The sequence below is a fragment of the Pseudomonas sp. PDM04 genome (assembly GCF_014851765.1).
Lineage (GTDB): Bacteria > Pseudomonadota > Gammaproteobacteria > Pseudomonadales > Pseudomonadaceae > Aquipseudomonas.
On the sequence record NZ_JACVAI010000001.1, the window covers coordinates 1,144,756 to 1,199,668 of the forward strand.

General features: G+C 61.5%; 57 protein-coding genes and 2 tRNA genes (2 of these 59 running past the window's edge). 23 read left to right on the forward strand and 36 right to left on the reverse strand.

Features of this window, described 5'->3' with window-relative positions; translation table 11 throughout:
- From IB249_RS05340 to pdeM, 3 genes are all read left to right on the forward strand, one after another.
- Window positions 1–426: the 3' portion of an ABC transporter ATP-binding protein gene (locus IB249_RS05340; RefSeq protein WP_192302450.1), read on the forward strand. It extends 339 nt beyond the left edge of the window; only the last 426 of its 765 coding nucleotides appear in the window; the start codon falls outside the window, past its left edge; its stop codon occupies window positions 424–426.
- A gap of 203 nt (window positions 427–629) precedes the next feature.
- A complete protein-coding gene (locus IB249_RS05345) occupies window positions 630–3,116 on the forward strand; it encodes a ligase-associated DNA damage response DEXH box helicase (protein WP_192302451.1) in 2,487 nt (828 codons plus the stop codon).
- Entirely contained in the window at window positions 3,116–3,772 is a 657-nt protein-coding gene (gene pdeM, locus IB249_RS05350; RefSeq protein WP_192302452.1) for a ligase-associated DNA damage response endonuclease PdeM, read from the forward strand. Before IB249_RS05345 ends, pdeM begins: the two co-directional genes overlap by 1 nt.
- Before the next feature lie 115 nt (window positions 3,773–3,887).
- Here pdeM and IB249_RS05355 read toward each other — a convergent pair whose 3' ends face one another.
- Window positions 3,888–4,097, reverse strand: coding sequence for a hypothetical protein (locus IB249_RS05355; protein ID WP_192302453.1), 210 nt, complete (start codon window positions 4,095–4,097; stop codon window positions 3,888–3,890).
- 103 nt (window positions 4,098–4,200) lie between these two features.
- Window positions 4,201–4,767: a dCTP deaminase gene (gene dcd / locus IB249_RS05360; RefSeq protein ID WP_192302454.1), complete on the reverse strand. Its 567-nt coding sequence runs from the start codon at window positions 4,765–4,767 to the stop codon at window positions 4,201–4,203.
- A gap of 352 nt (window positions 4,768–5,119) precedes the next feature.
- Here dcd and IB249_RS05365 point away from each other — a divergent pair, with 352 nt between their 5' ends.
- On the forward strand, window positions 5,120–5,329 hold the full coding sequence (locus IB249_RS05365; RefSeq protein WP_002554837.1) for a cold-shock protein: 210 nt from the start codon (window positions 5,120–5,122) through the stop codon (window positions 5,327–5,329).
- Between the two features lie 127 nt (window positions 5,330–5,456).
- Here the strand turns inward: IB249_RS05365 and IB249_RS05370 are convergent, their stop codons facing one another.
- Window positions 5,457–6,464, reverse strand: coding sequence for a DUF481 domain-containing protein (locus tag IB249_RS05370; RefSeq protein WP_192302455.1), 1,008 nt, complete (start codon window positions 6,462–6,464; stop codon window positions 5,457–5,459).
- Between the two features lie 254 nt (window positions 6,465–6,718).
- Between IB249_RS05370 and IB249_RS05375 the strand changes: the two genes are divergently transcribed.
- From IB249_RS05375 to IB249_RS05390, 4 genes are all read left to right on the forward strand, one after another.
- On the forward strand, window positions 6,719–7,072 hold the full coding sequence (locus tag IB249_RS05375) for an MGMT family protein (RefSeq protein WP_192302456.1): 354 nt from the start codon (window positions 6,719–6,721) through the stop codon (window positions 7,070–7,072).
- A 43-nt stretch (window positions 7,073–7,115) separates the two neighbouring features.
- Window positions 7,116–8,675 carry an AmpG family muropeptide MFS transporter gene (locus IB249_RS05380; protein WP_192302457.1) on the forward strand — a complete coding sequence of 520 codons (1,560 nt, stop codon included), beginning with the start codon at window positions 7,116–7,118 and terminating at the stop codon, window positions 8,673–8,675.
- Window positions 8,676–8,818: 143 nt separating this feature from the next.
- Entirely contained in the window at window positions 8,819–10,534 is a 1,716-nt protein-coding gene (locus IB249_RS05385) for a proline--tRNA ligase (protein WP_192302458.1), read from the forward strand.
- 17 nt (window positions 10,535–10,551) lie between these two features.
- Entirely contained in the window at window positions 10,552–11,505 is a 954-nt protein-coding gene (locus tag IB249_RS05390; protein WP_192302459.1) for a hypothetical protein, read from the forward strand.
- Between the two features lie 97 nt (window positions 11,506–11,602).
- Here the strand turns inward: IB249_RS05390 and dinB are convergent, their stop codons facing one another.
- On the reverse strand, window positions 11,603–12,664 hold the full coding sequence (gene dinB, locus IB249_RS05395; RefSeq protein WP_192302460.1) for a DNA polymerase IV: 1,062 nt from the start codon (window positions 12,662–12,664) through the stop codon (window positions 11,603–11,605).
- A gap of 301 nt (window positions 12,665–12,965) precedes the next feature.
- Here dinB and IB249_RS05400 point away from each other — a divergent pair.
- From IB249_RS05400 to IB249_RS05415, 4 genes are all read left to right on the forward strand, one after another.
- Window positions 12,966–13,042: transfer RNA gene (locus IB249_RS05400), tRNA-Met, on the forward strand.
- A 193-nt stretch (window positions 13,043–13,235) separates the two neighbouring features.
- Window positions 13,236–13,312 (forward strand) — tRNA-Met (locus IB249_RS05405).
- A 265-nt stretch (window positions 13,313–13,577) separates the two neighbouring features.
- Complete coding sequence (mprF, locus tag IB249_RS05410) at window positions 13,578–16,220, forward strand: bifunctional lysylphosphatidylglycerol flippase/synthetase MprF (protein ID WP_192302461.1); 2,643 nt, start codon at window positions 13,578–13,580, stop codon at window positions 16,218–16,220.
- Entirely contained in the window at window positions 16,220–17,515 is a 1,296-nt protein-coding gene (locus tag IB249_RS05415) for a virulence factor family protein (RefSeq protein ID WP_192302462.1), read from the forward strand. The genes mprF and IB249_RS05415 overlap by 1 nt, the downstream gene beginning before the upstream one ends.
- A 238-nt stretch (window positions 17,516–17,753) precedes the next feature.
- Here IB249_RS05415 and IB249_RS05420 read toward each other — a convergent pair whose 3' ends face one another.
- Window positions 17,754–19,655 carry a potassium transporter Kup gene (locus tag IB249_RS05420; RefSeq protein ID WP_192302463.1) on the reverse strand — a complete coding sequence of 634 codons (1,902 nt, stop codon included), beginning with the start codon at window positions 19,653–19,655 and terminating at the stop codon, window positions 17,754–17,756.
- Window positions 19,656–20,095: 440 nt separating this feature from the next.
- On the opposite strand from IB249_RS05420, the gene rimO reads away from it, so the two are divergent.
- The 6 genes from rimO to tsaA all read left to right on the forward strand — a co-directional run bounded on the left by rimO (window position 20,096) and on the right by tsaA (window position 25,223).
- On the forward strand, window positions 20,096–21,433 hold the full coding sequence (gene rimO, locus IB249_RS05425; RefSeq protein ID WP_192302464.1) for a 30S ribosomal protein S12 methylthiotransferase RimO: 1,338 nt from the start codon (window positions 20,096–20,098) through the stop codon (window positions 21,431–21,433).
- Window positions 21,434–21,544: 111 nt separating this feature from the next.
- Window positions 21,545–22,018, forward strand: coding sequence for a GNAT family N-acetyltransferase (locus tag IB249_RS05430; RefSeq protein WP_192302465.1), 474 nt, complete (start codon window positions 21,545–21,547; stop codon window positions 22,016–22,018).
- 129 nt (window positions 22,019–22,147) lie between these two features.
- Entirely contained in the window at window positions 22,148–22,858 is a 711-nt protein-coding gene (locus IB249_RS05435; protein ID WP_192302466.1) for an rRNA pseudouridine synthase, read from the forward strand.
- A gap of 72 nt (window positions 22,859–22,930) precedes the next feature.
- A complete protein-coding gene (locus IB249_RS05440; RefSeq protein ID WP_192302467.1) occupies window positions 22,931–23,401 on the forward strand; it encodes a DUF1456 family protein in 471 nt (156 codons plus the stop codon).
- Between the two features lie 221 nt (window positions 23,402–23,622).
- Window positions 23,623–24,393 carry an SDR family oxidoreductase gene (locus IB249_RS05445; protein WP_192302468.1) on the forward strand — a complete coding sequence of 257 codons (771 nt, stop codon included), beginning with the start codon at window positions 23,623–23,625 and terminating at the stop codon, window positions 24,391–24,393.
- A gap of 131 nt (window positions 24,394–24,524) precedes the next feature.
- Window positions 24,525–25,223: a tRNA (N6-threonylcarbamoyladenosine(37)-N6)-methyltransferase TrmO gene (gene tsaA / locus IB249_RS05450; RefSeq protein ID WP_192302469.1), complete on the forward strand. Its 699-nt coding sequence runs from the start codon at window positions 24,525–24,527 to the stop codon at window positions 25,221–25,223.
- Between the two features lie 126 nt (window positions 25,224–25,349).
- On the opposite strand, the gene fpr is transcribed toward tsaA, so the two are convergent.
- Window positions 25,350–26,129 (reverse strand): ferredoxin-NADP reductase, encoded by a 780-nt coding sequence (gene fpr, locus IB249_RS05455; protein WP_003443014.1) that lies wholly within the window; start codon window positions 26,127–26,129, stop codon window positions 25,350–25,352.
- A gap of 135 nt (window positions 26,130–26,264) precedes the next feature.
- On the opposite strand from fpr, the gene IB249_RS05460 reads away from it, so the two are divergent.
- The gene (locus IB249_RS05460) at window positions 26,265–27,191 is read left to right on the forward strand and encodes a LysR family transcriptional regulator (protein WP_192302470.1); all 927 of its coding nucleotides are present in this window, start codon (window positions 26,265–26,267) and stop codon (window positions 27,189–27,191) included.
- Here the strand turns inward: IB249_RS05460 and IB249_RS05465 are convergent.
- The 3 genes from IB249_RS05465 to IB249_RS05475 form a co-directional block, all read right to left on the reverse strand.
- Entirely contained in the window at window positions 27,188–27,550 is a 363-nt protein-coding gene (locus IB249_RS05465; protein WP_192302471.1) for a diacylglycerol kinase, read from the reverse strand. The two genes, IB249_RS05460 and IB249_RS05465, sit on opposite strands and share 4 nt — an antisense overlap.
- A gap of 76 nt (window positions 27,551–27,626) precedes the next feature.
- Window positions 27,627–28,277 carry a response regulator transcription factor ErdR gene (gene erdR / locus IB249_RS05470; RefSeq protein ID WP_192302472.1) on the reverse strand — a complete coding sequence of 217 codons (651 nt, stop codon included), beginning with the start codon at window positions 28,275–28,277 and terminating at the stop codon, window positions 27,627–27,629.
- Between the two features lie 222 nt (window positions 28,278–28,499).
- On the reverse strand, window positions 28,500–29,243 hold the full coding sequence (locus IB249_RS05475) for a tRNA-uridine aminocarboxypropyltransferase (RefSeq protein ID WP_192302473.1): 744 nt from the start codon (window positions 29,241–29,243) through the stop codon (window positions 28,500–28,502).
- A 184-nt stretch (window positions 29,244–29,427) separates the two neighbouring features.
- On the opposite strand from IB249_RS05475, the gene IB249_RS05480 reads away from it, so the two are divergent.
- The gene (locus IB249_RS05480; protein ID WP_192302474.1) at window positions 29,428–29,853 is read left to right on the forward strand and encodes a PA3611 family quorum-sensing-regulated virulence factor; all 426 of its coding nucleotides are present in this window, start codon (window positions 29,428–29,430) and stop codon (window positions 29,851–29,853) included.
- 1 nt (window position 29,854) lies between these two features.
- On the opposite strand, the gene IB249_RS05485 is transcribed toward IB249_RS05480, so the two are convergent.
- Window positions 29,855–30,049, reverse strand: coding sequence for a hypothetical protein (locus IB249_RS05485; protein WP_192302475.1), 195 nt, complete (start codon window positions 30,047–30,049; stop codon window positions 29,855–29,857).
- 356 nt (window positions 30,050–30,405) lie between these two features.
- On the opposite strand from IB249_RS05485, the gene IB249_RS05490 reads away from it, so the two are divergent.
- Window positions 30,406–31,524: a TIGR00730 family Rossman fold protein gene (locus IB249_RS05490; RefSeq protein WP_192302476.1), complete on the forward strand. Its 1,119-nt coding sequence runs from the start codon at window positions 30,406–30,408 to the stop codon at window positions 31,522–31,524.
- A 42-nt stretch (window positions 31,525–31,566) separates the two neighbouring features.
- Here IB249_RS05490 and recX read toward each other — a convergent pair whose 3' ends face one another.
- The 22 genes from recX to IB249_RS05600 form a co-directional block, all read right to left on the reverse strand.
- On the reverse strand, window positions 31,567–32,034 hold the full coding sequence (recX, locus tag IB249_RS05495) for a recombination regulator RecX (protein ID WP_192302477.1): 468 nt from the start codon (window positions 32,032–32,034) through the stop codon (window positions 31,567–31,569).
- Between the two features lie 8 nt (window positions 32,035–32,042).
- On the reverse strand, window positions 32,043–33,101 hold the full coding sequence (recA, locus tag IB249_RS05500) for a recombinase RecA (protein ID WP_192302478.1): 1,059 nt from the start codon (window positions 33,099–33,101) through the stop codon (window positions 32,043–32,045).
- A gap of 83 nt (window positions 33,102–33,184) precedes the next feature.
- Window positions 33,185–33,685, reverse strand: coding sequence for a CinA family protein (locus IB249_RS05505; protein ID WP_192302479.1), 501 nt, complete (start codon window positions 33,683–33,685; stop codon window positions 33,185–33,187).
- 79 nt (window positions 33,686–33,764) lie between these two features.
- On the reverse strand, window positions 33,765–34,301 hold the full coding sequence (locus IB249_RS05510; protein WP_192302480.1) for a lysis system i-spanin subunit Rz: 537 nt from the start codon (window positions 34,299–34,301) through the stop codon (window positions 33,765–33,767).
- Entirely contained in the window at window positions 34,283–34,846 is a 564-nt protein-coding gene (locus IB249_RS05515) for a glycoside hydrolase family 19 protein (RefSeq protein ID WP_192302481.1), read from the reverse strand. Before IB249_RS05515 ends, IB249_RS05510 begins: the two co-directional genes overlap by 19 nt.
- A 43-nt stretch (window positions 34,847–34,889) precedes the next feature.
- Window positions 34,890–35,921, reverse strand: coding sequence for a contractile injection system protein, VgrG/Pvc8 family (locus IB249_RS05520; RefSeq protein ID WP_192302482.1), 1,032 nt, complete (start codon window positions 35,919–35,921; stop codon window positions 34,890–34,892).
- Between the two features lie 9 nt (window positions 35,922–35,930).
- The gene (locus IB249_RS05525; RefSeq protein ID WP_192302483.1) at window positions 35,931–36,143 is read right to left on the reverse strand and encodes a tail protein X; all 213 of its coding nucleotides are present in this window, start codon (window positions 36,141–36,143) and stop codon (window positions 35,931–35,933) included.
- A complete protein-coding gene (locus IB249_RS05530; protein WP_192302484.1) occupies window positions 36,136–36,519 on the reverse strand; it encodes a phage tail protein in 384 nt (127 codons plus the stop codon). The genes IB249_RS05525 and IB249_RS05530 overlap by 8 nt, the downstream gene beginning before the upstream one ends.
- Window positions 36,519–38,042, reverse strand: coding sequence for a glycine zipper domain-containing protein (locus IB249_RS05535; RefSeq protein WP_192302485.1), 1,524 nt, complete (start codon window positions 38,040–38,042; stop codon window positions 36,519–36,521). Before IB249_RS05535 ends, IB249_RS05530 begins: the two co-directional genes overlap by 1 nt.
- Before the next feature lie 128 nt (window positions 38,043–38,170).
- Window positions 38,171–38,740: a phage tail assembly protein gene (locus IB249_RS05540; protein WP_192302486.1), complete on the reverse strand. Its 570-nt coding sequence runs from the start codon at window positions 38,738–38,740 to the stop codon at window positions 38,171–38,173.
- Between the two features lie 148 nt (window positions 38,741–38,888).
- Window positions 38,889–39,395: a phage major tail tube protein gene (locus IB249_RS05545; RefSeq protein WP_192302487.1), complete on the reverse strand. Its 507-nt coding sequence runs from the start codon at window positions 39,393–39,395 to the stop codon at window positions 38,889–38,891.
- Complete coding sequence (locus IB249_RS05550) at window positions 39,395–40,561, reverse strand: phage tail protein (protein ID WP_192302488.1); 1,167 nt, start codon at window positions 40,559–40,561, stop codon at window positions 39,395–39,397. The genes IB249_RS05545 and IB249_RS05550 overlap by 1 nt, the downstream gene beginning before the upstream one ends.
- A gap of 2 nt (window positions 40,562–40,563) precedes the next feature.
- Complete coding sequence (locus tag IB249_RS05555; protein WP_192302489.1) at window positions 40,564–40,773, reverse strand: hypothetical protein; 210 nt, start codon at window positions 40,771–40,773, stop codon at window positions 40,564–40,566.
- Between the two features lie 102 nt (window positions 40,774–40,875).
- The gene (locus IB249_RS05560) at window positions 40,876–41,376 is read right to left on the reverse strand and encodes a DUF4376 domain-containing protein (protein ID WP_192302490.1); all 501 of its coding nucleotides are present in this window, start codon (window positions 41,374–41,376) and stop codon (window positions 40,876–40,878) included.
- A complete protein-coding gene (locus IB249_RS05565; protein ID WP_225606815.1) occupies window positions 41,376–42,764 on the reverse strand; it encodes a phage tail protein in 1,389 nt (462 codons plus the stop codon). The genes IB249_RS05560 and IB249_RS05565 overlap by 1 nt, the downstream gene beginning before the upstream one ends.
- Complete coding sequence (locus IB249_RS05570; RefSeq protein ID WP_192302491.1) at window positions 42,765–43,400, reverse strand: phage tail protein I; 636 nt, start codon at window positions 43,398–43,400, stop codon at window positions 42,765–42,767.
- Entirely contained in the window at window positions 43,397–44,392 is a 996-nt protein-coding gene (locus tag IB249_RS05575; protein WP_192302492.1) for a baseplate J/gp47 family protein, read from the reverse strand. The genes IB249_RS05570 and IB249_RS05575 overlap by 4 nt, the downstream gene beginning before the upstream one ends.
- The gene (locus tag IB249_RS05580) at window positions 44,389–44,721 is read right to left on the reverse strand and encodes a phage baseplate protein (RefSeq protein WP_192302493.1); all 333 of its coding nucleotides are present in this window, start codon (window positions 44,719–44,721) and stop codon (window positions 44,389–44,391) included. Before IB249_RS05580 ends, IB249_RS05575 begins: the two co-directional genes overlap by 4 nt.
- A 10-nt stretch (window positions 44,722–44,731) precedes the next feature.
- A complete protein-coding gene (locus tag IB249_RS05585) occupies window positions 44,732–45,343 on the reverse strand; it encodes a phage baseplate assembly protein V (RefSeq protein WP_192302494.1) in 612 nt (203 codons plus the stop codon).
- A 3-nt stretch (window positions 45,344–45,346) separates the two neighbouring features.
- Complete coding sequence (locus tag IB249_RS05590) at window positions 45,347–45,871, reverse strand: hypothetical protein (protein WP_192302495.1); 525 nt, start codon at window positions 45,869–45,871, stop codon at window positions 45,347–45,349.
- Between the two features lie 86 nt (window positions 45,872–45,957).
- A complete protein-coding gene (locus IB249_RS05595; protein WP_192302496.1) occupies window positions 45,958–46,305 on the reverse strand; it encodes a phage holin family protein in 348 nt (115 codons plus the stop codon).
- A 495-nt stretch (window positions 46,306–46,800) separates the two neighbouring features.
- The gene (locus tag IB249_RS05600) at window positions 46,801–47,535 is read right to left on the reverse strand and encodes a helix-turn-helix transcriptional regulator (protein ID WP_192302859.1); all 735 of its coding nucleotides are present in this window, start codon (window positions 47,533–47,535) and stop codon (window positions 46,801–46,803) included.
- A 211-nt stretch (window positions 47,536–47,746) separates the two neighbouring features.
- Between IB249_RS05600 and mutS the strand changes: the two genes are divergently transcribed.
- Both mutS and fdxA read left to right on the forward strand, forming a co-directional pair.
- Window positions 47,747–50,314 carry a DNA mismatch repair protein MutS gene (mutS, locus tag IB249_RS05605; RefSeq protein ID WP_192302857.1) on the forward strand — a complete coding sequence of 856 codons (2,568 nt, stop codon included), beginning with the start codon at window positions 47,747–47,749 and terminating at the stop codon, window positions 50,312–50,314.
- Between the two features lie 143 nt (window positions 50,315–50,457).
- Window positions 50,458–50,781: a ferredoxin FdxA gene (gene fdxA, locus IB249_RS05610; protein ID WP_192302497.1), complete on the forward strand. Its 324-nt coding sequence runs from the start codon at window positions 50,458–50,460 to the stop codon at window positions 50,779–50,781.
- Window positions 50,782–51,363: 582 nt separating this feature from the next.
- Here fdxA and rpoS read toward each other — a convergent pair.
- From rpoS to surE, 4 genes are all read right to left on the reverse strand, one after another.
- Window positions 51,364–52,371, reverse strand: coding sequence for an RNA polymerase sigma factor RpoS (gene rpoS, locus IB249_RS05615; protein ID WP_008154012.1), 1,008 nt, complete (start codon window positions 52,369–52,371; stop codon window positions 51,364–51,366).
- 105 nt (window positions 52,372–52,476) lie between these two features.
- Window positions 52,477–53,334 carry a peptidoglycan DD-metalloendopeptidase family protein gene (locus IB249_RS05620; protein ID WP_192302498.1) on the reverse strand — a complete coding sequence of 286 codons (858 nt, stop codon included), beginning with the start codon at window positions 53,332–53,334 and terminating at the stop codon, window positions 52,477–52,479.
- Between the two features lie 211 nt (window positions 53,335–53,545).
- Window positions 53,546–54,181: a protein-L-isoaspartate(D-aspartate) O-methyltransferase gene (locus tag IB249_RS05625; protein ID WP_192302861.1), complete on the reverse strand. Its 636-nt coding sequence runs from the start codon at window positions 54,179–54,181 to the stop codon at window positions 53,546–53,548.
- 38 nt (window positions 54,182–54,219) lie between these two features.
- A protein-coding gene (gene surE, locus IB249_RS05630) for a 5'/3'-nucleotidase SurE (RefSeq protein WP_192302499.1) crosses the window boundary here: on the reverse strand, window positions 54,220–54,913 show its 3' portion. The gene runs 56 nt beyond the window's last position; only the last 694 of its 750 coding nucleotides appear in the window; its start codon lies beyond the right edge, outside the window — the gene reads right to left on this strand; it ends in the stop codon at window positions 54,220–54,222.

The following is a 54,913-nucleotide window of genomic DNA, read 5'->3' on the forward strand; positions in this document are numbered from 1 at the left end:
CCGCGCCGGGTGCTGGGCTGCAGCAAGCAGGAGGCCGAAGACCGCGCCCGTCGCTACCTCGACAAAGTGGGCCTCGCCGCCCGCGTGGCAGACCAGTACCCGGCGTTTCTGTCCGGCGGCCAGCAGCAACGGGTCGCCATCGCCCGGGCCCTGGCCATGGAACCGGAAGTCATGCTGTTCGACGAACCCACCTCGGCACTCGACCCGGAACTGGTGGGCGAAGTGCTGAGGGTGATCCAGGGTCTGGCCGAAGAAGGCCGGACCATGATCATGGTCACCCACGAAATGAGCTTCGCCCGCAAAGTGTCGAACCAGGTGCTGTTCCTGCACCAGGGGCTGGTCGAGGAAGAAGGCGCGCCGGAAGACGTGCTGGGCAATCCGAAGAGCGAGCGGTTGAAGCAGTTTCTCAGCGGTAACCTGAAGTAGACATCAAACCTGCGTAGGAGCGAGGTTGCTCGCGATGGTCGTCAACGAAAAAAGCCTGTTCCAGGGATAAACGCGTCGACGCTCAGTTCATCGCAAGCAGGCTCGCTTCCACAGGGGGGCACGCACTGCTCGCAAGCCCGATTAAACTCTTCGCCCCCCACCGTAGTCTCTGAAAGAACACGTTCAGAGCGCACACCGCCGGCATGGGAAATTCCCCCGACTACGCAAAGCACTGGTTCACCGCTCGCGGCTGGAAGCCGTTCGCCTTTCAGAAACAGGTGTGGGCTGCCGTCAAACAGGGGCAATCCGGCTTGCTGCATGCGAGCACCGGCGGCGGCAAAACCTACGCGGTGTGGTTCGCCGCGCTCAATCGTTTCGCCGTCACCCTCCCGCCAGTTGAAAATCCACGCAAGCGAAAACCCGCCGCCGAACCCCTGACCGTCCTGTGGATCACGCCCATGCGCGCCCTGGCCGCCGACACGGCGCGGGCACTGGAGGCACCGTTACAGGATCTGCAGATCCCTTGGAGCGTCGGTTTGCGCACCGGCGACACCAGCAGCAGCGAACGCGCACGCCAGGGCCGGCGGCTGCCCACCACGCTGATTACCACGCCGGAAAGCCTCACCCTGATGCTCGCCCGCGCCGACGCACACACCGCGCTGTCGACCTTGCGCATGGTGGTGGTCGATGAATGGCACGAACTGCTCGGCAACAAGCGCGGCGTGCAACTGCAATTGGTGCTCGCCCGCCTCCGGCGGTGGAATCCTGACCTGATCGTGTGGGGCGTTTCGGCGACCCTGGGCAATCAGGCCCACGCCGGGCAGGTGTTGATCCCCCAGGGTGGCGGCATCAGTGTGCAGGGACAAAGCAGTAAAGCGTTGCAAGTCGACACCTTGCTGCCGCCGGCCATCGAACGCTTTCCCTGGGCCGGGCATATCGGCTTGAAGATGCTGCCGCAGGTGGCGGCCGAGATTGAATCCAGCCCCAGCAGCCTGGTGTTCACCAACACCCGCGCGCAATCGGAGATCTGGTACCAGGCCTTGCTGGAAGCCCGCCCCGACTGGGCCGGATTGATTGCGCTGCATCACGGTTCGCTGTCCCGCGAAACCCGCGACTGGGTTGAGCGGGCGCTCAAAGACGGCCAGCTCAAAGCGGTGGTCTGCACCTCCAGCCTGGACCTGGGTGTGGATTTCCTGCCGGTGGAGCGGGTGCTGCAAATCGGCTCGGCCAAGGGTGTGGCGCGGCTGATGCAACGGGCGGGCCGCTCCGGCCACGCACCGGGGCGTGTGTCGCGGGTGACCCTGGTGCCCACTCACAGCCTGGAGTTGATCGAAGCCGCCGCGGCACAGGACGCGGTGGCCCAGCGCCGCATCGAGCCCCGCGAGTCGCCGCACAAGCCGCTGGATGTGCTGGTCCAGCATCTGGTCAGCATGGCGTTGGGTGGTGGCTTTCTTCCGGATGAGCTGTATGAAGAAGTCCGCACCGCCTGGGCCTATCGTGATCTCACAGAGGAAGACTGGCGCTGGGCGCTGGCATTCGTACGTCATGGCGGACTTTCCCTGACAGCCTATCCGGACTATCGCCGCGTCGAGCCCGATGAACAGGGTATCTGGCGCGTACCGGATGCGCGGTTGGCCCGCCGACATCGCATGAGCATCGGCACGATTGTCAGCGACGCAAGCATCCACTTGAAGTTCTGGAGCAAAGGCGGTGGCGGCAAGCAGTTGGGCAGCGTCGAGGAAGGCTTTATCGCCCGCCTCAAACCCGGTGACGGGTTTCTCTTCGCCGGGCGCCTGCTGGAATTGGTGCGCGTGGAAAACATGACCGCCTACGTCAAGCGCAGCACCGTGAAAAAAGCCGCCGTGCCCCGCTGGAATGGGGGGCGCATGCCGCTTTCCAATGAATTGGCGCAAGCAGTGGTTACCCGCTTCAGCGCAGCCGCACAGGGCGAATTCAGCGGCCCGGAAATGCAGGCGCTGCGTCCGCTGCTGGCGGTTCAACAACGCTGGTCCGGATTGCCGACCGAGCACAGCCTGCTGGCCGAAACCCTCAAATCCCGCGAAGGCTGGCACCTGTTCCTCTACCCCTTCGCCGGTCGCCAGGTGCACTTGGGGCTGGCGAGCCTGCTGGCATGGCGCGTCAGCCAGCAACAGGCGGTGACGTTTTCCATTGCTGTCAACGATTACGGGCTGGAGCTGCTCAGCGCCACCCCGGTGGACTGGCCCGATGCCTTGAACCCTGGCCTGTTGAGCCCCGAACATCTATTGCGCGATGTGCTGGCCAGCCTGAATGCCGGTGAGCTGGCGCTGCGCCGCTTTCGCGAAATCGCGCGGATAGCCGGGCTGGTGTTCGCCGGTTATCCCGGCGCACCGAAAAGCACTCGCCAGGTTCAGGCCTCCAGCGGTTTGTTCTATGAAGTGTTCAAGCAGTACGACGCCGGGAACCTGCTGCTGGCCCAGGCCGGGGAGGAAGTCCTGCGCAACGAGCTGGATATTCATCGACTGCAGCAGACACTGACGCGCATCGGTCGGCTGCGGCTGGACGTGCATGTGCTCAAGCGGCCGACGCCGCTCAGTTTTCCCCTGCTGGTGGAGCGCATGCGCGAGAGCATGAGTTCGGAAAAACTCGCCGACCGCATCCGACGCATGGTCAGCGACCTGGAGAACACCGCCGAAACCGGAAAAGCCTGATGAAGACGGCCTACCCCATACAACTGGCCGGCGAAGCGCTGTGGCTGCTGCCGGAAAAAGCCCTGTACTGGCCGGCGCAACAAGCCTTGCTGGTGGCCGACGTGCACTTCGGCAAAGCCGCCGCCTACCGCAGCCTTGGCCAGCCGGTGCCCCAGGGCACCACCGCGAGCAACATCGCGGTACTGGATGACCTGCTGGCCGCGCTGCCGTGCCGCCAGCTGATTTTCCTCGGGGACTTTCTCCACGGGCCCGGCTCCCACGCCAGCGCCACGCTGGACGCACTGACGGCGTGGCGAGCCCGACACCGCGACCTGCCGATGACCTTGATTCGCGGCAATCACGACAAGCGCGCGGGTGATCCGCCTGCATCACTGGCCATTCGGGTCGTGGCGGAACCGATGCTGTTGGGCCCGTTTGCGCTACAGCATGAACCCGCCCCTCATCCGCAGCGGCATGTGCTCGCGGGGCATGTGCATCCGGTTTACCGGCTCAGTGGCCGGGGTCGGCAGCGCCTGCGGCTGGCGTGTTTCAGGTTTGGCGAGCACGTCAGCCTGTTGCCGGCGTTCGGTGCGTTTACCGGGGGCTATCCGGTGGAGAGGGACGAGCGCAGTCGAGTCTTCGTGATTGGCGACAACGAAATATGGCCCGTCAGTTGATCAACCGCCAGGAGCGAGCTTGCTCGCGATGACATTCCAGGCAACAGCGCAACAGCGCGCGTCACCGTTGATGTCCATCGCGGGCAATCAAGCGTCGACAGGCAGCTCCCGCAGATCAGGCGACAGGTGCTGGAGGCGGTTCGTCGGGCAGCGTCGGCTCACCGGGTTCGGTGGGCTGTTCGTTGGGGGTGTCAGGGTCGGGTTGGCCGGGGATGCCCCCTGCCATGGCGACAGGCGGGTGCGCCAACAAGGACCAGGCCAAAACGCCAACTTGATTGGGCTCAAGCCTTGCCAGTTCGGCACTTATTCGCGGATCGATCTTCATGGAGCACTCCTGAGCTAAGGCCCCGCCCGCTGTACGCGAACCGGGCAGTACACCCAATAGAGTGTCTACCCGCTCAGGAATTCCCGCGATCTGGATGAATGGATCAGGTACGTGGCAGGGTCACGCCACGCTGGCCCTGGTACTTGCCGCCGCGGTCCTTATAGGACACTTCGCACTCTTCGTCGGATTCGAGGAACAACATCTGCGCCACACCTTCGTTGGCGTAGATTTTCGCCGGCAGGTTGGTGGTGTTGGAGAATTCCAGGGTCACGTGGCCTTCCCACTCCGGCTCCAGCGGGGTGACGTTGACGATGATGCCGCAACGGGCGTAGGTGCTCTTGCCCAGGCAGATGGTCAGCACATTGCGCGGAATGCGGAAGTACTCGACGGTGCTGGCCAGCGCGAAGGAGTTCGGCGGGATGATGCAGACATCGCTTTCGATGTCGACGAAGCTGCCGGCGTCGAAGTTCTTCGGGTCGACGATGGCCGAGTTGATGTTGGTGAACACCTTGAATTTGTTGGTGCAACGCACATCGTAGCCATAGCTGGACACGCCGAAGGAGATCACCCGACTGTCGCTCTCGCCGCGCACCTGGCGCTCGACGAAAGGCTCGATCATGTTGTGTTCCTGCGCCATGCGGCGAATCCACTTGTCCGATTTGATGCTCATGGCGATGTCCTGAATAGCGAGGTGGAAAAAATCTGTCCGGCATCTTACCGGGGCCGCGCCCAGGGTTCAAAGACCGGGCGCAATTCTCGGCGATCCTGCGTAAAACATGGGGCTTTACGCCAGGGGGACGCACCGTCAGTCACGAAAACCGAGAAACCTTCGCAAGAAGCATTGGCACGTTCCGGAAAAAGGGTTAAGGTGGCGCCACTGTGCTGCTTGTGTCACTGAGAATCTCTACACGATATGTTGAATTTCGATCCAACCATCTACAAGAATTTTTCCTGCTCTTTGCACTCAGTCTCGACCAGGGTTCTTCCTGAGTCGCAGTTATCTTTGTTCAAGGAGTTACACCATGTCTAATCGCCAAACCGGTACCGTTAAGTGGTTCAACGATGAAAAAGGCTTCGGCTTCATCACTCCACAATCCGGTGACGACCTGTTCGTTCACTTCAAAGCTATCCAATCCGACGGCTTCAAAAGCCTGAAAGAAGGCCAACAGGTTTCTTTCATCGCTACCCGCGGTCAGAAAGGCATGCAAGCTGAAGAAGTTCAAGTTATCTAACTTGTCCTTGCTTTAGTAAAAAGCCCCGCCCTCAACAGCGGGGCTTTTTTGTGCCTGGCGTTTTGTTCAGGACTGCAGGGCAAAAAAAAATCGCGACCCAAGGGCCGCGATTTTTCTGCTCCACGTCTTACCAAGTCACGCCAAAACCTGCGGTGTAACGTGTCTTGTCCAGATCCGCATCATGGGTGCCACTGATGATGTCACGCTCGGCCTTGAGGTTGAGCGACGCCCACTCCGTCACCTTGTAGCGCAGGCCCATCTCGGCATCCAGCGCGTACTCGGCGACGCCGGACAGCGGCTTGCCGACTTCGCCGTTGGTGAAGAACTCGACTTTCTTGCCAATCAGGTAGCGGTTGTAATCCCACTTCATGGCCACGGAGTAGAAGTTCTCCTTGCTGCCGTCTTCAAACTCGTAGTCGGTGCGGTTGATCAGCGAACCGAGTGAGAACGCACCCAACTCGTCGTCCCAGAACTGGTAACCCGGACCGGTACCGACCGTGCGCTGGCGAGACAGCTCTTCGACCTTGTCGCGCTTGTACACCAGCCGGCCTTGCCAAAACCATTTATCGGTCAGGAAACGGTCGAGGGAATATTCGGCGCGCCAGTTGTCCGTGGTCACCTCGTCATCCTGGAACTCGCGGTTGTACTCGCCTTCGGCAATGTGCCGCCACCGGCCGTGGCGCGCGGTGGTCTTGAAATCGATGTCGTAGTCGTCGGTGTCTTTTTCCGCGCGCTGGTAATCCAGGGCCGCATCGATGTTGCCCTTCCACACCAGGTCTTCGACGACCGGCTTGGGCTTGAGGATCTGCTGAATACTGGCCAGCTCCACGGTCTTGGGCGCCTCACCGTTGGCGAGGGTGACCTTGCCGTCCTCGGCCGAATGCAGCGACTTGGCTTTCTCGCCGGTGTAGGCGTCCTGCTTGACCAGCAACTCCTGATCGCTTTCCAGAGTTTTCACCTGTTTCCAATCGATCGGCACCGCCCCGGCGTATTCGGTCTGAATCAACAGTTTGCCGCCGTCGAACAAGGTGATCTTGCCGCTCACCTTGTCTCCGTTCTTCAACCAGACGGTATCGGCGAGCAAGGGGGTGGAAGCACCGAGGACAGCTAGGCACAGCAGAGTTCTGGAGACCATAAGCAAAACAATCGCTCAAAGTTGCGGAAAAATCGGCATTATCCGTAGGAATAAGACCCTAGCAACGACTGACCCGACGATTTCTATTGAGTTCATTTCTCAGTTGCCAATCGACGATTTACTCTACGGACGGTATTGCCCGGATGCGGGAGCGAGCCTGCCCGCGATAAACCGAATGAGGCACCTTGCTCCAGGCAGTTCCCGTTATCGTCAATTGATCATCGCGAGCACCTACGCTCCTGCAGGAACCCAACGTGAGCGATCCCACCGTCGAAACCGAAAGTGCCGCGCAAATCCGACGCACGGCGCTCTACCTGACCCTGGCGCAAGTGCCCGAGGGCAAAGTCGTGAGTTATGGTCAGCTTGCCGAACTGGCGGGCCTGGGTCGCGCGGCGCGATGGGTCGGCCGGACCCTGAGCCAACTGCCCGGCGACACCAAACTGCCCTGGCATCGGGTACTCGGTGCGGGCGGCAGAATCAGCCTGCCGGCCGGCAGCCCTTCAGGCGACGAACAGCGCGCACGATTACGCGACGAAGGCATCAGCATCCTGAATAATCGTGTTGATATTCGGTGCCATGGCTGGCGCCCGGTAGAGCACAGCGGTTAGAGTGCGCGCTTTGTTTCTGAAATTTTGAGGCAGACTTCAGCCCATGCCCCGTAAAACCTGGCGCGCCGCGCTTGCTGCCTATGCCAGCCCTTCGACACTTGTGCTGTTGTTGCTTGGTTTCGCCGCCGGCTTGCCCTACATGCTGGTATTTTCGACGCTTTCGGTCTGGTTGCGCGAAGCCGGTGTGGCTCGCGAAACCATTGGCTATGCCAGCCTGATCGGTCTGGCCTACGCCTTCAAATGGGTCTGGTCACCGCTGCTCGATCAATGGCGCCTGCCGTTGCTCGGCAAGCTCGGCCGCCGTCGTTCGTGGCTGGTGCTTTCCCAGGCACTGGTGATTCTGGGTCTGATCGGCATGGGTTTCTGCGACCCGCAAAAACACCTGTCCTGGCTGATCGCCATCGCCGTACTCGTGGCCTTCGCCTCGGCGACCCAGGACATCGCGGTCGACGCCTACCGCCTGGAAATCGCCGACGACAGCCGCCAGGCTGCGCTGGCCGCCAGCTACATGTCCGGTTATCGAGTGGCAGCACTGCTGGCCACCGCCGGCGCCCTGTACTTCGCCGAGGGTTTCGGCTCCACCGGCTTCAATTACAAGCATTCGGCGTGGGCCGGCACTTACCTGCTGTTTGGTGTGCTGATGGTCCCGGCGCTGCTGACGTCGCTGTTCATGCGCGAACCACCGGTGCCGCTGCGCACGCAACTGCAGGCCGGGCGCTACAGCTTCGTGCATCAACTGGCCTCGGTGTTCGTACTGATCGTGCTGCTGGTGTCCGTGCCGGCGACCTTCACCCAGCTCTTCAACACCGACTTCGCCAGCGTACTGTTCGGCGGTGTCAGCCTGCTCGACCTGCTGCTCGAGGATCGTGCCTTCTTGCGCGCCATCCTCTATATCACGCTGACCGCCATGTGCCTGTCGGCCATGGGGCGCCGCGGCCTCGCGCCGGTGCTGACACCGGTCAACGACTTCATCCTGCGCTACCGCTGGCAGGCGCTGCTGCTGCTCGGGCTGATCGCTACCTATCGGATGTCGGATACGGTCATGGGCGTGATGGCCAACGTCTTCTACATCGACCAAGGTTTCACCAAGGACCAGATTGCCAGCGTCAGCAAGATCTTCGGCCTGATCATGACCCTCGTCGGGGCCGGCATGGGCGGCCTGCTGATCGTGCGTTTCGGCATCCTGCCAATCCTGTTCATCGGCGGCGCGGCGTCAGCCGCTACCAACCTGCTGTTCCTGATGCTCGCCGACATGGGCGCCAACCTGAACATGCTGATCGTGACCATTTCCCTGGACAACTTCAGCTCGGGCCTGGCGACCTCGGCGTTCGTCGCCTACCTGTCGAGCCTGACCAACCTCAAGTTCTCCGCCACCCAATACGCCCTGCTCAGCTCGATCATGCTCCTGCTGCCGCGCCTGATCGGCGGCTACTCGGGGGTCATGGTGGAAAAATTCGGCTATCACAATTTCTTCCTGATCACCGCGCTGCTCGGCGTTCCGACACTGCTGTTGATTGCCTTGCACTGGTTCCAGGAGAGCCGGCGCGAAGGCCCCACTCCCACCCCGGAGCCGGCGCCCACGCAAGTTGCGGAAGAATCGTAGGGCGTTCACCCAGCCAGCATCGCAACGGGCGGGGAGATTCCCGCCCACCTGCCACACCGCCGACCGCACGCCTGTACGCCAGCGGATCTCGCCCGTACAATGCTCCGTCATTTCTCGTCATCAGCAATCGATAACGGCCAACCATGCGCACCAGTCAATTTTTGCTCGCCACACAGAAAGAAACGCCTTCCGACGCGGTTGTGATCAGCCATCAGCTGATGCTGCGCGCCGGCATGATCCGCAAACTCGCCTCGGGCCTGTACACCTGGCTGCCGATGGGCTTGCGAGTGATGCGCAAGGTCGAAGCCGTCGTTCGCGAAGAAATGAACGCCGCAGGCTCTTTGGAAGTGTTGATGCCGAGCACCCAACCGGCTGAACTGTGGCAGGAATCCGGTCGCTGGGAAGAGTACGGCCCGGAATTGCTGCGCTTCAAGGATCGCCACAATCGTGACTTCTGTGCCGGCCCGACCCACGAGGAAGTGATCACCGACCTGATGCGCAACGAGCTGAGCAGCTACAAGCAGCTGCCCATCAACCTGTATCAGATCCAGACCAAGTTCCGTGACGAAATCCGCCCACGCTTCGGTTTGATGCGCGGCCGCGAATTCATCATGAAAGACGCCTATTCGTTCCACGCCGACCAGGCCTCGCTGCAGGTCACCTATGACCGCATGCACCAGGCCTACTGCAACGTGTTCACACGCCTGGGCCTGAAATTCCGTCCGGTGGAAGCCGACAACGGCTCCATCGGCGGTGCCGGCTCCCACGAATTCCACGTCCTGGCCGAATCCGGCGAAGACGATATCGTCTTCAGCAACGGTTCCGACTACGCGGCCAACATCGAGAAAGCCGAAGCCGTGCCACGGGAGACCTCCCGTCCTGCTCCTTGCGAAGAGCTGCGCCTGGTGGACACCCCGGACACCAAGACCATTGCCGCCCTGGTGGAAAAATTCAATCTGCCGATTGAGAAGACCATCAAGACCCTGATCGTGCACGCCGAAGAAGAAGGCAAGCTGATTGCCCTGGTGATCCGTGGCGACCACGAACTCAACGAAATCAAGGCCGCCCAGCAGCCAGGCGTGGCCAGCCCGCTGGTGATGGCGTCCGACGCCGAACTGCGCGACGCCATTGGCGCCGGCGCCGGTTCCCTCGGCCCGCTGAACCTGCCGCTGCCCGTGATCATCGACCGCTCCGTCGAGCTGATGAGCGACTTCGGCATTGGCGCGAACATCGACGACAAGCACTACTTCGGCGTGAACTGGGAGCGCGACCTGCCAGTGCCGACCGTGGCCGACCTGCGTAACGTGGTCAGCGGCGACCCGAGCCCGGACGGCAAGGGCACCCTGGAAATCAAGCGCGGCATCGAAGTCGGGCACATCTTCCAGCTGGGCAACAAGTACAGCAAGGCGATGAAGTGCGAAGTGCTGGGCGAAAACGGCAAGCCGGTCACCCTGGAAATGGGTTGCTACGGCATCGGCGTGTCCCGCGTGGTCGCCGCCGCCATCGAGCAGAGCAACGACGACAAGGGGATCATCTGGAGCGACACGCTGGCGCCGTTCCAGGTCGCCCTGGTGCCATTGCGCTACGAAACCGAGCAGGTGCGCGAAGCCACCGACAAGCTGTACGCCGAGTTGACCGCTGCCGGGTTCGAAGTGCTGCTGGACGATCGCGACAAGAAAACCAGCCCGGGCATCAAGTTCGCGGACATGGAGCTGATCGGCATTCCTCACCGGATCGTGGTCAGCGACCGCGGCCTCGCCGAAGGCAACCTGGAATACAAGAGCCGTACCGAGGCCGAGCCGCAAGCGCTGCCGGTTGCTGACGTACTGTCGTTCCTTCAGGCCCGTATCCGCCGCTGAAACCAGATAGAGACGTCATGTTCAAGCGAAACACCTTAGGCCTCGGTGGCGCCGCCCTGTGCGGCGCCCTGCTGGTCAGCGGCTGTGCCAACCACATGTCGCAACGCAGCGAGCACGAGGAACGTGTCGAGCGCAAACTGCTCGACCACCGCCTGCAGATCGATGTCGGCGAGCCTAAGGTGCTTGAGCTGCCGCAACGTCGGGTGAAGATCCACGAGCAAAAGACTTTCGAAGTCACCGAGTTCGAAGTGACGCGGCATTACGATCGCTACACGCCTTACCAACCCTGGCGGGAGATCTACGAGATCCCGCTGGGCGCGGTGGCGGTGGTGGCCGGTGTCGGCGCGAACGTGGCCAACGTGTTCGCCCTCGGCAACCTGCCCGATAGCATGACCAAGGACTGGTTCAGCTACGGCATCGCCGGGCTCAACCCGTTCATGAACGCACCGTCCAACGGCCGCTCACAGCAGAACCTCGCCGGCATCGACGAAGTCCAGCTCGACAAACGCACCGAGTACTCGAGCCTGCCGTGGAGCGAGCGTCCGGTCGAGGTCAAGGCCGGCAAGGAAACGTTCGAGCTGAGCACCGATAAAAACGGCGTCTTGCGCCTGAACCTGTTGGACAGCCCTTTCGCCGAACGCGACATCAATCACCTGAGCCGGTTGCTGATCCGTGTCGAGGACGGCCAGGACGATGTGCATACGGATTCGAGCCTGGCGGTCAGCAGTTCGCTGCGTGGCAAACTGCTCGAAGCCCATGGCCTGATTTACGACGACCTCGAAGACGGCGAAGTGAGCCAGTGGGTGCACCGGGTCAAACGCCTGTCGGAACTGGGCCTGGAGGAAGAAGCCAGCGAGCTGGAACAGAGCCTGATCGAACTGACGCGCAACGACCCTGAGTTGCAGACCGAATTCATGAAGTCACTGGCCAAGGATGGTGGTCGTTTGGTGGCGGATCCGGGGCCGAACTAACTTCTGAAATCATCGCGAGCAGGCTCGCTCCCACAGTCACCACAACCTCTGTGGGAGCGAGTCTGCTCGCGATGAGGCCCTTGAGGTCGCCGCAAACCTACCGCTCGAACAACTCCATCTGCTCGAACCCGCCCCGCAGGTCCTCCAGCCGTACGCCAATCCCCAACAACCGAACCGGTTTGCCGCCGCGATTGAACGCCTGGGTCAGCAACAGCTGATAACTGCCAAGGTCCCGACCTGCCCCCGCCTGCTCCAGGGTGGTTTGGGTGAAATCATGAAACTTCACTTTGACGAACGGCTTGCCCGGCCGATAGCTGCTGTCGATTCGCGCCATGCGCCCGGCCAGGGTCTCCATCAGCTCGGGCAACTTATCCAGGCAGCTGCGCAGATCCGGCAGGTCGGTGTCGTAGGTGTTTTCGACGCTGATCGACTGCCGCCGACTGTCGTTGTGCACTAGCCGCTCATCGATCCCACGGGCCAGGCTCCACAGTCGTTCGCCAAAGCTGCCGAATTCGCGCACCAGCGCCAACTTGTCCCACTCGCGCAACTGCAGGCAATCGGCGATTCCAAGCCGCCCCAGCTTGTCGGCGGTCACCTTGCCCACGCCGTGCAATTTGTTGACGGACAGACCGCTGACAAAATCCTCGACTTGATCGGGCGTGATGACGAACAGCCCGTTGGGCTTCTTCCAGTCACTGGCGATCTTGGCCAGAAACTTGTTCGGCGCCACGCCCGCCGAGACCGTGATGTGCAACTGGTTGGACACCCGGCGACGGATGTCCTGGGCGATACGTGTCGCGCTGCCGCCGAAGTGCGCGCTGTCCGACACATCGAGGTACGCCTCGTCCAGGGACAGCGGTTCGATCAGATCGGTGTAATCGCGAAAGATCGTGTGGATTTCCCTGGACGCCTCTCTATATGCGTCCATTCGCGGCTTGACGATGGTCAGGTCCGGACACAGCTTCAATGCATGCCCGGACGACATCGCCGAGCGCACGCCATAGGCCCGCGCCTCATAGTTGCACGTGGCAATCACTCCGCGCCGATCCGCCGACCCACCCACTGCCAGGGGTTTGCCAGCCAGGCGCGGGTCGTCACGCATCTCGATGGCGGCGTAGAAGCAGTCACAATCAACATGGATGATTTTTCGCTGGGTCATGGCAAAGCAGTGTTCATGGCGTAAATAAGTTGGCAGTACATAGCGGATCGGCAGTATCTCACTGACAACTGTATATAGCACCAGTACTCTGAATGTTCTTATCCAATGGTAGGAATAATCGCCGATGAATTTATTTTTTCAATCGAAAGCTGGCTCACAATAGAGCTGAAACCCTTGCCCCGCCTGCGTCACAGCCGATTACACCGCCCCGCGCTCAAGCTAACCAATTGAACAGGAACAGGTTTTATCCAAATTGGAGGTTGACAGCTCGGCGATCCGCTGTAGAATGCCGACCCATAGACGCGGGATGGAGCAGCCTGGTAGCTCGTCGGGCTCATAACCCGAAGGTCGTCGGTTCAAATCCGGCTCCCGCAACCAACATCAAGAAAGGCCACTCGAAAGAGTGGCCTTTTTTGTGCGCGCCTGTTTTGTGTGCCGAACAAGAAATCGTTCTGATTCCGAAACTTAGATCTGCACTGCGACCGATTGCCGCATTTCAACACTTATTTGACCCTATCCCGCATTAACGGTTGACACCCCGCCGTTCGCCTGTAGAATGCCGCCACACAGACGCGGGATGGAGCAGCCTGGTAGCTCGTCGGGCTCATAACCCGAAGGTCGTCGGTTCAAATCCGGCTCCCGCAACCAACATCAAGAAAGGCCACTCGAAAGAGTGGCCTTTTTTGTGTCTGTTGAAAAAGTCCTTTCGCAACAATGACCTGTCATCCTGCTATGAAGCGTTCGCCCGCCACAACGCACCGGGATCAAGCTATGCTGATTCGCAGATCGAACGTGACAGGCCATCGCCGACCATCGGTGAGAAGCGTTAAAATTCGTGATTATTTTTTTCTACAGGGATTGGTTACTTGGCTGGATACCTCCATCCTGTCGCGCACAATCCAAGAGGTGATTGATGCGCGCCAACTCGTCTGATCCACAAGACCCCGTCACCGCGACACAACCGATCAAGGCCGAGCGTCTGCGCTGGCTTGATCTGGTCAGCAAGTATCGTCAGCCCATCGGCCTGGCGGTCACACTGCTGCTGTTCGCGATCGCGCTGATTGCCTGTCGCCACCTGCTGAGCGAGCTCGATCTGTACGCTCTGCATGACTCGATTCTTGAAATACCGAAACCGGCCTTGCTGGGCGCGTTCGCGGCGACCGTGGTCGGCTTCGTCATCCTGCTGGGCTATGAGTGGTCGGCCAGCCGCTATGCCGGCGCCACCCTGCCACCGCGCATCCTGGCCCTGGGCGGTTTCACGGCATTCGCCATCGGCAACGCCATCGGCCTGTCGATGCTTTCCGGCGGATCGGTTCGCTACCGTTTATATGCACGGCATGGCCTGGGGGCGGGAGAAGTCGCCCGCATGACGCTGTTCGCCAGCCTCTCGCTCGGCTGCGCCCTTCCGCCACTGGCGGCGCTGGCAACCCTCAGCAACCTGCCCGCCGCCTCCCTCGCCCTTGGCCTGTCCCAAGGCTTGCTTGGCACGGTGGCCGCCGCAGTGCTACTGCTGTTCTGTGTGCTGGCCATCGGCATCTATCGCCGTCGCCTGCCGGAACAACCTTACGCGGACAACCTGCTGGTCAGGATCGGCCGTCGCACCCTGCGCCTTCCGGGCCGCCGCCTGACCTTCCTGCAACTGATCATCACCGCCCTGGACGTGGCCGCCGCCGCGACCGTGCTTTATCTGTTGCTGCCCGAAGCGCCACCCTTCGGTGCATTCCTGCTGGTGTACCTGCTGGCCCTTGCCGCCGGCGTGCTCAGCCACGTTCCCGGTGGGGTCGGGGTGTTCGAGGCGATCCTGCTGGCCGCTTTCGCCGACAAACTGGGGGCCGCACCACTGGCAGCCGCCCTGCTGCTCTATCGCCTGATCTACGTGGTGCTGCCACTGCTGGTGGCGAGCCTGCTGCTGCTGATCAACGAAGGCCAGCGCTTGTTCCAGACCCGCCAGTCGTTGCGCGCCGCCTCGGGCCTGGCCGCGCCGATCCTGGCGGTGCTGGTGTTCCTTTCGGGCGTGGTGCTGCTGTTCTCCGGCGTGACCCCGGAAATCGACACACGCCTGGAACACATCGGTTTCCTGATTCCCCATCGACTGGTCGACGCCTCGCACTTTGGCGCCAGCCTGGTCGGTGTGCTCTGCCTGTTGCTCGCCCAGGGCCTGCGTCGGCGGTTGTCTGCCGCCTGGATGCTGACCACCATTCTGTTGCTGGTCGGCGCGGTGCTGTCGCTGCTCAAGGGCTTCGACTGGGAAGAAGCCAGTCTGATGACCCTGACAGCCGCCCTGCTCGGCGTTTTCCGGCGCTCCTTCTATCGCCCGAGCCGACTGACCGAATTGCCCTTCTCGCCGCTGTTCCTGGTGGCGAGCCTGTGTGTGCTGGGCGCGTCGATCTGGCTGCTGCTGTTCGCCTATCAGGACGTTCCGTACAGCCATCAACTCTGGTGGCAGTTCACCCTCGACGCCGACGCCCCGCGTGGTCTGCGCTCACTGCTCGGCGCCGCCGTGCTGCTGGTGATCGTGTCCCTGACCTGGCTGCTGCGCACGGCGCGTCCGGTGATCCACCTGCCAACCCCCGACGAACTGGAGCGCGCGCACAAAATCCTCATGGCCTCGGCCCAGCCGGACGGCGGCCTGGCCCTGACCGGTGACAAGGCGCTGCTGTTCCACCCCAACGACGAGGCGTTCCTGATGTATGCCCGCCGTGGGCGCAGCCTGGTGGCCCTGTACGATCCGATCGGCCCGGCCCAGCCTCGGGCGGAAATGATCTGGCAGTTCCGCGACCTGTGCGACATCCACCATGCGCGCCCGGTGTTCTATCAGGTCCGTGCCGAGAACCTGCCGTACTACATGGACATCGGCCTGACCGCGATCAAGCTGGGCGAAGAGGCGCGGGTCGATTTGCAGCGCTTTGATCTGGAAGCCAAGGGCAAGGAGATGAAAGACCTGCGCTACACCTGGAACCGTGGCACCCGCGACGGCCTGTCGCTGGAGATCCATGAGCCGGGCCAGGCGCCGATGGATGAGCTGAAGGTGATTTCCGATGCCTGGCTCACCGGCAAGAACGTGCGCGAGAAAGGCTTCTCGCTCGGCCGCTTCAGCGACGATTACCTCAAGCATTTCCGTATTGCGGTGATTCGTTTCGAAGGACGCCCGGTGGCGTTCGCCAACTTGCTCGAGACCTATGGCCACGACCTGGCCAGCCTCGACCTGATGCGCGCGCACCCCGAAGCACCCAAGCTGACCATGGAATTCATGATGGTCGGCCTGATTCAACACTATAAGAGTCACGGATACGCGCGCTTCAGCCTGGGCATGGTGCCACTGTCGGGGTTGCAACCCCGTCGCGGTGCACCCCTGACCCAGCGCCTGGGCTCGATGGTCTTCCGCCGTGGTGAGCAGCTCTACAATTTCCAAGGCTTGCGCCGCTTCAAAGACAAGTTCCAGCCTGACTGGGAACCCCGTTACATGGCCGTGCCCGCCGGACTCGATCCGCTGGTTGCCTTGGCCGACACTGCCGCCCTGATTGCAGGCGGCTTGACTGGATTGGTGAAACGCTGATGATTCAACGCTCCTTGCGCTACGTTTTGGGCACGCTGATCGTGCTGGCCCTGATCCTCGGTGGCGGTTACTGGTACCTCAAACGCCCGGCGCCAGAACCGACCCTCGAACGGCTGACCCCGGCCGACGGTACTGTCATGACCCGGGTCATTCCCGGCAACACACCACGGGCCCAGGTGCTGGTGGCGGTCACTGACGAACAAAAGCTCAGTGACAAGCAACTGACGACCCTGAGTCGCAGCGGCTCGGCGCAGATTGTCCAGGTGATCCTGCCCAAGGAATGCCTGCTGCAAAGCCGTGCCCTGCAAACAGGCCTGAGGGAACTCAAAGGTCCGGCGACCCTGGTCAGCGGCATCGGCCCCGGCGCCGTGCTGGCCTGGCGCTGGTTGTCGGAACAGAAAGACGACAAGGCCCAGGCCGTTTCGGTGGACCTGGCCCTGGAGAAACCCGGTTGCACGCACCTGCTGCCGAAAAGCGCCGCCCACGGCCACTGGCTGGTGGCATGGAACGACAACCCGGACGACACCAGCGCTGGCTTCGTACGCGACCAGCCGAACGCCGAAACCAGCATCAGCGACTACGACATCAACCTGCCGCAAGTGCTGAACAACGAGCTGCGCAAGCTGCTCGTCGGCGGTGATAAAGCGGCCGGTGGCCTGCAGATCCCCGTGGTTGAAGTGCCGGCTGGCCAGGCCAGGGACACCGTCACCCTGTTCCTCTCCGGCGACGGCGGCTGGCGCGACCTCGACCGCGATGTCGCGGGCGAAATGGCCAAGATCGGCTACCCGGTCGTCGGCATCGACACCCTGCGTTACTACTGGCAACACAAGAGCCCTGAACAGAGCGCCCTGGACCTGGCCGAACTGATGCAGCACTACCGGCAGAAATGGGGCACCAAGCGCTTCATCCTGACCGGTTACTCGTTCGGCGCCGACGTGTTGCCCGCCATCTACAACCGTCTGGAGCCAGCGGAGCAGCAACGGGTCGACGCCATCATCCTGCTCGCCTTCGCCCGCACCGGCAGCTTCGAAATCGAAGTCGAAGGCTGGCTCGGCAACGCCGGCAAGGAAGCCGCCACCGGCCCGGAAATGGCCAAGCTGCCAGCGGACAAAGTGGTGTGCATCTACGGTGAAGAAGAAACCGACGAAAGCGGCTGCACCGACAAGACCGCCGTGGGCGAAGCGATCAAACTGCCCGGCGGCCACCACTTCGACGAAAACTACCCGAAACTGGCCCAGCGGCTGGTGGAGGTGATCGAGAAGCGCCAGGCAAAAGACGAGACGGTGCAGGAGTGACCTGAGCCCCGCCTGACAAAAAGCCCCCGCTACCTCATGGTAGCGGGGGCTTTTTTATCCCAGTGCCATACCGCCCCCCTTGTGGGAGCGTGCCTGTTCGCGGAAGCGGTGTATCAGACTTATCAAGAGTGGCTGACAGGATGCCTTCGCGAGCGAGCCCACTCCCGCAGGGACCTTCGTCAGACACAAAAAAACCCCGCTGGCGCAAGGCTGGCGGGGGCTTTTTGAAGTGGCGGGCTTACATCTCCACCTGCGTCCCCAACTCGATCACCCGGTTCAGCGGCAGGTTGAAAAACCGCAGATTGCCATTGGCGTTCTTCAGCATGAAGGCGAACAGCGCCTCGCGCCAGCGGGCCATGCCTTCGAGCTTGGAGGCGATGACCGTCTCGCGGCTGAGGAAATAGGTGGTGCGCATCGGGCTGAAGTCGAGGTCGTCGAGGTGGCACAGTTTCAGCGCTTCCGGCACGTCCGGCTCGTCGACGAAGCCAAAGTGCAGGATCACCCGGAAGAAGCCTTCGCCATGGGATTCGACCTCGAAGCGGCGGGTCGGCGGGACGCGCGGGATGTCCTCGTACACGACAGTGAGCAACACGACCTGCTCATGCAGCACCTGGTTGTGCAACAGGTTATGCAACAGCGCGTGGGGCACGGCGTCCGGACGGGCGGTAAGGAATACGGCAGTGCCCTGGACTCGGTGCGGTGGCTGGACGCGGATGCTGCTGATGAAAATCGGCAGCGGCAATCCGCCCTCGTCCATGCGCTCCACCAGCAATTGCTTGCCGCGCTTCCAGGTGGTCATCAACACGAACAACGCGATACCGGCAATCACAGGGAACGCCCCGCCCTGAATGATTTTCGGCACGTTGGCGGCGAAGTACAGCCCGTCCACCAGCAGGAAACCCAGCAGCACCGGTACCGCGAGGAGCGGCGGCCATTTCCACAGCAGCAGGATTACCGCCGACACCAGGATGGTGGTCATCAGCATGGTGCCCGTCACCGCCACACCGTAGGCCGAGGCCAGGGCGCCGGAGGACTCGAAGCCCAGCACCAACAGGATCACACCGACCATCAGCGACCAGTTCACCGCGCCGATGTAGATCTGACCCTGCTCCGCACTGGAAGTGTGCTGGATGTGCATGCGCGGAATGTAGCCGAGCTGGATCGCCTGGCGGGTCAGGGAGAAGGCGCCGGAAATCACCGCCTGCGAGGCGATCACCGTGGCCAGGGTCGACAGGCCGACCAGTGGAATCAGCGCCCAGCTTGGCGCCAGCAGGTAGAAGGGATTGCGCGCCGCTTCCGGGTCACCGAGCAGCAGGGCTCCCTGGCCGAAGTAGTTCAGCACCAGCGCCGGCAGCACCAGGATGAACCAGGCACGGGCAATGGGCTTGCGGCCGAAGTGGCCCATGTCGGCGTACAGCGCTTCGGCGCCGGTCAACGCCAACACCACCGCACCGAGGATCGCCACGCCCATGCCCGGGTGGACAATGAAGAAGCGCACGCCCCACGCCGGGTTCAGCGCTTGCAGCACCTCCGGGTGTTGCAGGATGCCGTAGACGCCCAACGCGCCCAGGACGACGAACCAGGTGACCATGATCGGCCCGAACAGGATGCCGATGCGCGCCGTGCCGTGCCGCTGGATCAGGAACAACGCCACCAGCACGATCAGCGACAGCGGCACCACCCAATGGTCGATGCCCTCGAAGGCCAGCCCCAGCCCTTCGATGGCCGAGAGCACGGAAATCGCCGGGGTGATCATGCTGTCGCCATAAAACAGCGCCGCGCCGATCAAGCCGCAGACCACCAGCAGGGTGCGCAGTTTCGCATGCCCCGCGGCCGCCCGGCGCGCCAGGGCGGTCAATGCCATGATCCCGCCTTCGCCCTGGTTGTCGGCGCGCAGAACAAACATCATGTACTTGATCGAAACCACCCAGATCAACGACCAGAAGATCAGGGCCAGGATGCCCAGCACGCCGTCGTGGTTGACCGGTACGCCATATCCCCCGGAAAACACTTCCTTGAGGGTGTACAACGGGCTCGTGCCGATATCGCCATAAACCACCCCGACCGCCGCGACCAACATGCCGATCGGCTTCGTCGCCGAATGCCCCGCGCTCGCAGCCTGACTACTTGCCTGACCCATCCACCACTCCTACTACCCAGACTGGACCGCATTTTAAAGAAGCCGCATGCTTTGCACGCAGCATGCGCTTAACTTGTTGTTACAGACATTTTCTTGACTGAAAAACCGGTAAAGCTCAAAGGCGCGAAGCATAGCGCAGCACTCGTCGTTTTTCCCTTCTTAAAGCTGGTCAAGTGCGCTTCCCGTCGCTAGAATTGCGCACTTTTTGATCAGAGGCGCCTAAGCGTCCCGCCTCGCGAATCACTGCTGCCTTTTGACGGTGCCTGTTGTCGCCATGCTGCGTTGCCGCTTCTCGCCATAGCCAGCTATGACTCGGCGCGGCGCCTTGCCTGGCCCCAACAGTCACTCGTCAAAAAACAGCGTATTCACGAGGCAGGACGCCAAGCGTCCGTCTGTCGCCCCACCCAGAAGGTCGGGCAGCACCTATACCGAGGTTAGACATGTCCACCACTCCTGCGCCAGCCAATCCAAAGGTTGGTTTCGTATCCCTGGGTTGCCCGAAAGCACTGGTCGACTCCGAGCGCATCCTGACCCAGCTGCGCATGGAAGGGTATGACGTTGTGTCCACCTATCAGGACGCCGACGTGGTGGTGGTCAACACCTGCGGTTTCATCGACTCGGCCAAGGCTGAATCCCTGGAAGTGATCGGCGAAGCCATCAAGGAAAACGGCAAGGTCATCGTCACCGGCTGCATGGGTGTCGAAGAAGGCAACATCCGCGACGTACACCCGAGCGTGCTGGCCGTGACCGGTCCGCAGCAGTACGAGCAAGTGGTCAACGCGGTGCACGAAGTGGTGCCGCCGAAACAGGATCACAACCCGCTGATCGACCTGGTGCCACCACAGGGCATCAAGCTGACCCCGCGCCACTACGCCTACCTGAAGATTTCCGAAGGCTGCAACCACAGCTGCAGCTTCTGCATCATCCCGTCGATGCGCGGCAAACTGGTCAGCCGCCCGGTGGGTGACGTGCTCGACGAGGCCCAGCGCCTGGTCAAGTCCGGTGTCAAGGAACTGCTGGTGATCTCCCAGGACACCAGCGCCTACGGCGTGGACGTGAAATACCGCACCGGTTTCTGGAACGGCGCGCCGGTGAAAACCCGCATGACCGAACTCTGCGAGGCCCTGAGCACCCTCGGCGTCTGGGTACGCCTGCACTATGTCTACCCGTACCCGCACGTCGACGAGCTGATCCCGCTGATGGCCGCCGGCAAGATCCTGCCGTACCTGGACATCCCGTTCCAGCACGCCAGCCCGAAAGTCTTGAAGTCGATGAAACGCCCGGCGTTCGAGGACAAGACCCTGGCACGGATCAAGAACTGGCGCGAAATCTGCCCGGACCTGATCATCCGCTCGACCTTCATCGTCGGCTTCCCGGGCGAAACCGAAGAAGACTTCCAGTACCTGCTGGACTGGCTGACCGAAGCCCAGCTCGACCGCGTTGGCTGCTTCCAGTACTCGCCGGTGGACGGCGCCCCGGCCAACGACCTGGACCTGGAAATCGTCCCGGACGAGGTCAAGCAGGACCGTTGGGAGCGCTTCATGGCGCACCAGCAGGAAATCAGCTCGGCGCGCCTGCAGATGCGCATCGGCCGTGAAATCGAAGTGCTGGTCGATGAAGTCGACGAGCAAGGCGCGGTCGGCCGCTGCTTCTTCGATGCTCCGGAAATCGACGGCAACGTGTTCATCGATAACGGCAGCAACCTCAAGCCGGGCGACAAGGTCTGGTGCAAAGTGACCGACGCCGACGAATACGACCTCTGGGCCGAACAGATCTAAACGCGAAAAGCCCTCAAAGCCCCGCTCTCTACACGAGATGCGGGGCTTTTTTACGGCTATCGTATGGGTAGAAAGGACACGCACCATTCACTGCCAAAGGGGCCTCTGGCCATGCGCCAACATGCGGTCATCCACACACCGAAACAGAGTGACTATCCGGAACTGACCCGGGTCTGGGAAGACTCGGTCCGCGCCACCCACGACTTCCTGCCCGACAGCTACATCGAGCTGTTGAAAAACCTGGTGCTGACCCGCTACCTCGACGCGGTGATGCTGATCTGCACCAAGGACTCGCGCCAGCGCATCACCGGGTTCGCCGGGGTGGCGGCGGGCAAGATAGAAATGCTCTTCATCGACCCGGCGCACCGCGGCCAGGGCCTGGGCAAGCAGCTGCTGCGCTACGCCATGGAGCACATGAACGCCGATGAGCTGGACGTCAACGAACAGAACCCGCAGGCGCTGGGGTTCTACTTCAAGCAGGGCTTCGAGGTGATCGGGCGCACCGAACATGACGGCATGGGCCAGCCTTACCCGTTATTGCACATGCGCTTGCGCCGAGCCGAGCCACTGACCCGCAAAGCCTGACCCCTGTGGGAGCGAGCCTGTTCGCGATAGCGATGGGTCAGATGCCATTGCAGTCAGCTGCAGGCTCGCTCCCACATAAAACCTGCCAAGCAGGTACAATGCACACCCCTTTTTTGTTACGGCCCTGTCATGACTGACCCGATTCGTCTCTCCAAACGCCTGATCGAACTGGTCGGCTGCTCCCGTCGGGAGGCTGAGCTGTTCATCGAAGGCGGCTGGGTCACCGTGGACGGCGAAGTCATCGACGAACCGCAGTTCAAGGTGGGTACCCAGACCGTCGCGCTCGACCCCGAGGCCAAGGCCACGGCGCCCGAGCCGGTGACCCTGCTGCTCAACGTGGCGCCGGGCATCGACGCCGAGACGGCCATGGCCAGCATCAGCGCCGAGACCCTGAGCGAAGAACACCGCTTCGGCAAACGGCCATTGCGCGGGCACTTCCTGCGCCTGACCGCCAGCACCGACCTGCAACCGAACGCCAGCGGCCTGCTGGTGTTCACCCAGGACTGGAAAATCCTGCGCAAGCTCACGGCCGACGCGGCGAAAATCGAACAGGAGTACGTGGTCGACGTCGAAGGCGACATGGTCGAACACGGTCTAAACCGCTTGCAGCACGGCCTGACCTATAAGGGCAAGGAGCTGCCAGCGGTCAAAGCCAGCTGGCAGAACGAAAACCGCCTGCGCTTCGCGTTGAAGAACCCGCAACCGGGCGTGATCGCCCTGTTCTGCCAGGCCGTCGGCCTGAAGGCGGTCGCCATCCGCCGCATCCGCATCGGCGGCGTGTCCATCGGCAAAGTACCGTTGGGCCAATGGCGCTACCTGTCGGGCAAAGAGAAGTTCTAGGGCTTTTCACGCCCCCCACATTCCGGCGCCGCTCATGCGCGGCGCCCACTGCCGAAATCAGGATTGCACACCATGATTCATAACGACGTACTGCGCAGCGTGCGCTACATGCTCGACATCAGCGACAAGAAAGTCATCGAGATCATCAAGCTCGGCGGCATGGACGTGGCGCTCGACGACTTGAAGGCGTACCTGGACAAGAAGGAAGAAGACGAGGAAGGCTTCGTACGCTGCCCGGACGAGGTCATGGCGCATTTCCTCGATGGCCTGGTGATCTTCAAGCGCGGCAAGGACGACAGCCGTCCGCCGCAGCCGATCGAAGTGCCGGTCACCAACAACATCATCCTGAAAAAGCTGCGCGTGGCGTTCGAGCTGAAGGAAGACGACATGCACGCGATCCTCAAGGCCGCCGAATTCCCGGTGTCCAAGCCGGAACTGAGCGCATTGTTTCGCAAGTTCGGCCACACCAACTACCGTCCGTGCGGCGACCAGTTGCTGCGCAACTTCCTCAAGGGGCTGACGCTGCGCGTACGTCCGCAGTAACCGCTTCCAACTGTAGGAGCGAGCTTGCTCCGGGCGGCGTTCCGACGAAGAACCTGAGAGCGCGCGTATTTTCAGGTTTCACGCGTTATCGTCGACGACCTTCGCTAGCAAGCCAGCGCCTACAGATAGGCGAATGACCTTTCATTCTTCGTGAAAATAGTGGCTCCGCTGCAAGCGGCTGACGACTAGGGTGTAGTGACCCTCAGCTCTCAGGATTTGCCATGCACCCTTACTTTTCCCTGCAAGGCCGCACCGCGCTGGTGACCGGCGGCACTCGTGGCATCGGCAAAATGATCGCCAAGGCCTACGTCGAGGCGGGCGCCACGGTGTACGTCTGTGCGCGGGACGCCGAGGCCTGCCTGCAAACCGCTGAAGAATTGAACGCATTCGGCATTTGCCACGGGGTGGCCGCCAACCTGGCCACCGAGGAAGGTGTGCAGCAACTGGCAACGCACCTGGGCGAACGCCTGACCCACCTGGACATCCTGGTGAACAACGCCGGCACCACCTGGGGCGCACCGTTGGAGACCTATCCGGTCAAGGGCTGGGAAAAGGTCATGCAGCTCAACGTGACCTCGGTGTTCATCTGCATCCAGCAACTGTTGCCGCTGTTGCGCAAAGGCGGTTCTGCGGCGAATCCGGCGCGGATCATCAATATCGGCTCGGTGGCGGGGATTTCCTCCTTTGGCGAACAGGCTTATGCCTACGGGCCGAGTAAAGCGGCGCTGCACCAGTTGTCGCGGATCCTGGCGCGAGAACTGGTGAGCCAGCACATCAACGTCAACGTGATCGCCCCCGGGCGCTTCCCAAGCAAGATGACGCAGCACATCGGCAATGATGAACAGGCGCTGGCGCAGGACACGGCGCTGATCCCGATGAAGCGTTGGGGCCGCGAAGAAGAGATGGCCGCCCTGGCGATCAGCCTGGCGAGTACGGCCGGGGCGTACATGACCGGGAACATCATTGCTCTGGATGGTGGGTTCAGCCTCTAGACCGATGGCGCGATCATCGCGAGCAGGTTCGCTCCCACAAGGGACAGCGCTGAAGCTGTGGGAGCGAGCCTGCTCGCGAAGAAGCGGTGTGAGTTATCATGCTCGCCCACACCCCGCCTCGATCCCACCCCATGACCTACAGCGTTTCCCCCATCGGCTTCGTGCGTTCCTGTTTCAAGGAAAAGTTCGCCATCCCGCGCCAGCCGCAACTGGCCCCCGCCGCCCGTGGCGTGCTGGAACTGGTGGCGCCGTTCGATCAGGGCGATGCGGTGCAGGGTCTGGAACAGGTCAGCCATGTGTGGCTGCTGTTCCTGTTTCATCAGGCATTGGAAGAAAAGCCACGGCTCAAGGTCCGCCCTCCTCGCCTCGGCGGCAACAAATCCATGGGCGTGTTCGCCACCCGCGCGACACATCGGCCCAATGGCATTGGCCAATCCGTGGTGAAGCTGGACAAGGTCGAGGCCGGTCGCCTGTGGATATCCGGCATCGACCTGCTGGACGGCACGCCGATTCTCGACATCAAGCCCTACGTGCCTTACGCCGACATCATCGACAGTGCCGCCAACCGCATCGCCAGTGCAGCGCCGCCAGCGATTGCGGTGCAGTGGACGGACAGCGCGCTGCAGCAGGCCCAGGGGCATGCACAGCGCCTGTCGGAGCCCTTGGTCGAGTTGATCGGGCAATGCCTGGCCCAGGATCCGCGGCCGGCGTATCAGACGCCCGCGCCCGAGCGGGAATACGGCGCGCAATTCTGGGACGTGGATGTGCGCTGGCATTACCCCACGCCGCAATTGATCCGCGTGCTGGAAGTCATTCCCGCCAAAACCTGAACGCCAGAAACGACTGTGGGAGCGGCTTGCTCGCGAAGGGGGCGTATCAGCCAACATCATTGTTGACTGTCACACCGCTTCGCGAGCAGGCTCGCTCCCACAGGGAATACAGCGATACGCCGGTTGTTACTTCTCGACGAACGCACGCTCGATCAGGTAGTCACCCGGCTCGCGCATCCGCGGCGAAACCTTGAGGCCGAAGCTGTTCAGCACTTCGCTGGTCTCGTCGAGCATGCTCGGGCTGCCGCACAGCATGGCGCGGTCGTCCTGTGGGTTGATTGGTGGCAGACCGATGTCACTGAACAGCTTGCCGCTGCGCATCAGGTCGGTCAGGCGGCCTTCGTTTTCGAAAGGCTCGCGGGTGACGGTCGGGTAGTAGATCAACTTGTCACGCAGGGCCTCGCCGAAGAACTCGTTCTGCGGCAGGTGCTCGGTGATGAATTCGCGATAGGCGACTTCGTTGACGTAACGTACGCCGTGGCACAGGATCACTTTTTCGAAACGCTCGTAGGTTTCCGGGTCCTGAATGACGCTCATGAAAGGCGCCAGACCGGTGCCGGTGCTGAGCAGGTACAAATGTTTGCCAGGCTTCAAGTCGTCCAGTACCAGCGTGCCGGTAGGCTTCTTGCTGATGATGATCTCGTCGCCTTCCTTCAAATGCTGCAACTGGGAAGTCAGCGGACCATCAGGCACCTTGATGCTGAAGAACTCGAGATGCTCTTCCCAGTTCGGGCTGGCAATCGAGTAAGCGCGCATAAGCGGGCGGCCATTGGGCTGTTGCAGGCCGATCATCACGAACTGACCGTTCTCGAAGCGCAGGCCCGGATCACGGGTGCACTTGAAGCTGAACAGGGTGTCGTTCCAGTGGTGAACACTGAGGACACGCTCGTGGTTCATGTTGCTCATGTACGTGGGACTCCTGGAGATTTGTCTGCGCCTGTGCGTTGACCAAAGTGCTCTGCGCAATTGCAACGTATTCTAATCGCGACGACAATATCTGTTAACTGGATTATTAAGATAAGGGTTATCGGTTATATAGATATGCGATTTACTCTCCGTCAACTTCAAGTCTTCGTCGCCGTCGCCCAGCAGGAGAGCGTTTCCCGCGCTGCCGGGCTGCTCAATCTCTCGCAATCGGCGGCGAGCACCTCGATCACCGAACTGGAGCGCCAGTCCAGCTGCCAGCTGTTCGACCGCGCCGGCAAACGACTGAGCCTCAATGCGCTGGGTAAACAGCTGCTGCCACAGGCGGTGGCACTGCTGGACCAGGCCAAGGAGATCGAAGACCTGCTCAATGGCAAGTCCGGTTTCGGTTCCCTTGCGGTCGGCGCGACCCTGACCATCGGCAACTACCTGGCCACGCTGTTGATCGGTGGCTTCATGCAGCGCCATCCGGAAAGCCAGGTAAAGCTGCATGTGCAGAACACTGCCAACATTGTGCAACAGGTCGCGCATTATGAAATTGATCTGGGTCTAATCGAAGGTGACTGCAGCCATCCGGATATCGAGGTGCAAAGCTGGGTCGAGGATGAACTGGTGGTGTTCTGCGCACCGCAGCATCCGTTGGCGATCCGCGGCACCGCGACCATGGAAGCGCTGAGCCAGGAGGCCTGGATTCTGCGTGAACAGGGCTCCGGTACGCGGCTGACGTTTGACCAGGCCATGCGTCATCATCGCAGCGCGCTGAACATCCGCCTGGAACTGGAACACACCGAAGCCATCAAGCGCGCGGTGGAATCGGGGTTGGGGATTGGTTGTATCTCACGCCTGGCGCTGCGCGATGCGTTCCGGCGCGGCAGCCTGGTGCCGGTGGAAACACCGGACCTGGACCTGGCGCGACAGTTTTATTTCATCTGGCACAAACAGAAATACCAGACATCGGCGATGCGCGAATTCCTCGAGCTGTGCCGCGCCTTCACCGCCGGGGTCCAGCGCAGCGACGAGATCGTGCTGCCGCCCATTGCTTAAAGCAGGATCACCGCCCAGACCAGCGCGATCATGGTCAACGCCACCAATTGGGCGGCGCTGCCCATGTCCTTGGCGTTCTTGGACAGCGGATGCAGCTCGAGGGAAATGCGGTCGATGGCCGCCTCCACCGCCGAATTGAGCAACTCGACGATCAATGCCAGCAGACAGACAGCAATCAACACCGCCTGCTCGACACGACTGACATTCAAAAAGAACGAAAGCGGGATCAGGATGACGTTGAGCAACACCAGTTGGCGAAAAGCCGCTTCCCCGGTGAAGGCGGCGCGCAGGCCGTCCAGCGAATAGCCGGAGGCGTTGAGGATGCGTTTCAGGCCGGTCTGGCCTTTGAAAGGGGACATAAGCGTGGCAACTGACCAAAAAAGGAGTGGGAAAGCTAGTTCAACCCAGGTCAAAAAAGCGTGAAGACGCCCGCCCTTACTGGCTTGAAATTGACTCAAGTTGTTGCAGAAGCAACGCCGCCTGGGTCCGGGTCCGCACATTCAGCTTACGGAAAATCGCCGTGACGTGAGCCTTGATCGTCGCTTCCGACACGCTCAGCTCATAGGCAATCTGCTTGTTCAGCAACCCTTCGCAGACCATGGTCAGCACCCGGAACTGCTGGGGTGTGAGGCTGGCCAGGCCTTCGCTGGCGGCCTTGGCTTCGTCGGAAACGCTGACGGCTTCAAACGCCTGGGGCGGCCAGAATACATCGCCATCAAGCACCGCGCGCACGGCTTTCTGGATCACGCTCAGGTCACTGGACTTGGGAATGAAGCCACTGGCGCCGAACTCACGGGACTTCACCATGATCGAGGCCTCTTCCTGGGCCGAGACCATCACCACCGGAATCTGCGGATACTGCCCACGCAGCAGCACCAGCCCGGAAAATCCGTAGGCACCCGGCATGTTCAGGTCCAGCAGCACCAGGTCCCAGTCGGACTTTTCGTCGAGTCGGGTTTCCAGTTCGGCAATGCTCGCCACTTCCACTAGGCGGACATCCGGGCCAAGGCCCAGGGTCAAGGCCTGGTGCAAGGCGCTGCGAAAAAGTGGGTGGTCATCGGCAATCAGGATTTCGTATGTGGCCATTTTTCAAATGATCCTGTTCTTCAAACAGCGCAAGGTGCAGCCACGGAGCGGCACCCACAGGGCGCGTTCAACGCCAGTTACATGACGGTTCATGTCGCTTTTCACGTAAGAAATGCGGCGTATCAATTCTCGGCCGCGCCCTGATCGGCGCCAAGCATGCCCAGCGAAACCGGGGTGGTCAAGGTGCCTGGCCGCTACAGTTCTTTGCAGTATGGGCGACAATCAACCGGTGACAGCACTGCCGTTCGGCACAAAGGCCATCAGCTCGGCATGTGCCGGTGTACTGACGTTCATGTCCAGCTGGTGCTTGGCATCCAGGTAATGCTGGCTGAACACATCGAAATAAGCGTCCAGCGCCGATGCAGCCTCGACATCGCCCGCCAGATCGAGGCACAGCGCAGCCACTTCGGCCGTGCACAAGTGCTCGCTGCGGGTCGAGCGACGCAGGCGATAGCGCGACAGTTTCTCGGGCAGCAGGCTGAGGATCGGCAGTGCATCGAAATACGGGCTTTTGCGGAAGATCTTCCGGGCCTCGGTCCAGGTCGCATCCAGGAGAATGAATAAAGGCCGCCGGGTGCTGTCGACCTCGACCGTGTTGGTCACCCGCTCGGGTTCAACGTACTCGCCGGGAAAGACCAGGTACGGCTGCCATTGCGGGTCGGCGAGCAATGCCAGCAGTTGCGGATCGGGCTCGGTGCGCGACCAGATGAATGCATGATTGTCACGCACCACATCCGCAATCAGCCATCCGGTGTTGCTCGGCTTGAACACTTCCTTGTTGGTCATGATCAGGCATACGCCGGAGCGGGTCTCGACCTGCGGGCGCCAGGCGCACAGGCAATGACTGACGATCACCCGGCAGTCATGGCAACGGGGCGCTCGCCAGCCACGGGCCTGAAGCGGCTTGATGCCCTCCTCCTCGCGCTGGTCGCGCAAACGGGCTACGGCGTTGGGGGCATGGTTCATCGTGGGCTGTACCGGGAAACAGGGGAAATCGACACGAACGACACTCGGGGCAATAAAGGCCGCAGTTTATCAGAGCCGTCCGCGCAAGCCTGTACCGTCCGGACCACCTCCCCTATAATTCGCGCCCACTGAACGCACAGTCATGTGACAGGTCGAAGCACCAGTCACTGAACAGGAGAGTTTCATGTTGCGCCTTATCGTTCCCACCGCTGCCATTCTGCTGGCGTCGTCCTTCAACGCTCAGGCTGCGTCCTTGAGTGAGCAGAATCTCAACCGAGAGCTGCGCAACGTCGCCGCCCAAAGCAGCGTCGGCACGCCACGGGCGATCAACGAAGACATTCTCGATCAGGGCTATACCGTCGAAGGCAACGTGCTGATCAATCACTTGAGCGTGCAAAGCAGCCACGCCCAGAAGATGCGCGCCGAACCCAAGGCGGTTTATTTCCAGCTCGGCTCCTCCGTCTGCAACAACCCGGGCTTCCGCAAGCTGATGGCAAAGGGCGCGATCATGCGTTACGACTTCACCGAGGTGAAGACCAATCGAGCGGTCGGCTCGGCCAGCTTCCAGGAATCGGATTGCCCGAAAGCCACGCCAGCGAAGAAAAAGTGATTCAACGGGTATTGGCGCGCCGCTGTTCATCCTCGGCGCGCAGTTCCGCAACCAGTGCCTGCAAGTAGCGCGAGCGTCGCTCGCCCCCCTCCAGACGTCGGCGGCACTCCTCCTCGAGACTCAAATGATGGGTCTCGGCCGATGACATCAGTAATCGATACAGTTGCGTATCGATCTCCAGAATGATTCTGGCCATTGCTTCCCGCCTCCTTGCACTTCGCCCGTGTTTGAGCAAATAAAATCCTTGAACCGCTCGTACTGCGCGCCCTGCCTTTGACGCAAAGTTGTCGTGTCATGCCTGTAATTTAGTAAATCAGAGAGTCGGACACTCGGCGCGCGTTCAGACGAGCGGTGAAACCACCTTGCAAATCGTCAATAAGCGGTTGCCAGGAAAGACTTTGCGGCGCAATGATCAAGTCAGCGCAAATCCCCGCGAGGGTCTAGATTCACAGTATTCACATTCATTTTTCTCGGCAGGAAGGGGGCTGCCTGATCGACGTCTTGCGATGCGCCTCACCCAAAGGAACACTGCCTGAATGGAAGGAGAATTCAATGCCTTACCAACCCAATGACCTCCTTAACCGTCATTTCGCAGAAAGCGGCCACGACCTCATCAGCAAGGTCGAAGAACAACTCAACCTTGTTTCACCCAATAGCCCGAACATCCCGATCTACCGCGACATGATTCTGACCGTGCTGCGCATGGCCCAGGAAGATCACAACCGTTGGAACGCGAAAATCACCCTGCAAGCCCTCCGCGAACTGGAACAGGCCTTCCGAGTGCTCGAACAGTTCCGGGGCCGGCGTAAAGTCACGGTTTTCGGCTCGGCCCGTACCCCCATCGAACATCCGTTGTATGGCATGGCCCGCGAACTCGGCGCCGCGCTGGCGCGCTCGGACCTGATGGTGATTACCGGTGCCGGCGGCGGCATCATGGCGGCAGCCCACGAAGGTGCCGGCCTGGAGCACAGCCTGGGATTCAACATCACCCTGCCCTTCGAGCAGCATGCCAACCCCACGGTGAACGGCACCACCAACCTGCTGCCGTTCCATTTCTTCTTTACCCGCAAGCTGTTCTTCGTCAAGGAAGCCGATGCGCTGGTGCTGTGCCCTGGCGGTTTCGGCACACTGGACGAGGCGCTGGAAGTACTGACGCTGATCCAGACCGGCAAAAGCCCGCTGGTGCCGGTGGTGCTGCTGGATGCCCCGGGCGGCCAGTTCTGGCACGGCGCGCTGGACTTCATCCGCAATCAACTGGAGGAAAATCGCTACATCCTGCCGACCGACCTGAAACTGGTGAGCCTGGTCCACAGCGCCGAAGAGGCCGTGGAGCAGATCAACCAGTTCTATAGCAACTTCCACTCCAGCCGCTGGCTCAAGCATCAATTCGTGATCCGCATGAACCACAAGCTCAGCGACGATGCGCTCGAACACCTGCAACACGCCTTCGCCGACCTGTGTCTGAGCGATCACTTCCATCAACATGCCTACAGCGGAGAAGAGCAGGACGAAGCGCGATTCAGCCATCTGGTTCGACTGGCCTTCACCTTCAACGCCCGTGATCATGGACGCCTGCGGGAACTGGTCGACTACATCAACCTGCCGGAGAACTGGGCGCACTCCAAGCCAGTGGCAGCACAACGCACGCGGCAACCCTTGAAGGTCACGTGAGGCAAAAAAAACGGCCCGCTATCGAATAGCGAGCCGTTTCAGTCAATCATCCATCCCTCGGCCGCTTAACAAGCGGCTGATCATTTCCATGGAGTAACCACGATAACTCAGGAACCGACCTTGCTTGGCGCGCTCCCGGGCGTCTATCGGTATATGCCCGGAGAACTTGCGCCGCCAGGTGTCCTCCAACTGCTCCTGCCAGTTGATACCGCTCTCGCGCAACGCGAGTTCGATATCACTGCGTTGCAGGCCACGCTGGCTTAATTCTTCGCGAATACGCAAAGGGCCATAGCCTGATCGGGCCCGGTAGGAAACGAAGCTTTCGAGGTAACGGGATTCGGACAGCAACCCCTCTTCCGTCAAACGGTCGAGCGCCGTGTCGATCATTTCAGGGAGGGCGCCGCGCTGACGCAGTTTACGCGTCAGTTCGACCCGACCGTGCTCGCGTCGTGCGAGCAGGTCCATTGCGGTTCGCCGCACCGCGACGAGTGTATCGAGTACGGCGGTCATCGGATCGATCAGATATCAGCGTCAGCCATGTCATCTTCAGTCTCTTTGACTGCAGAGGCCTTGGAGTCCGCGATGACGGCTGGAGAGAGCAACTTGTCACGCAGTTGCTTCTCAAGGGCTGCGGCAACCTCAGGGTTATCCGCGAGGAACTTGGCCGAGTTGGCCTTGCCCTGACCGATCTTGGTGCCGTTGTAGGCATACCAGGCACCGGACTTCTCGACGAAACCGTGCAGGACGCCCAGGTCGATCATCTCACCATTGAGGTAGATGCCCTTGCCGTAAAGAATCTGGAACTCGGCCTGACGGAACGGCGAAGCCACCTTGTTCTTCACAACCTTGACGCGGGTTTCGCTGCCGACGACTTCATCACCTTCTTTCACCGCACCGGTACGGCGGATGTCCAGACGAACCGAGGCGTAGAACTTCAGCGCGTTACCACCGGTGGTGGTTTCCGGGCTGCCGAACATCACGCCGATTTTCATGCGGATCTGGTTGATGAAGATCACCAGGCAGTTGGCATTCTTGATGTTACCGGTGATTTTACGCAGCGCCTGGGACATCAGGCGGGCTTGCAGGCCCACGTGCATGTCACCCATTTCGCCTTCGATTTCAGCCTTTGGCACCAGGGCCGCCACGGAGTCGACGATGATCACGTCAACCGCGTTGGAACGCACCAGCATGTCGGTGATTTCCAGGGCTTGCTCGCCGGTGTCCGGCTGGGAAACCAGCAGGTCGTCGACGTTGACGCCCAGTTTGCCGGCGTATTCAGGGTCCAGGGCATGTTCGGCGTCGACGAATGCGCAGGTCGCACCGGCTTTTTGAGCCTGGGCGATCACCGACAATGTCAGTGTGGTTTTACCGGAAGATTCAGGACCGTAGATTTCAACAATACGGCCTTTTGGCAGGCCGCCGATGCCGAGCGCGATGTCCAGCCCCAGAGAGCCCGTGGAGATGGCCGGGATCGCCTGACGGTCCTGATCGCCCATACGCATTACGGCACCCTTGCCGAATTGACGTTCGATCTGACCCAGGGCCGCAGCCAAGGCTTTCTTCTTGTTGTCGTCCATTAAAGTCCTCACGTAATCAATAAGGCCTGACGGCCAACACCTGTATAAGTAGCCAGTATTATTCCACAGGGATTCAGGATCGCCTACCCCTGATTTGAGATTTCTGCCGAGGCATGGCGCAGCAGCCCCTCTAGCGCGGCCTTCACCGTTTGTCGGCGGACTTCATCGCGGTCACCGGGGAAGTGCTGCAGCTCGCTGAACACCCGCTCGCCGACGCCCCAGGCCAGCCACACCGTGCCTACCGGTTTGTTCGGCGAACCGCCATCCGGCCCGGCCACGCCGCTGACCGCCACGGAGAAAAATGCCCGGCTGCGCTCCTGCGCGCCCCTGGCCATGGCCTCGACCACCTCGCGACTGACCGCCCCCACCGTGGTGAACAGTTCCACCGGAACACCCAATTGCAGGTTTTTCTGCAGGTTGGAGTACGTGACGTAACCGGCCTCGAACCACGCCGAACTGCCGGGAATGCGGGTAATGGCCTCGGCGATGCCGCCACCGGTACAGGACTCGGCGGTGGAGACATGGGCGTTGAGCATCTGCAATTGCCTGCCGAGGTCGGCGGCCAGCTGGGTGATCACTTTCACGGGCATCTCCTGATCGGGCGCTATGGACCTACCGTACACGAGCGCATCGCGCTTGCAAGTGACAGGGTTGCTCAAGATGTTAGCGGATAAGCGCCCTCACATACGCCTGGCAAGCCTGCAAGGCGATCAGTGCACGATCGCCGGCATCGGTGATGGCGATAATTCGTTGAGCATGCGCCGGGTCAAGTCGGGCGCGTGGGGCGCCATGATCCACGCCGCCGGCGCCGGAGGTGGCTGGCATTGCGCAGCCTGGGGCAATGTCGCCGGCCTCGAGGAGGACTGACAGGCGCACATCAGCAGTGGCAAGACGATCGCGCAGGCGATCCTGATCACGTTGGGCATCGCTCAGCGCTCGGTAATGGGTGTGTTCACTGGTCGCCAGCTGCTGCTCCAGCGCCTGGCGCCGGTCCTGGTCAGCCTGCTGTCGGGCGGCTGCCGCCAGGGTCAGCTGGTTCAGCGATTCGGCGTGCAGCCGGGCCTGGTCCGTCAGTTGCCGCGCGTAACGCGCCTCCTGATAACGCCAGGCCAGCGTCGCCGGGCCAGCGGCCAGCACCACCAGCAAAACCACCAGCCCAGCGGCCCGCCATGACAGCGGCATCAGACCGATGGCTGGCATAACACCGCCCTCGCCCGCCCCCACAATTGCAGACGGTCTTGCAGGCCATTCAAGCCGCCATTGATACGGCGGGTGATGCGGTTGAACTGGTCCCGATCAGCCAGCTCATTGAGGCCGTTGTGCGCCCAGAACCAGGCGGCGGATTCGGCGGCCCATTGTGGCTGTTCGAGCAGTTGCGGTTGCACCAGCAGACGCTCATCGCCGAACAGGCCCACACTGCACTGCTGGTAGTTGCGCCGGCCGGTGACCTGGATCAGGCCACGGCCACGAAAGCGTTGACCGTCGCCGTCGGGCGCCGGGGTATTGCCCAGGCGCACGGCCAGCGGACCGGTGTCGTATTTGCTCAGGTATTGCTCGCTGCCCCGCTCCCGCAGGTCATGCAACTGCCCGGACTCATGGCCGACCTGCGCCAGGAAGGCCGCCATGCGTTTGGGCGTATCGATGCCATGGCGCGCCATGGCGGTGTTGAGCACGCCAACAAAAACGCCCGCTTGAGTGCGGGCGTCGGGCATGATCGTTTGCAGCTGGGTTGACGTAATGTTCATCGTGCTCCCCGGCCGGGCCCCCTCGGAACCCGGCGTTTCAGATTCAACTCGATCCCGGTGCGGACCGGGCATCCAGGCAGGTCGCCTCGATCGCGCAGCGATAGCTCTTTTCACGACTGCCGCTGGCGGTGACCTTGTCGATCGACCAGCGACCGCGCATGAAATCGGGCCAGGTGGTGTCGAGCAGGACCAGGCCTTCGGCGGACAGCCCCGGATGACCGGGGCACTCGATCTTCACCTTCAGCGCCTCGCGCATCATCCGGCGCACTTCGCCCTCAGCGGCCGTCCGTGCTTCGTCGGCGCTGTGATAGCTCTGGCGGACGGTCTTGAACGGCGCCATGCCGCTCTCCTCGACCCGCAGCTTGCCGGCCGCCGCGTCCCACCAACGGGTCTTGCACCCCTGGAACCTGGCCCGGCTGGTTTCATCCAGCGTCGCGGAAATGAAGGCGTGATCGCCTGGGCGATTGTTGCGGGTCACCGACAGCTGGATGTTCGGCAGCACCTTGCCCGACAGCGATTTCGCCTGCCCCCGCCGCGCCAGCACGTAGAGCTCGTTGATCGGCTTGGCCACGGCGTCGTGCAGACGGGCCAGCCGGGTCAGGAAACCCATGTCGGTTTCGTTGGATTGGTCGATGTGTTCAATCCTGATCAGCGCCAACTCCGGCGCCACCCGTGGCGAGAAACCGTGGCGCGAGGTCAGCTGGCGAAACAGCGCCCCCAGGGTCGTCGGACCGTGGCTGACCGAGCGTCGCAGCTTGAACCCGGTCTGATCCGTCGCACTGAAGGGCGCCGCCGTGGCCACCAGCGTCAGACGCAGGGGAAACAACGTCGGTGTACGCCGTGTGACCACGAACTGGCCCTTGTCGATCAGGCCCGATTCCAGGTAGCCGACCCTGAGGCCGATTTTTCCTTCGAGACTCGGTAAGCCTTCGAGCCCTTGCAGGTCGAGGACCAGGGTCAGTTGATCGGATTCGATGCCGGCGGCGTCGATGTGCTCCCAGCTGATGAGCCTTGGGTTGATCAGGTCCGCATTGGCCCCGTAAATCTCTATGACTGGCGTGAAACCCTGTGCCATGACGCCTCCTTAATCCCAGGCCGAAACCGGGGCGTCCACTGCGGGACGGGATTCAGGTTCCGGCAGGACCACCCAGACACCCGCCGGCAGGACCGCGTGCTGTTCCTGCAGATTCGAATTGAGGCGCCACAGCGCCTCTTCGACCGCATCATCGCAACGACCGGTTTCCCGGTAGAGCAACAGATTCACCGAATCACCGGCCACACTTCGTACTCTACGCATGGATGAACTCCGACAAATCCACGGACCAATTGATGACCATCGCCGTCCCGTCATCGATGACTTCACTTTGGGTTTCCGTCACGCTGTTGATTCGCCAGAAGCCCCAGTGGGTGCCGATGCCGTCGACCATCGGCAACGGCACGCGCAACGCCTGGAGTGCCCGCAGTTCATCGAGCCGTTGCATGGCCACCGCGTACATCGACTTGCCGCTGATCTTCAGCGTCTGCGCCTTCTGCCCGGCCTGCCTGGATTTCGGCTTGCCCATCACCACCTCCAGATCGGTCCAGCCGCCGTCCGACAGGCGAACGATGCCGCTGTAGGCAAAGTTGCGCGACAAGCCGAAGATAAAACTGCCCAGTGCCATTTGCTGACGCATTACACACCTCCATCTGTCAGGGCCGCGTCGCGTCGAGTCGCGAGGGCGTTGTGGGTCATCAACGGGACGAACTCAGCGTGGAATTGCGCCTGCAACTGCTGCGCGACCACGCTGCGAATCTGCTCGGCACTGTCGGCATTGGGGCAAGTGACCTGGATCGACGGGGCAAAATTGATTGACGTGTTTTGCGCCTGGGCACTGGTCATGTCCTTGCTGACCTGTTCCGGCGCGCTGAGCCGATCCACCAGCCCGCCCAGCTTTTCACCGAGCATCGTGCCCAGCCCGGAACCAGCGAAGCTGCCCACCAAACCGCCAATGGCGGTGCCGATAACGGGGAAAACAAGGGTGCCGAGCGCGGCGCCTGCCGCGGCACCCGCATAAGAACCTGCCAATACTCCGGCAGAAGAAACCACGGCTCTGCGGTCACCGCTGGCAATGCCCCGGGCCGCGCGGACACCCGCATTGAGCAATCTCAACGGCGGCGACAACCTGCCTGCTGCAGCCCCGACGCTGGCCACCCTGCCGACCAGCGAAGTGGCACGCGCAGGGCGGGCACCACCGGTCAAACCTCGCGTCTGCGCGTTTGAAGGCACAGGCGTGCGGCGTTGCACTTCGATTTTGGGTGGCGGCGGGTTCTTGCGGGGCGTTTTTTTCCCGGGTTTGTTGCGCCCCCTTGCTTTGCCTTCATGATCGGCCTGAGCGTCGTTGCGGTTCGGCCCTGATCCCTTGCCCGCTGTCGGAGGACGGCGTTTTTCACCTTGATGACCAGCGCCATCCGGTTCGTCAATCAGCGTTCCCAAACCAAAAGGGAGTCGCGGCGCACCCCACTTCAGGATCTTTTTCGCCGCGTTGGCGAGCGCTTCGTCGACCACTTTCGATGCGAGGGCATACACCCCGACAGCGACGGCCGCCAGCCCAGGCCCCAGCACGGGGGTTTGTTCGGCGAACGAGTTGAACCTGTCGAGCGGGGCGGAAAGGTCCGGAGTCGCCACATTGTGCAGCCGCTCCAGACTCGTCGCCATCGGGTTGAGCGAAACCGGCGTGGCGCTTCTTTGAGGTTCAGCGGGCGTCGCGGTCGAAACCACGTGTTCAGGTGTCGACGACCACTGCAGGTACTTTTCAAGCGCTGTTCCTGGCGAGGGCTGCAACGCATTGCCTGCACCTTTATCGCTGGCGGGCAAAGCCATCGGTACGCGCGGCGGTTCAATGGATGGGCGCGGTTCAACCTCGATATTCAGCCGGAACGGCGATTCTCCACTGAAGCGAGGTGCCGGCGAAAACGCCCTGAGCTGTGGGCGAGGCGTGAACAACGCTGCCGTCAGCGACTCCAGGACCTTGCCGAGTTCGCCCTGTTGTGCCGTCAACAGGCGAATGTTCAGGCTGGCCGCGTTCAACGCCATGCCGAGCTGGGCCATGGCGCCGGTAAAACCGCTCAAGCCGAAGGGCTCTGAGGTCACACTCAGCGCCGGTAATCCAAAACTGTCGAGCGTTGCCTCGCTCATCGAATACTTAGTGTCTGCCATCCTCCCCTACTCCTCTTTCACACCCAGACGGCTCAGCGCAATCTCGTAGCGGCGCAAGGCCTTGTCGGCGTCCCACTGCAGAATCTCCGCCTCACTTACCGGGTAAATGAGCGGCACGACATCGAGGATCACTTCGATGTCGCGTTCCGAAAGAAGGCCGCCGGTTGGTTTAAAAAATCGTCGATTCGCACCTGCAATTGCGTCCAGTCCGGAACGGTCAGATAGGCCAGGTCGGGGAGCATCAGACCGGTGCAATGGGCGGTGATGAATTCCGCGCGCTCCTTGGCGGTCTTGAGTTTCTTCATCGCCTTGGTGGCGCGCAGCACCGGCATTTCCAGGGTCAGCGACGTCAGGCTGCGACCGGCTGCGGCGAGCGGTTGCAGCAGCGTCACTTCATCCGGTTCGCCTTCGCCCACGGATTGAAGAAAGTGCGAAGCCGGCAAGGTCGACATTTCGTGTACGTAGTGGGCGATGCTCACGTAGTCCGGACGTTTGAGCTGGTCGAGTTCCTTGACCGACAGCCCGGTGGCCAGTTGCGCCAGCTCGAAGAACTGATCGTCTTCGTCATCGCCGGCGCGGGCCAGGGCTTCTTTTTGTGCGGCATAGAACAGCGGTTTGAGGGTGATCTGTTCGATCTGCGTGCCGTCGTCGGCGGTGATTGGCGACAACAGGACATGAACGGGTGGCGTCCAGGGCATGGGGGAATTCCTTGGTGACCGGGGTTGGATCCCGGCAAGACAACCCTTGTGGGAGCGAGCCCGCTCGCGATGCGATTTGTCATGCAACAGCGCGGTGTCTGATGCACCGCTATCGCGAGGCAGGCTCGCTCCCACAGGGGGTGGAGGGTTAAGGCAGCAACACCGCGCGACGGGCATCGCCGAGGATGTCGACGCCGTTGAGCACGAACTTCTGGGTGCGCACGTCGATGTCGATCACCGGGATGCCGTTTTCCAGGCGGTTGTAGGTGCGGCAGGACAGCTCCAGCGTGGTGGTGGGTTTTTCGCCCATCTTCAGTTTCGCTTCGGTCAGGGATTTGAGCTTGCCGCCGACGGTGTGATAGGTGAACCAGGTATTGCCATCCTGATCCTGGCCGGCTTCACGCACGTTGAGCAGGATGTCGTCGCCCAGCTTCACCCCCAGCGCCAGCATGACTTCGGCACCGGCACCTTGCAGGATGAGCGTGGCGCCCAGCACTTTGCCGCTCTTGGCCATTTCCTCGGCGATGAAGCGCCCACCGGCCTGCGCCTCCATGTCGAACTCGATCTTCGGCGGCGTGAACTCTTCCACCGTCGCCGACAACGGCAGGCCTTGCAGCGTGGCCGCGATGGCCTGTCTTACACGGTTGGTAAACATTAGAGAACGTCCTCCAGGAACTGCTCGATGATTTCGTCACGGGCGTTGAGTTGATAGATCATGTGTTCGTTCGGCGCGTAGCGGCCGTAGTCGATGACCACGTACCAGGTGCCGTTCTTGTACTTCTCGACGCTGTTGAGTTCCGGGTGCAGGTAGACGCTGCCACCCGGAATGGTTTCGTCGGCGACCAGGGTTTGCAGCCAGTCGTTGATGCGCTTGACCTCCTGGTCCATGAACGACTTGGTCAGGTTTTTGGCCATGGCCTTCTGGCCGGCCTTGACCAGCTTGCGGCTGATCGCGTCTTCCAGGCCGACGTAGCTGATGAACTTGCCGGTGATCGAGCGGTTCCCCAGCAGCGAGAAGCCGCCGAGGATGGTGCGGGCGTAGTAGCTGATGCCGTAGCGGTTGAGCAGGTCGCCCTCGGTGGAGGTGTCGAGGATGTTGTATTCCACGACGCGCGACACGTCTTCGGCGAAGGTCACCTGGTTGCCCGGGCTCTCCCATTGCTTGACCTTGGCCAGCGCGGCGATGGCCAGGCTCGAGGGCGCCAGGAATACGTTTTTCTTCGCCGCCCTGGAGTACACCGACGGCATGTTGTGCACCACCAGGCAACGGTCGAAACCCAGCTCCGCGCCGCCCAGTTCCTGGCTGTAGGTGATTTGATCGGCGACCGCGACATCCTTGCCGTCGAGCACCACGCGGGCCTTGATGCGCTTGCCGAACGAGGCGAACTCACCGGCCACGGCCTTGGTGCCGGTGAAGCCCGGCGCGCCGATGATGGTCAGGTCCTCGGGCACGCCGCCCAATGCAGCCAGGCCGAGCTTGCGCCCGGTCAGCGGATCGATGCCGCCGATGACGTTGTTCAGGGTGTCCGCCGGGGTCGCGCCCTCTTCGACGATGACCACGTAGACCGGCACCTTGACCACCTTCAGGATCTGGAACACCGCGTGATACAGCGTGCCCTCCTCGGCCCCCGTCGGGTCGAGCAGCGCCTGGGTGGTGAAGCTGTTGATGCGAAACGGCGCATTGCGCGGAATCAGCGGGTCGGCCTGCGGCGCTGTGCCGACCAGGCCAATGACGTTGTCACCCAGGCCACCCATGGCCTCGGGAGATTCGGTGGCATTGACGGTAATGCCGTTGTGCTCGAAGTTCAAAACCTCAGCCATGGTTATTCAGCCTTCTTGGCAGCGGCTTTTTTCGCCGCAGTGGATGGAGAAGCCGACTCGGCAGCTTCGGTTTTTTTCAGCTCCAGTCGACCGGCCGTGCGCAACGCGCTAGCCTCGACCTCGAGCAGATTCAGCGCCTGGCCGATGCTCGACCAGTGACCGCCCCCGACGGGGAATGGGCGCACTACGGTGTACGTTTGGCGTTCTGCCATGGGTGTTTCTCCATGCATGAAAAAGCCCCTTGAAGAAAGGGGCTGAGGGGGGTGTGAGTGGTGTGCCAACGGGAAAGAAAACGCCCCGACGGTGCGGGGCGTTTATTGTGGATCTGAAGGTAGTCCCACATTCGCAGCGGGGTCAGGTGCCGGTTCAGGCCAGCCTTCCAGCAACATGGGGTCGCGGTATTCGCCGTTCTCAACTGCGCGCAGCAAAGCCAACTCTCGGTCGAAACAGGCTTGCACATGGGTGCGTACAGCCGTCGCCAGGCCCAGGAGTTCAGAGGCGTTCAATGCGATGAAACCGTTGCCGGTTTTCCAGTTGCATGTGTAAGTCGGATCGATAATCGCCGAAACCGCAGCGCCCGCAATCAAGGCCTGACCCTCACGGGAGGTATCGATGACAAAGCCGTTGAGCGAGACTCCGACGCGCTCGCGCCGGTAACGCTCAGCTGCAATTACAGCGGGATAATCCACTTCCGGAGATGGCGCAGCCGCCAGTGCCAAAGCGTCCGACTCGCTGATGGGCGACAGACCTTCCGGTGCTTGCGTTGCACTCACGAAGGCAAAAACATTTCCAGCAGCGTCAATGAAATAGTGCATCAGCGGATCTCCACCCAATTGCTAATCGTGTAGCTGCCCGTCGGAACCTTGTAGGTTGAACCTGCAGGGATAATTGCGGACACCGCGAGGCTAAGGCCCGTGTTCGGGAACGACGATCCGAAGATGCTGACCCCATCGACCATGACCGTGGCAGTCTGGTTCGCGGCTGTACCGACAAGCGCCACGTTGACGACGATAGGCAGGGTTGAACTGTTGGTGTAGGTGACGTTGATGGCTCGCGACGCCTTGACGTCTGTGGGGGTTTTGAACAGCTGGGAAAGTTTGTTGTTGAGCGTCAGCACCTGAGCTTCCAGCGCAGCGACGTCAATGTTTCCCGGATTGATCGGCGCGTTCCAGGCTTTGATGCACCACATGACTGCCAGGTTGCGCGGGCGGGTTTCTGTACTGGTACGAGCCACCAAGGAGGCGTCAAAGAGAGTCAAATCAGTGACCACCGACCCTCCAGCCTGCCCAAGTGGAGTTGAGCCACCAATACCAGCACTAGGCCTTGACGATCCAAACGGGCTTGGAGAAACCCCACCCGTGATAGCCCCGAGCACTCCAGACCCGAACGAACGACTCGAAAGCTCACCCTTGATGTTCTGCAAGGCATCGAGCTGGTTACTGCCAATCGCCCGCCCGGCATCTACCCCTCGTCCATGATCCCACCCGCGCAAAAACTCCCCACGGGACTCCGGCAGCCGAAAATTACCCGCCCCTTCTCCCCCGGTATTGAAGGTCGTGCCCAGGAACGCATACAGATCCGGATAGGTCGCAATGCTCTGCACGCTGCCATCGACTTCCAGAAAACCCGGCGGCACCGTCGCCTTGGGAAACGCCACCATCGAGCCCACTGGCAACGCCGAAGCCTGCGCGATCATGGCCTCGATTTCAGCCCTGGTACTTGCCAGTTCGTCAGCGAGGTACCCCATCACCCACGCCTTGGTCGCTTTCACCACGGTGTCGTCGATCAACAAGGTCACGAGCGAGGCGTTGCTGGTCTCGAAAATCGAGCGGATGTAGAACTCCTTGCCCGAACCCGACGTCGCCAGCACTGGCTTGAACGATTCCGGGTACTTGACGATGGCGTAGAGAATGCCGGTGTCGGTCCAGAGCCCGGCTTCCCTCACGTACCAGCCACCCTCTTCCGGTGGGATGGTCACTTCGGCGAGCAGCCAGCTGGGGTTCTTTTCGTCCTGGAACAGGGCGTTGAGCGGCCCGCGCCAGACTTCTCGCTTGAGCGCAGTGGCGGTTGCCGCCGGGTTGTAAACCGCGCCGCCGCCGTCGCCGACCGAAATCTGCGACAACTTGATCGGCACGCCCGCCGCCTTGCAGGCGGTTTCGTAGGCAATTCCTGCGTTCGTGAGCAGGGTGTAATAGTCGGCCATTCAGGACCCCTGTGGATAAATAGTGGAGATTTCGACGGTGTAGAGCGCGCCGGCCTTGAAGGCCAGACCCGACAGCTCGAGCCCTTCGAGAACGATGGGATAAACCGTGGTCAGCTCACCGCACACCGTCGCTGCGCCGATGACGTGGTTGCCGAAGGCACTCAGGCCGACCGACACCGACAACAGGTCGCGCTCGCTCTTGGCGTCCGCCAGTCGGCGATCGAGACGGGCATCGATGGCTTCGCTGTAGGGTTGTTCGGTGAACGCCCGGACGTTGAAGCTGTAAGGCTGGCCCGGTGGTGTCTGCTCGTACCAGGCCCGCACTTCGGGCCTCAGGCGCAGGCCCCTGGCGGCGTTTTCCAGGGCCTGCCGCGTCCCGGCCTGGCGCGCCGTGGGCCAGGCCAGTTGCACGGTCAGGCGTTTTTCCACCTCGCTCGCCTCTGAACTCCATTCGCTGACACCACGATCCGCCGCGAGGTACGGCAGAAAAGCCAACGGCGTCCCGGTGGGGTTCATCAGCTCGGGAAACGGCGGTGCGATGCGGTCAAGCAATACGCCAAAGCCGATATCCAGGGCTTTTTCCAGTGCAGAGCTATTAGGTGGCAACAGGCTCGATCGAGAGTGTTCGTCATTCATAACGCCAGCACCTCAACCTCGACAGCAGTGCAATACGGCGCCTCGAAAGCCGTGGTGACGATCGGCTCCAGCGGCTCGAGGATTTCCAGTTGAACCGCGCCTGCGCTGTGCAGCGTGTAGTCGATCCAGCTGGGGTCGACTCGCCCTTCCAGGCGATGACAGCTTTGGGCATACGCCTGCAATTGCTGTTGTGCGGCGAGCCTGGTCAGCCCCGAATCCGGGCCGGCGTTGATCCTCGCGACGACGCGGATCCTGTAGTTTTTGATGTGCGCCCCCTGCACCGTGACCCGGTCGGTTTCCGGTCGCACGTCCGGCCGTGCGAAATGCTCGCGCACTCCGTCGAGCAACGCCTCGGAGGCCGAACCATCACCTTCCCGCGCCAGCACCGTGACCATGACCTCGCCTGGGGCCGTGCGGCGTCCATTGCCATCCTTGACCTGCGCCGCCAAGCCGTCCGGCGCGAAGGTGTAGGTCACCGTGACCTTGCCCGGCGCATGGGTATCGACCTTCACCACGGGGCGCTCGCCAAGGGTGAACACCTCGCGACGATACTGCATGCGCGACCCGGCAGCCGGCGCATGGGGCGCCAGGTAATAGCGCAAACGCGCGTCATCGTCGCTTTCATACACCGGCGCAATCGGCGGAAACGCCTGGGGATCGCCGGGGTCCAGCAGTTGACGCTCAAGCCCCATGTCGGCAAGGCGGGCATCCAGGTTGCTGCCAGTCGCCCACCAGGCCAGCATCTGCTTGATCCGGGCGTTGTATTGGCGCTCATGGAGTTGCAGGCGCACGCAAAAGGCTTCGAGCGCCAGGGTCAGCAATTCGCTTTCGTTTTCCAGACTCGCCTTGAGCTTCACCGCCGTCTGCGCAGACCGGGCGCCGACGTACTCGACGACGAAGCGCTTGAACTCGGCGAGCAGGTCCTCGAAAGCCTCGACGGTGACAATCGAGGGTTCGGCCAGTTGGTTCTGGCCAGGGATCAACATGCTCATGTCACCACCTCGAAGGTTTGCGTGCGGTTGTTCCAGGTGCCGGCAAAGCGCAACACCAGCCCGGCGCCCCGGCGACTGGCGACGATGGCCTGCGGCTGGAAATCGCCGATGCCGTTCTGTTCGTTGTAAAAGGCCTGGGCGGCATGGCTCTGGGCGAGGAGCAACAGGTCATCGCCCAGGTTGCGGCCCAGCAGGTCCGGGATCAGCGAGCCATACAGCGGACGCTTCTGCCGCGTGCCCAGGGGTGTGGTCAGCGCCCGGGTGGCGCGCTGCACGAACTGCGGCCAGTCGTCGACCGCCGCCCCGGTGTTTCTATCGATTCCGATCATGGGAGACTCTTCATGCGGTACTGATGACGCGACCCTGGTGATCCACCACCGGGCCGCTCAGGTGCACACCGGAAGCGTCGAGTCGCAAACCGACCGCGCCCAGTTGCAGTTCAATGGCCTCGGGCGTGATCACCAGACTCGCCGGCCCGAGATTCAACTCGAGCGCTTCGCGAGAGCCGTTGAACGCCGCCGGGCCGTTCTTCCAGTGCAAGGCGTGAAGGCCATCGTCGTAGCCGCTTTCCGTGCCGTCCAGGTAGCGGCGACGCGTCAGCGAAGCCTGGGTCGAGACGGGCGGAAACTGGCTGCCGTTGAGCCCGAACAACGCCACCGACTGCGCGCCGCCGTCGCCGCCACCATGGTTGAGCAACAGGCATTGCTCGCCGACCGAGGGAATGCGCGATTCGCTTTGCGCCCCGGCGCTGGGGTTGAAAAAGCGGATCGCTGGGGTCAGCAACTCGCCATGGCTGACTCTGCAGGTGTTGCTGGCCGCATCGACCTCCTGGCACACGCCGATCCGGCACACACTGTCGGTGCGCCGGTAAAGGTCTTCCAGCTGCGCTTCCATCTCGGCCAGGCGCTCGATGACCGGCCCCAGTTGCTGGCGTAAAAAACCGTCGAACATGCCTCAGTCCTCCAGTTCGGTGTATTGATCGGGGTCGTCGATGTTCGAGACCTCCCAGGTCTTGGCGAATTTCGGGATGCCCAGCGGGTCGTCGAGCAGCAGCGCCCCGAGGTAGAGCGTCTGGTCGAAGGCCAGGGTCCAGGCGGAATAGGCCTGCGCGTCACTGAGGAAAGTCGACGGCAAGGCGTCGATGTTTTGCGGCCGATCGCATTGACCGGACGGCAAGCCCCAGCGGTTATCGGTGATCAATCCTTTGAGTACGCAGGCCAGATCGCACGCGGCCAGGCCTGGATCGGCCAGCGTCGGCGACGTGATGATTTGCAGCGAGATCGTCAGGGCATGGGCGATACGTCCATCAGGGGCACGGCTGGCGCTGGCATTGCGCTCGCAGGTGATCAGGGCCCAGGCCTGGTCGAAGGTGGCGTCGAAGTCCTGGGGACTTGCGACGTTCAGACCCAGGCCCGCCGAGCGCAGGGTCTGAGCGATGGCAAGCAGCAGCCGCGACGGCCTGTCGATGTCGAGGGACATAAGGTGACTTCCTGTGCATGGGTTCAGGCTCCGGCTGCGGGTTCATGCAGCGAAGCGCGGTGGCCGTAATGGCCGATGAATGGGGTCTACTGATCCGGACGGGAGTCCGGCGGCGGTACCTCGCATACGCCGATGCGCCTGGCCGCCCAGCGCTCATACAGGCCGATGGCGACATCCGCGCCCGCCATCGCCGTGAGGCAACCAAAAGCGCCGGCGACCCAGATCGACAGGCCGGCGGCATACAACAGCATGATCGCCGACACCCCGCAGATCATGCAGGCCCCGGAGCGCAGGGCCAGACGCCGCAGCAGCGACCAGCCGCGAGCGCCCTCCTTGTCGGCGCGCCACATTTCGCCGGACACCCCACCCATCAAGGCGAGCACGATGACCAGCCAGATCGGCATGTCCAGCAACGCCAGTTGCTCGTTTGTCATGTCACGCCTCCTTGGGTGATTGATGAATGAAAGGCAGGTGGTGGGTTAAAAAGAAATGTCGTGTGGTAGGCATTCCAAAAAGCCCGGCTTGCACCGGGCTTTTCAGTAATGCGGTCCTTCGCGTTGACCTTTCGGCGCGACTGGCGCGGTACGGGTCCATTCAGATTGTTTTTCCGACCGCGGTCCCTGCCCGCCGGATAACTGCTTCTGGTGCTTTACGCTGCACACCCGGGTCAGTTGCCAACCCTCTGAACCGTTGAGGCCGGTTCATCGCTGCCTGTTGTGGTGGAACTGAAGAGCTTCGTTGCGAGCTGCTTTGTCGAGCGGCTTGAGACGAAGAATATGCATGGATGCATATACAGTCAATGCATAAATGCATTTATTTATGCATTTTAATTGCACGAACGCATGGAAGCCCCGCAGGCAAAGGCGCTGACGATTTTTGCAGGCGAAAAAAACCCGCACGATGGCGGGTTTTATCTGACAGAGGCTGGCCTAACGGGCGTACATGCCCCACCAGAAGACGTGACCGAGGATGACAATTTGCTCTTCCTGCATTTCCTGGAAGCTGTAGTCCTCGTCCGGGTGCTCATCGCGATTGAAACTGCGCAGGCGAATGCCGGTTGGCAGGCGATACAGCTGTTTCACCCGCAATTGCCCATTGTGGTTGATGGCATAGAGGTCGCCGTCGACGATATCGCCGATGCCACTCTTGCCGGCGTTGACCCCGACGGTGGCGCCGTCACGCAGCACCGGCAACATGCTGTTGCCGCGTACCGTGACGCATTTGGCCTGGTCGAACTGCACGCCGTTGTGCCGCAGGCTGCGCTTGCCAAAGCGCAGGCTGGCGCGCTCGCTCTCTTCAATGACGAATCTTCCTGATCCCGCCGCCAATTCAACCTCGCGAAGAAAGGGGACCGACACCTCGTCGTCATCGACGGGCGTATCGTCGTCCCACAGACTGATGTCCTTGAGTTCGGCGTGCACGTGATCGCGCCCGGCACCGGCGGCGGATGCCACACCGGCGCGACCGCGCAACTGGTCGGTGCTCACGGCGAAGTACTCGGCGATCTTCGAGATGTGTTTGTCCGAAGGGTCGACAATCTTGCCGCTGAGGATTCGCGAGAGGGTGGATTGAGGCACGCCGGTGCGACGGTGCAGCTCCGTGGGGGAGATCCCGTGCTGATCGAGCAGCGCTCTGAGGACGTTAGAAACATTGCGTTTTTGCATATCGCGCATAGTGCTTGATCTTTTTTGCGAAGACAAATGCTGTTTTGCATAAACCGTGCATGGACAGTGGAAATGTTTCCCGAGGCTTTCATGCCTGCGTCCTGCGGACCGCCCATGGTAACCTTGCGCCCATCGCGGAAAAGCCGGGTCAATGCCCCTCCTTTGCCCTACACCTTTCAACGAATCTGCCTGATATCCGATGAATAAAGCACTGTCCGATCTGTCGTCGCACACGCCGATGATGCAGCAATACTGGCGCCTGAAGAACCAGCACCCTGACCAGCTGATGTTCTATCGCATGGGTGACTTCTACGAAATCTTCTACGAAGACGCGAAGAAGGCCGCCAAGTTGCTGGACATCACCCTGACCGCCCGCGGGCAGTCGGCGGGCCAGGCGATTCCGATGTGCGGGATTCCGTACCACGCCGCAGAAGGTTACCTGGCGAAGCTGGTCAAGCTCGGCGAATCGGTGGTGATCTGTGAGCAGGTCGGCGATCCGGCGACCAGCAAAGGGCCGGTCGAACGCCAGGTGGTGCGCATCATCACGCCGGGTACGGTCAGTGACGAAGCGCTGCTCGACGAGCGCCGGGATAACCTGATCGCCGCCGTATTGGGCGACGAGCGCCTGTTTGGCCTGGCGGTGCTGGACATCACCAGCGGCAACTTCACGGTGCTGGAGATCAAGGGCTGGGAAAACCTGCTGGCGGAGCTGGAGCGGATCAACCCGGTGGAGCTGATGATCCCGGATGATTGGCCCAAGGATCTGCCAGCGGAAAAACGTCGTGGGGTCCGTCGCCGTGCACCGTGGGATTTCGAGCGCGACTCGGCGCTGAAAAGCCTCTGCCAGCAGTTTTCCACCCAGGACCTCAAGGGCTTCGGTTGCGAGAACCTGACCCTGGCCATCGGCGCCGCCGGTTGTCTGCTCAGCTATGCCAAGGAAACCCAGCGCACCGCCCTGCCCCACTTGCGCAGCCTGCGCCATGAACGCCTGGACGACACCGTGGTGCTGGATGGCGCGAGCCGTCGCAACCTGGAACTGGACACCAACCTGGCCGGCGGTCGCGACAATACGCTGCAATCGGTGGTCGATCGCTGCCAGACCGCCATGGGCAGCCGCTTGCTGACCCGCTGGTTGAATCGCCCGTTGCGCGACCTGAGCGTGCTGCTGGCGCGGCAGACCTCGATTACCTGCCTGCTCGACGGCTACCGTTTCGAAAAGCTGCAGCCTCAGCTCAAGGAAATCGGTGACATCGAGCGGATCCTCGCCCGCATCGGCTTGCGCAATGCCCGTCCCCGCGACCTGGCCCGCCTGCGCGACGCCCTCGGCGCCCTGCCCGAGTTGCAACGGGCGATGGCCGAGCTGGAAACGCCGCACATCATTCAACTGGCGAAAACCACCAGTACCTACCCGGAACTGGCGGCTTTGCTGGAAAAAGCCATCATCGACAATCCGCCTGCGGTCATCCGTGACGGCGGCGTGTTGAAAACCGGCTACGACAGCGAACTCGACGAGCTGCAATCGCTCAGCGAGAACGCCGGGCAATTCCTGATCGACCTGGAAGCCCGGGAAAAGGCGCGCACCGGCCTGTCGCACCTGAAAGTCGGCTATAACCGCATTCACGGCTACTTCATCGAACTGCCGAGCAAGCAAGCCGAGTCGGCACCGGCTGACTACATCCGGCGCCAGACACTCAAAGGTGCCGAGCGTTTTATCACGCCGGAGCTCAAGGCCTTCGAAGACAAGGCGCTGTCGGCCAAGAGCCGCGCCCTGGCCCGGGAGAAAATGCTCTACGAGGCCCTGCTCGAAGACCTGATCGCCCAGTTGCCGCCGCTGCAGGACACCGCCGCCGCTCTGGCCGAGCTGGACGTGTTGAGCAACCTCGCCGAACGTGCGCTCAACCTTGACCTCAACTGCCCGCGTTTCGTCGACGAACCCTGCATGCGCATCAGCCAGGGCCGCCACCCGGTGGTCGAGCAGGTGCTGACCACGCCGTTCGTGGCCAACGACCTGAGCCTGGACGACAACACGCGCATGCTGGTGATCACCGGTCCGAACATGGGCGGTAAATCCACCTACATGCGCCAGACCGCATTGATCGTGCTGCTGGCCCATATCGGCAGTTTCGTGCCGGCGGCCAGTTGCGAATTGTCGCTGGTGGACCGGATCTTCACCCGGATCGGCTCCAGCGACGACCTGGCCGGCGGACGCTCGACCTTCATGGTCGAAATGAGCGAAACCGCGAACATCCTGCACAACGCCACCGAACGCAGCCTGGTGCTGATGGACGAAGTCGGTCGCGGCACCAGCACGTTCGACGGTCTGTCCCTGGCCTGGGCTGCGGCAGAACGTCTCGCCCATCTGCGCGCCTACACCCTGTTCGCCACCCATTATTTTGAACTGACGGTACTGCCGGAAGCCCAACCGCTGGTGGCCAACGTGCACCTCAACGCCACCGAGCACAACGAGCGCATCGTGTTCCTGCACCACGTGCTGCCGGGACCTGCCAGCCAGAGCTATGGGCTGGCTGTGGCCCAGCTGGCCGGGGTGCCGAGCGAAGTGATCGTGCGCGCCCGCGAGCATCTGGGTCGACTGGAAGCCACCGCACTGCCCCATGAAGTGCCCAAGCCGGTGAAGGGCAAGCAGGCCGCTCCGCAGCAGAGCGACCTGTTCGCCAGCCTGCCGCACCCGGTCCTGGATGAACTGGCCAAGCTCGACCTGGATGACCTGACACCGCGTCGCGCACTTGAAATGCTCTATACACTGAAAACACGGATCTAACGCAATTTGCCTCCAAGCTGTTAGAATCTCGCGCGGTTCGGGATGCTGCAGGCTAATAGCCTGGCCTGCAGACTATCGCTCCCGAACCTGGCGACCCCACCGTGAAGGGGCTCCGCTGCCGCCGCCTGAGGAGAGAATTAGAAATGACCTTCGTCGTCACCGACAACTGCATCAAGTGCAAGTACACCGACTGCGTAGAAGTCTGTCCGGTGGACTGCTTTTACGAAGGCCCGAACTTCCTGGTGATTCACCCGGATGAGTGCATCGACTGCGCACTGTGCGAGCCAGAATGCCCTGCCGTGGCCATCTTCTCCGAAGATGAAGTCCCGGAAGACATGCAGGAATTCATTGCGCTGAACGTTGAACTGGCCGAAATCTGGCCGAACATCACCGAGAAAAAGGATTCGTTGCCCGATGCCGAAGAGTGGGATGGCGTCAAAGGCAAGATCAAAGACCTCGAACGCTGATCACCCCCGCGTTCCCGAAAAGGCCCCTTGAGGGCCTTTTTTGCTTTTCTGCAGGCAAAAAAAAGGGGCGGTTTGACCCGCCCACATTTTTTCCCTATTCCCTGTGTTCCTTTTCATCATCCTGATGAATCGCATCCTGCAATGTCCTTTCCCCTCATCCTTGAAGGGCGCGTCAGTCCGTCGACACAGGGCTGATACTAGAGCGTTCCCCGACGAGCGCAACGGGGCCTCAAAGACTGAACCGGGCAGCTCGATGCTGAGCGATATTTGAAATTCCCCCAACATTCAATTAGATAGATCTTGGACGAGGCACCGTTAGTCTCCCGCCAGGGTGTAAAAATAACGAACACTTACGAGAGAGTAAGCGAACACTTACACGGCGACACCACAAACCTGCGGTGATGACCGAAGTGACTGCCCGTTATGAACAACCGGTGGGAGCGAGCCTGCTCGCGATGACGACTGAGCAGCCAGGCTCGGTGAAAACTGACCCACCGCTAACGCAAGCAGGCTCGCTCAGGGGACCATGAAAAAGCCCCGAACCAGTCGGGGCTTTTCTGTCTGACAGCTCAAGCGACTCGCTTACTGAAACAGCGACTCGCTCGACAGGCCATTCTTCTCCAGGATCTCCCGAAGACGCTTCAAGCCTTCAACCTGTATCTGCCGGACCCGTTCACGGGTCAGGCCGATTTCCAGGCCCACGTCTTCAAGTGTGCTGCTCTCATGGCCACGCAACCCGAAACGGCGTATCACCACTTCGCGTTGCTTGTCGGTCAACTCCGAGAGCCATTGATCGATGCTCTGGGACAGGTCGTCATCCTGCAACAGTTCGCACGGATCGGTCGGGCGGTCATCGGTCAGGGTGTCCAGCAGGGTTTTATCCGAATCAGGACCCAGCGAGACGTCTACCGAAGAAACCCGCTCATTCAAGCCGAGCATGCGCTTGACCTCTCCTACCGGTTTTTCCAGCAGGTTGGCGATTTCTTCGGGTGAGGGTTCATGATCGAGTTTTTGCGTCAGCTCCCGTGCGGCCCGCAGGTACACGTTGAGTTCCTTGACCACATGGATCGGCAACCGGATGGTCCGGGTCTGATTCATGATCGCGCGCTCGATGGTCTGACGAATCCACCAGGTTGCGTAGGTCGAAAAGCGGAAGCCACGTTCGGGGTCGAACTTCTCCACCGCCCGGATCAGTCCGAGGTTACCCTCTTCGATCAGGTCCAGCAGCGACAAGCCACGATTGACGTAACGACGGGCGATTTTCACCACCAGCCGCAGGTTGCTTTCAATCATGCGTTTGCGCCCCGCCGGATCACCACTCTGCGACAAGCGAGCAAAGTGAACTTCTTCTTCGGGGGACAGGAGAGGAGAAAAACCGATTTCATTGAGATACAGCTGCGTGGCATCGAGTGCACGCGTGTAATCAATGTACTTGTGTTGTTTTAACGATGCGGAGTGTTTGGATTTGGCACGAACGGAAGGTGGAGCCGCCCCTTCATCATTCGACATCGAATCCGTACCGATGCCGGTCTCCATCAGGAGAACCTCATCGTCGATGTCAAACTCCGGCACTTCTTTACTGAGAGCCATTGTTATAGTCCTTTGGTGAGTTCGACCTCAAGCTCGAGCGGCGCCTTTATCCTTGGCAACGCTGGAGCCTGTTCCCTCTACGTGACGGAACAGGCTGACAACAAATCAACGACGTGGCAGGAACTGCAGCGGATCTACTGGCTTACCTTGTCGGCGAATCTCAAAATGCAGTTTCACCCGGTCTGTACCCGTTGACCCCATTTCGGCAATTGTCTGTCCGACCTTGACCTGCTGCCCCTCCCGAACCAACAGCCTGCGGTTGTGACCGTAGGCACTGACGTAGGTATCGCTGTGTTTGATGATGACCAATTCGCCGTAGCCCCTTAAGCCACTCCCGGCGTATACCACCGTCCCATCAGACGCAGCTAAAACAGGCTGTCCCAAATCTCCGGCGATATCAATTCCTTTATTCAAACTACCGTTTGAAGAGAATTTTCCAATCAAAATGCCATTAGAAGGCCACCCCCAGCCCGTCGGGGCCGGACCCGGAGCCGGGGTTGGAGCCGGCGCAGGCTTGTTGGCGACGGACGGTGCAACCACCGTTGTGGTGGTGGTCGCGCCATTTGGCTGGCGTCGAATGACCGTGGTTTTACTGGACGACGACGGTGCCGAATCGGCCGTCGCAGCAACCGGCGCCGGCGTTGAACCGGTGCGTCCGTCAAAGCGAATCGTCTGACCCGGATGAATCGTGTAGGGCGCAGGAATGTTGTTGCGCGCGGCCAGGGCCTTGTAGTCCCAGCCGTAGCGAAAAGCGATCGAGAACAGGGTGTCTTTCGGTCGAACCACGTACTGCCCGGTGGTCACAGCCGGCCGTTGGGCCACGGCATTGTTGCGATCGACGACGCGGACATCGCTCGATTTGTTGCTGGAACAACCGACCAGCAAGGCGCTCAAGACAAGGCCAGTCACCAGGCGCTGAAAGCTCGTTGTACCCATACGCTGCGCAATGACTGTGAGACTCACCCGCCGCTCCCTTTGTGGTGGCTGAAATGTTGGATTGCCGTGCTCCGGCATGAAGTGTCGCAAGTATAACGGGCCGTGCAGGCTTTACCTTCAATGAAGCGAGATGACCCGGCGCACACGTTTGCTGCCTGACGTTGAATCCCGTTTAACCGATCGGTGCCGCTGTAAGACAGAAGCAATCGGAGAGAATTCAGCACGCCTGCATAAATGCTCAGGCCAGTGGCCCGTTGAGCAATGGCACAAAACGTACCGCCCCCAGCACCCGCCGGGAAAACCCGTGCTCCTCGCGGATGATCAGCATCAGTTGCTGAACTTCGCCCGACCCTACCGGAATCACCAACCGCCCGCCCGGGGCCAGTTGATCGAGCAACGCCTGCGGCACATCGGTGGCCACCGCCGTCACGATGATGCCGTTGTACGGCGCCAGCGCCGGCCAGCCTTCCCAGCCATCGCCCCAACGGAAGACCACGTTGCGCAAGTTGAGATCGACCAGGCGCTCCTTGGCACGGTCCTGCAGGACCTTGATGCGCTCGACGGAAAACACCCGCTCGACCAGCTGTGACAGGATCGCCGTCTGATAACCCGAACCTGTGCCGATCTCCATGACCTTGTCCAGCGGCCCGGCCTCCAGCAACAGCTCGCTCATGCGGGCCACCATGTAAGGCTGGGAGATCGTCTGGTTGTTGCCGATCGGCAACGCCGTGTCTTCATAGGCGCGGTGCGCCAGCGCCTCGTCGACGAACAGGTGACGCGGCGTGCGGCGGATCACTTCCAGCACCTTGGCGTTGCAGATGCCTTCTTCGTACAACCGCTGGATCAGGCGCTCGCGTGTGCGTTGCGAAGTCATGCCGATACCACGGTGCATCGGGTCTTGTTCACGAGCCATCAGTGCAGTCCCTCCAGCCAGCCATCGAGGCTTCGGAAGGCATCGTTGAAGGTGCGATCCAGTTGCAAGGGCGTGATGGACACATAGCCCTGCATCACTGCATGGAAATCCGTGCCGGCACCGCCATCCTCGGCGTCTCCGGCTGCGGCGATCCAGTAACCGGACTTGCCGCGCGGGTCGACGACTTTCATCGGCGCCGCTGCACGAGCGCGATGACCGAGACGGGTCAACTGGATCCCACGGATATGGTCCAGTGGCAAATTGGGAATGTTCACGTTCAGCACCGTGCGCGCAGGCAGGTCAAGAGCGGCGTGAGCCTGCACCAGCTTGCGCGCGAAGTAAGCGGCCGTTGGAAGATTTTCGACCTGTCGCGAAACCAGCGAAAAGGCAAACGAGGGTCGCTCCAGGAATCGCCCCTCGAGGGCCGCGGCCACCGTACCGGAATACAACACGTCATCACCCAGGTTGGCGCCCAGGTTGATGCCGGAAACCACCATGTCCGGCTCGCGCTCCAGCAGGCCGTTGAGGCCCAGGTGCACGCAGTCGGTCGGCGTGCCATTGAGGCTGATAAAGCCGTTGGCCAATGTTTGCGGGTGCAACGGACGATCCAGCGTCAGCGAACTGCTGGCGCCGCTTTTGTCCTGGTCAGGGGCGATAACCACGCATTCGGTGTAATCCGCCAGCGCAGCATAA

Bases quoted from the DNA above. Each gene is read 5' to 3' on its own strand.
- erdR (WP_192302472.1), bottom strand. From the start codon at position 28,277: ATGGCCACATACGAAATCCTGATTGCCGATGACCACCCACTTTTTCGC.
- IB249_RS05575 (WP_192302492.1), bottom strand. From the start codon at position 44,392: ATGAGCATGTTGATCCCTGGCCAGAACCAACTGGCCGAACCCTCGATT.
- IB249_RS05625 (WP_192302861.1), bottom strand. From the start codon at position 54,181: ATGACTTCGCAACGCACACGCGAGCGCCTGATCCAGCGGTTGTACGAA.
- IB249_RS05365 (WP_002554837.1), top strand. From the start codon at position 5,120: ATGTCTAATCGCCAAACCGGTACCGTTAAGTGGTTCAACGATGAAAAA.
- IB249_RS05510 (WP_192302480.1), bottom strand. From the start codon at position 34,301: ATGCCAGCCATCGGTCTGATGCCGCTGTCATGGCGGGCCGCTGGGCTG.
- IB249_RS05550 (WP_192302488.1), bottom strand. From the start codon at position 40,561: ATGGCTGAGGTTTTGAACTTCGAGCACAACGGCATTACCGTCAATGCC.
- rpoS (WP_008154012.1), bottom strand. From the start codon at position 52,371: ATGGCTCTCAGTAAAGAAGTGCCGGAGTTTGACATCGACGATGAGGTT.
- IB249_RS05355 (WP_192302453.1), bottom strand. From the start codon at position 4,097: ATGAAGATCGATCCGCGAATAAGTGCCGAACTGGCAAGGCTTGAGCCC.
- IB249_RS05580 (WP_192302493.1), bottom strand. From the start codon at position 44,721: ATGATCGGAATCGATAGAAACACCGGGGCGGCGGTCGACGACTGGCCG.
- IB249_RS05600 (WP_192302859.1), bottom strand. From the start codon at position 47,535: ATGCAAAAACGCAATGTTTCTAACGTCCTCAGAGCGCTGCTCGATCAG.
- fdxA (WP_192302497.1), top strand. From the start codon at position 50,458: ATGACCTTCGTCGTCACCGACAACTGCATCAAGTGCAAGTACACCGAC.
- IB249_RS05485 (WP_192302475.1), bottom strand. From the start codon at position 30,049: ATGGCCAGAATCATTCTGGAGATCGATACGCAACTGTATCGATTACTG.
- IB249_RS05390 (WP_192302459.1), top strand. From the start codon at position 10,552: ATGTTCAAGCGAAACACCTTAGGCCTCGGTGGCGCCGCCCTGTGCGGC.
- IB249_RS05465 (WP_192302471.1), bottom strand. From the start codon at position 27,550: ATGTCCCCTTTCAAAGGCCAGACCGGCCTGAAACGCATCCTCAACGCC.
- IB249_RS05370 (WP_192302455.1), bottom strand. From the start codon at position 6,464: ATGGTCTCCAGAACTCTGCTGTGCCTAGCTGTCCTCGGTGCTTCCACC.
- IB249_RS05440 (WP_192302467.1), top strand. From the start codon at position 22,931: ATGATTCATAACGACGTACTGCGCAGCGTGCGCTACATGCTCGACATC.
- IB249_RS05515 (WP_192302481.1), bottom strand. From the start codon at position 34,846: ATGAACATTACGTCAACCCAGCTGCAAACGATCATGCCCGACGCCCGC.
- IB249_RS05430 (WP_192302465.1), top strand. From the start codon at position 21,545: ATGCGCCAACATGCGGTCATCCACACACCGAAACAGAGTGACTATCCG.
- IB249_RS05385 (WP_192302458.1), top strand. From the start codon at position 8,819: ATGCGCACCAGTCAATTTTTGCTCGCCACACAGAAAGAAACGCCTTCC.
- IB249_RS05585 (WP_192302494.1), bottom strand. From the start codon at position 45,343: ATGTTCGACGGTTTTTTACGCCAGCAACTGGGGCCGGTCATCGAGCGC.
- IB249_RS05535 (WP_192302485.1), bottom strand. From the start codon at position 38,042: ATGGCAGACACTAAGTATTCGATGAGCGAGGCAACGCTCGACAGTTTT.
- IB249_RS05490 (WP_192302476.1), top strand. From the start codon at position 30,406: ATGCCTTACCAACCCAATGACCTCCTTAACCGTCATTTCGCAGAAAGC.
- IB249_RS05520 (WP_192302482.1), bottom strand. From the start codon at position 35,921: ATGGCACAGGGTTTCACGCCAGTCATAGAGATTTACGGGGCCAATGCG.
- IB249_RS05570 (WP_192302491.1), bottom strand. From the start codon at position 43,400: ATGAATGACGAACACTCTCGATCGAGCCTGTTGCCACCTAATAGCTCT.
- dinB (WP_192302460.1), bottom strand. From the start codon at position 12,664: ATGACCCAGCGAAAAATCATCCATGTTGATTGTGACTGCTTCTACGCC.
- IB249_RS05460 (WP_192302470.1), top strand. From the start codon at position 26,265: ATGCGATTTACTCTCCGTCAACTTCAAGTCTTCGTCGCCGTCGCCCAG.
- IB249_RS05435 (WP_192302466.1), top strand. From the start codon at position 22,148: ATGACTGACCCGATTCGTCTCTCCAAACGCCTGATCGAACTGGTCGGC.
- pdeM (WP_192302452.1), top strand. From the start codon at position 3,116: ATGAAGACGGCCTACCCCATACAACTGGCCGGCGAAGCGCTGTGGCTG.
- IB249_RS05475 (WP_192302473.1), bottom strand. From the start codon at position 29,243: ATGAACCATGCCCCCAACGCCGTAGCCCGTTTGCGCGACCAGCGCGAG.
- IB249_RS05545 (WP_192302487.1), bottom strand. From the start codon at position 39,395: ATGTTTACCAACCGTGTAAGACAGGCCATCGCGGCCACGCTGCAAGGC.
- IB249_RS05415 (WP_192302462.1), top strand. From the start codon at position 16,220: ATGATTCAACGCTCCTTGCGCTACGTTTTGGGCACGCTGATCGTGCTG.
- IB249_RS05595 (WP_192302496.1), bottom strand. From the start codon at position 46,305: ATGACAAACGAGCAACTGGCGTTGCTGGACATGCCGATCTGGCTGGTC.
- rimO (WP_192302464.1), top strand. From the start codon at position 20,096: ATGTCCACCACTCCTGCGCCAGCCAATCCAAAGGTTGGTTTCGTATCC.
- IB249_RS05530 (WP_192302484.1), bottom strand. From the start codon at position 36,519: ATGCGTCAGCAAATGGCACTGGGCAGTTTTATCTTCGGCTTGTCGCGC.
- tsaA (WP_192302469.1), top strand. From the start codon at position 24,525: ATGACCTACAGCGTTTCCCCCATCGGCTTCGTGCGTTCCTGTTTCAAG.
- IB249_RS05525 (WP_192302483.1), bottom strand. From the start codon at position 36,143: ATGCGTAGAGTACGAAGTGTGGCCGGTGATTCGGTGAATCTGTTGCTC.
- IB249_RS05380 (WP_192302457.1), top strand. From the start codon at position 7,116: ATGCCCCGTAAAACCTGGCGCGCCGCGCTTGCTGCCTATGCCAGCCCT.
- IB249_RS05565 (WP_225606815.1), bottom strand. From the start codon at position 42,764: ATGGCCGACTATTACACCCTGCTCACGAACGCAGGAATTGCCTACGAA.
- IB249_RS05480 (WP_192302474.1), top strand. From the start codon at position 29,428: ATGTTGCGCCTTATCGTTCCCACCGCTGCCATTCTGCTGGCGTCGTCC.
- mprF (WP_192302461.1), top strand. From the start codon at position 13,578: ATGCGCGCCAACTCGTCTGATCCACAAGACCCCGTCACCGCGACACAA.
- IB249_RS05445 (WP_192302468.1), top strand. From the start codon at position 23,623: ATGCACCCTTACTTTTCCCTGCAAGGCCGCACCGCGCTGGTGACCGGC.
- IB249_RS05555 (WP_192302489.1), bottom strand. From the start codon at position 40,773: ATGGCAGAACGCCAAACGTACACCGTAGTGCGCCCATTCCCCGTCGGG.
- IB249_RS05540 (WP_192302486.1), bottom strand. From the start codon at position 38,740: ATGCCCTGGACGCCACCCGTTCATGTCCTGTTGTCGCCAATCACCGCC.
- recA (WP_192302478.1), bottom strand. From the start codon at position 33,101: ATGGACGACAACAAGAAGAAAGCCTTGGCTGCGGCCCTGGGTCAGATC.
- IB249_RS05590 (WP_192302495.1), bottom strand. From the start codon at position 45,871: ATGTCCCTCGACATCGACAGGCCGTCGCGGCTGCTGCTTGCCATCGCT.
- fpr (WP_003443014.1), bottom strand. From the start codon at position 26,129: ATGAGCAACATGAACCACGAGCGTGTCCTCAGTGTTCACCACTGGAAC.
- dcd (WP_192302454.1), bottom strand. From the start codon at position 4,767: ATGAGCATCAAATCGGACAAGTGGATTCGCCGCATGGCGCAGGAACAC.
- IB249_RS05420 (WP_192302463.1), bottom strand. From the start codon at position 19,655: ATGGGTCAGGCAAGTAGTCAGGCTGCGAGCGCGGGGCATTCGGCGACG.
- recX (WP_192302477.1), bottom strand. From the start codon at position 32,034: ATGACCGCCGTACTCGATACACTCGTCGCGGTGCGGCGAACCGCAATG.
- IB249_RS05560 (WP_192302490.1), bottom strand. From the start codon at position 41,376: ATGCACTATTTCATTGACGCTGCTGGAAATGTTTTTGCCTTCGTGAGT.
- IB249_RS05345 (WP_192302451.1), top strand. From the start codon at position 630: ATGGGAAATTCCCCCGACTACGCAAAGCACTGGTTCACCGCTCGCGGC.